Raw genomic sequence first — 56,905 nt, forward strand, 5'->3', positions numbered from 1 at the left:
TATGAAACTATTTCGTATTCTTGATCCGTTTACGCTCACCCTGGTGGCCACCGTTTTACTGGCCTCGTTCTTCCCTGCTCGCGGCGGTTTCGTCCCTTTTTTTGAGGGACTGACGACAGCCGCCATCGCACTGCTGTTCTTTATGCACGGCGCAAAGCTCTCCCGCGAAGCGATTATCGCTGGCGGTAGCCACTGGCGACTGCACCTCTGGGTGATGTGCAGCACGTTTATTCTGTTCCCGATCCTCGGGGTGCTGTTTGCCTGGTGGGCACCGGTTAACGTCGATCCGGCGCTCTACACCGGTTTCCTGTATCTCTGTATTCTCCCGGCCACCGTGCAGTCTGCCATTGCCTTTACTTCTCTTGCCGGAGGGAACGTGGCAGCCGCGGTCTGCTCCGCATCGGCATCCAGCCTGTTAGGGATTTTCGTCTCCCCGCTGCTGGTGGGCCTGCTGATGAACATGCACGGCGCGGAAGGTAACCTTGAGCAGGTCGGTAAAATCTGCCTGCAGCTGCTGCTGCCGTTTGTCCTGGGCCATCTCTCGCGTCCGTGGACCGGGGCGTTCGTGGCGAAGCATAAGAAATGGATCTCCAAAACCGACCAGTCGTCGATTCTGCTGGTGGTCTATTCCGCCTTCAGCGAAGCGGTCGTGAACGGGATCTGGCATAAGGTGGGCGCAGGCTCGCTGCTGTTTATCGTGGTGGTCAGCCTCGTTCTGCTGGCAATTGTCATTGCGGTGAACGTTTTTGTGGCGCGCAAGTGCGGCTTCAGCAAAGCCGATGAGATCACCATCGTCTTCTGCGGCTCCAAAAAGAGCCTGGCTAACGGCATCCCGATGGCGAACATTCTGTTCCCCACCTCGGTGATCGGGATGATGGTGCTGCCGCTGATGATTTTCCATCAGATCCAGCTGATGGTCTGCGCGGTGCTGGCGCGTCGCTACAAGCGCCAGACGGAAAAGCTGGCGCAGGAAGAGACCCGCGCCGCGAAGGCTTAAGGACGCTTCAGGGGCTGCACCAGCTGGGTCAGCCCCTCGGTTTTGATCAGTAACGTGATAGCCATCAGCTCGCCCAGGCGCCCGGCGGGGAATTCGTCCTTGCGGGCGAACCACAGCAGGTACTCCTCCGGCAAATCGATCAGCCTGCGGCCCTTATATTTACCGAACGGCATCTCCGTATTGGCGATCTCAACGAGCTGCTCTTTCTCCACGTTACTCTCCTAACAGGCGCATCATTTCCGCTTCGTCGATAACCTCAATGCCGAGCTCCTGGGCTTTCGCCAGCTTCGAACCCGCAGCTTCGCCGGCAATCACCAGGTCGGTTTTCTTCGACACGCTGCCCGCCACTTTGGCCCCCAGCGCCACCAGACGCGCTTTTGCATCGTCGCGTGAAAGCTGGCTAAGGCTACCGGTTAGCACCACGGTTTTACCGGCAAATGGACTATCAATTTCTTCGGCGTTGACCACCACCGGCGCGGGCCATTTAATGCCCTCTTCCAGCAGCTTGCCGATGACCTCGCGGTTGCTCTCTTCGGCAAAGAAGTTAAAGACGTGCGTGGCGACGACGATGCCGACGTCCGGCACTTTCTGCAGCTCGTCGATGCTTGCCTTTTCCAGCGCCTCCAGCGTACCAAAGTACGCGGCTAAACCTGCCGCCGTCGCTTCGCCGACTTCACGAATGCCCAGCGCGTACAGGAAGCGGGCGAAGGTCGTCTCTTTCGCTGCTTCCAGCGCGTTAACCACGTTCTGGGCTGACTTCGGCCCCATGCGATCCAGACCGGTCAGTTTGCCCGCCGTGAGCCTGAACAGATCCGCTGGCGTATGGACATACTCTTTCTCGACCAGCTGATCGATAATCTTGTCGCCCATGCCGTCAACGTCCATTGCGCGACGGGAAACAAAGTGCTTAAGCGACTCTTTACGCTGCGCGCCGCAGATCAGGCCGCCCGTACAGCGGGCCACCGCTTCGCCTTCCACACGCTCTACGTCAGAGCCGCATACCGGGCAGTGGGTCGGGAAAACGACCTCGCGCGTATCATCAGGACGTTCTGACTCAACAACGTTCACCACCTGCGGGATAACATCGCCCGCGCGGCGAATCACCACTTTGTCACCGATGCGCAGGCCGAGGCGTTCGATTTCATCGGCGTTGTGCAGCGTAGCGTTACTCACCAGCACGCCTGCGACCTGCACCGGCTCCAGTCGAGCGACCGGAGTAATAGCGCCCGTACGGCCCACCTGAAATTCCACGTCGCGAACGAAGGTCATCTGCTCCTGGGCAGGGAATTTAAACGCCACCGCCCAGCGCGGTGCACGCGCCACAAAGCCCAGCTGCTCCTGCAGCGCCAGCGAATTGACCTTGATGACAACGCCATCGATATCAAAGCCGAGCGTCGGACGGTCCTCTTCCACTTTGTGGTAGAACGCCAGCACCGCTTCCGGCGAGTCGCAGAGCTGAACGCGGTTGCTCACCGGCAGGCCCCAGGCTTTAAACTGCAGCAGACGCCCGAGGTGCGTATCCGGTAACTCACCACCTTCCAGAATACCGACGCCGTAGCAGAAGAAAGTAAGCGGTCGCTTCGCGGTGATGCGCGGGTCAAGCTGGCGCAGAGAGCCTGCCGCCGCGTTACGCGGGTTAGCAAACACTTTCCCGCCGGTGCGACGCGCCTCTTCGTTAATTTTCTCGAATCCCGCCTGCGGCAGGAACACCTCGCCGCGCACTTCCAGACGCGCGGGAATGTTGTCTCCCTGCAGCTTCAGCGGGATCGCGCGGATGGTTCGCACGTTAGTGGTGATGTCTTCACCCGTCGTACCGTCGCCACGCGTGGCGGCGCGCACCAGCACGCCGTTTTCATAGAGAAGGCTGACCGCCAGGCCGTCGAGCTTCAACTCGCAGCACCAGGTGAGGGAATCGCTGCTTTTCAGACGGTCCTGCACGCGCTTGTTAAACGCGAGGAAGCTCTCTTCATCAAAGACGTTGTCCAGCGACAGCATCGGCACTTCGTGACGCACCTGGCTGAAAGCCCCCAGCGGCTCGGCGCCGACGCGCTGGGTCGGAGAATCTGGCGTAATCAGTTCCGGGTGCTGCGCCTCCAGCTCGCGCAGCTCGCGCATCAGCCGGTCATACTCCGCATCAGGCACTTCCGGTGCGTCCATAACATGATAGAGATATTCATGATGGCGAAGCGTGGTTCGCAGTTCAGTGAGTTGTTGTTCGATTGAGTCCATATCGCACCATCAATGAGAAAAAACCCCCGACAGGCGGGGGTTGAGGAGGAGTTGAAGTAAACGCGACAATTACGCGTTGGCTTCCTTCACTTCGCGGATGCGGTCCTGATACTCGCGCAGCTTCTGCGGGGTCATCATTCGACGCTGATCGTCGAGCACCACACCACCCACTTCATCAGCGATGTGCTGAGCGGACTGCAGCATCAGCTTGAAGTTTTGCAGCTCGTCGCCGTAGGACGGCACCTGCATAAAGATAGTGACACCCGGCGTCACGAAATCACCGGTCATTTCCGGGTCAAAGGTGCCTGGGTTGACCATATTGGCCAGGCTAAACAGCGCCGGACCACTACCGTCAGGGCTCAGGTGGCGATGGAAAATATTCATATCGCCAAACTTGAAGCCTGCCTGTTGAATACTGTTGAGCAACACGTCACCGTTGAGATGGCTGCCGTGATGCGCGGCCACGTTCATGATGATCACCGTTTCTTTACGCTGCGGCTTTTCAACAACCGGTTCAGGCTCGGCGACCGGCTCTGGCTCAACGTGCGGAGCCGGAGCGGGCTGCGGCGCAGGCTGTACATGAACAGGCTGCTGCGGCTGCTGCGCAGGTTGCTGTTGCACGGGCTGCTGCACAGGTTGCTGTTGAACCGGCTGTGGCGCAGCGGGCTGCTGTTGGACAGGCGGTTGCGGCGGCTGACGTACAGGTTCTTCCACTGGCTGCGGCGCTGGCTGGCGCGGCTGGGCAGAGGCATACGGCGGTTGATACTGGTGCTGCGGAGCGCGGGGGGCTTCATGCTCCCCATGAGCCGCGCCGGGCGCAGTATTGACCCGATGAACACGAACTTCACCCACGCCGTCGTCGTCGCTACCGGTGATGTCATCTTCAGTGTCATCATCATCACGACTGGACTTCATGCGCTTCAGTGGGCGATCGCGAAACATCGAGGAACGCTCTTTACGGCTGGTCCAGAAACCATGTACCAGTAAAGCGATTATGGCGATCGCGCCAACAATGATTAATATCAGACGCAAATCCTGCATCATTATATTCTCTGTTGTTCTAACACCTTGCCACCACGGCAAACATTTACTCACTAAGAGTATTTGCCGTTTACGTCAAGTGCAAGTGTGTGCAGAGCATTCGCAGCATAAAGATGAAGTAAATCGTGCTTTTTGCTGGTTTTTCGAACATTTCCGAACTGGTCATTGGTCCGCAAGTGGATAATATAGGCGGGCAATTCCACTGGTTGTGAAAAAAGGAGTACAGCCTGGTTATGGTTTCAACATCGTCTTCTCCCCCGCGCAGCGGCGTCTGGTATTTTTCTCAGGGCTGGAAGCTGGTTTCACTGCCAGGTATCCGTCGCTTCGTCATTCTGCCGCTGCTGATCAACATTATTCTGATGGGCGGCGCGTTCTGGTGGCTGTTCACAAAGCTCGAAAGCTGGATCCCGTCGCTGATGAGCTACGTGCCGGACTGGCTGCAGTGGCTTAACTACCTGCTCTGGCCGGTGGCGGTCATCTCCGTGCTGCTGGTATTCGGCTATTTATTCTCAACGATCGCGAACTGGATAGCCGCGCCGTTTAACGGCCTGCTGGCGGAACAGCTGGAGGCACGGCTTACCGGCGCGACGCCACCGGACACGGGCGTGCTGGGGATCGTGAAAGATATCCCGCGCATTATGAAGCGCGAGTGGCAGAAGTTTGCCTGGTACCTCCCCCGCGCGGTTGTACTCCTTGCCCTCTACTTTGTCCCCGGCATTGGCCAGACGGTTGCGCCGGTGCTGTGGTTTCTGTTCAGCGCCTGGATGCTGGCCATCCAGTACTGCGACTATCCGTTCGATAACCACAAGGTGCCGTTCAAAGCGATGCGCACCGCGCTGCGCACCCGGAAGGTCGCCAATATGCAGTTCGGCGCGCTGACCAGCCTGTTCACCATGATTCCCTTCCTTAACTTGTTCATCATGCCGGTTGCGGTTTGCGGCGCGACGGCGATGTGGGTGGACTGTTATCGTGCTAAGCACGCGTTATGGAAATAATGCAAAAATGTGTAAAGCAGGGGTGGCTTATGCCGCCCCTTATTCCATACTGATCCCCATTATTTCCTTGCAGTATATAGATATGCGAATTCCTTACTTCCCCCTACCTGCTTAGCAGGTATGCTGGGTCGGTATCCCAATTTCATACAGTTAAGGACAGGCCATGAGTAAGATTTATGAAGACAACTCGCTGACTATCGGTCATACGCCCCTGGTTCGACTGAACCGTATCGGTAATGGACGCATTCTGGCGAAGGTCGAATCACGCAACCCGAGCTTCAGCGTAAAATGCCGCATCGGTGCAAACATGATTTGGGATGCTGAAAAACGCGGCGTGCTGAAGCCAGGCGTTGAGCTGGTGGAACCGACCAGCGGTAATACCGGTATCGCTCTGGCTTATGTTGCTGCCGCACGCGGCTACAAGCTGACCCTGACCATGCCGGAAACCATGAGCATCGAACGTCGCAAACTGCTGAAAGCGCTGGGGGCGAACCTGGTCCTGACCGAAGGCGCGAAGGGCATGAAAGGTGCCATTCAGAAAGCGGAAGAGATCGTGGCCAGCGATCCGGCGAAATATCTTCTGCTGCAGCAGTTCAGCAACCCGGCTAACCCTGAAATTCACGAGAAGACTACCGGCCCGGAAATCTGGGAAGATACTGACGGCCAGGTTGACGTATTTATCTCCGGCGTCGGCACCGGCGGCACGCTGACCGGCGTGTCTCGCTATATTAAAGGCACAAAAGGTAAAAAAGAGCTGATTACCGTTGCCGTTGAACCTACCGACTCCCCTGTTATCGCTCAGGCGCTGGCGGGTGAAGAGCTTAAGCCTGGCCCGCATAAAATTCAGGGCATCGGCGCGGGCTTCATTCCGGGTAACCTGGATCTGAAGCTGATCGATAAAGTCGTTGCCATTACGAACGAAGAAGCCATCTCTACCGCGCGTCGTCTGATGGATGAAGAAGGCATTCTGGCGGGTATCTCTTCCGGTGCGGCCGTTGCGGCAGCGCTCAAACTTCAGGAAGATGAAGCCTTTACCAATAAGAATATTGTGGTTATCCTTCCTTCCTCGGGTGAGCGTTACCTGAGCACTGCACTGTTTGCCGATCTGTTCACGGAAAAAGAGCTGCAACAGTAGTGCCAGTATGTTAATAACGCGTAAAAAAGCACCTTTTCGGGTGCTTTTTTGTGGCCTGCTTCAAACTTTTGCCCCTCCTGGCATTGCTTCACCCCGATGTGTCTGGTATTTAAACCAGCAATTATTTTGAAGCGTGAAATTAATCAGTGAACGAAATACCCTTGCTGAATCGATTTTATGATTTGGTTCAAGTCTTCCTTTCGCTGCATAATGTTTAATGACGATTGAAACGTCAGCGCTAACAATACAGGCTAAAGTTAAGCCGCCAGGCTAGACTTTAGTTCCACAACACTAAACCTATAAGTTGGGGAAATACAATGTTCCAGCAAGAAGTTACCATTACCGCTCCGAACGGTCTGCACACCCGCCCTGCTGCTCAGTTTGTTAAAGAAGCGAAAGGCTTCACTTCTGAAATCACTGTAACTTCCAACGGCAAAAGCGCTAGCGCAAAAAGCCTGTTCAAACTGCAGACTCTGGGCCTGACTCAGGGCACCGTTGTTACCATCTCTGCTGAAGGTGAAGACGAGCAGAAAGCAGTTGAGCATCTGGTTAAACTGATGGCTGAGCTCGAGTAAGTTTCCGGGTTCTTTTAAATATCAGTCACAAGTAAGGTAGGGTTATGATTTCAGGCATTTTAGCATCCCCGGGTATCGCTTTCGGCAAAGCACTGCTGCTGAAAGAAGACGAGATCGTCATCGACCGGAAAAAAATTTCTGCCGACAAGGTTGATCAGGAAGTTGAACGTTTTCTGAGCGGTCGTGCCAAGGCATCTGCGCAACTGGAAGCGATCAAAACTAAAGCTGGCGAAACTTTCGGTGAAGAAAAAGAAGCCATCTTCGAAGGGCATATCATGCTGCTCGAAGATGAGGAGCTGGAGCAGGAAATCATAGCCCTGATTAAAGATAAAGGCATGACGGCCGACGCGGCTGCGCATGAAGTTATCGAAGGTCAGGCAACTGCCCTGGAAGAGCTGGATGATGAATACCTGAAAGAGCGTGCGGCTGACGTACGTGACATCGGTAAGCGCCTGCTGCGCAACATCCTGGGCCTGGCCATTATCGACCTGAGCGCGATTCAGGATGAAGTGATCCTGGTTGCCGCTGACCTCACCCCGTCTGAAACCGCACAGCTGAACCTGAAAAAGGTTCTCGGTTTCATCACCGACGCGGGCGGCCGTACCTCCCACACCTCAATCATGGCGCGTTCTCTGGAACTGCCTGCGATCGTGGGCACCGGTAGCGTCACCTCTCAGGTGAAAAACGGCGACTATCTGATTCTGGATGCCGTAAACAATCTGGTTTACGTCAACCCAACTAACGAAGAGATCGAAAAACTGCGCGCGGTTCAGGAGCAGGTTGCGACTGAAAAAGCGGAACTCGCTAAGCTGAAAGACCTGCCAGCCATCACCCTGGACGGCCATCAGGTAGAAGTGTGCGCAAACATCGGTACCGTACGCGACGTTGATGGCGCTGAGCGCAACGGTGCGGAAGGTGTTGGTCTCTATCGTACAGAATTCCTGTTCATGGACCGCGACGCGCTGCCAACGGAAGAAGAGCAGTTTGCTGCGTATAAAGCCGTCGCAGAAGCGTGTGGCTCACAGGCGGTTATCGTCCGTACCATGGACATCGGTGGCGACAAAGAGCTGCCGTACATGAACTTCCCGAAAGAAGAGAACCCGTTCCTGGGCTGGCGTGCCGTGCGTATCGCGATGGATCGTAAGGAGATCCTGCGTGACCAGGTTCGCGCTATCCTGCGTGCCTCCGCTTTCGGTAAGCTGCGCATCATGTTCCCGATGATCATCTCTGTTGAAGAAGTGCGTGCACTGAAGAAAGAGATCGAAATCTACAAACAGGAACTGCGCGACGAAGGTAAAGCATTTGACGAGTCAATTGAGATCGGCGTGATGGTGGAAACACCAGCAGCGGCGACCATTGCGCGTCATTTAGCCAAAGAAGTTGATTTCTTTAGTATCGGCACCAATGATTTAACGCAGTACACCCTGGCAGTTGACCGTGGTAATGATATGATTTCACATCTCTACCAGCCAATGTCACCGTCCGTACTGAACTTGATCAAGCAAGTTATTGATGCTTCTCATGCAGAAGGTAAATGGACTGGCATGTGTGGTGAGCTTGCAGGCGACGAACGTGCTACACTTCTGTTGCTGGGTATGGGTCTGGACGAATTCTCTATGAGCGCCATTTCCATCCCGCGCATTAAGAAGATTATCCGTAACACGAACTTCGAAGATGCGAAGGTGTTAGCAGAGCAGGCTCTTGCTCAACCGACAACGGACGAGTTAATGACGCTGGTTAACAAGTTCATTGAAGAAAAAACAATCTGCTAATCCACGAGATGCGGCCCAAATTACTGCTTAGGAGAAGATCATGGGTTTGTTCGATAAACTGAAATCTCTGGTTTCTGATGATAAGAAAGACTCCGGAACTATTGAGATTGTTGCTCCGCTCTCCGGCGAGATCGTCAACATCGAAGACGTGCCGGATGTAGTGTTTGCTGAGAAAATCGTTGGTGATGGCATTGCTATCAAACCAACTGGCAACAAAATGGTTGCTCCAGTTGACGGCACCATCGGTAAAATTTTTGAAACCAACCATGCGTTCTCTATCGAATCTGATAGCGGTATCGAACTGTTCGTTCACTTCGGTATCGACACCGTTGAACTGAAAGGCGAAGGCTTCAAGCGTATCGCGGAAGAAGGCCAGCGTGTTAAAGTTGGCGACCCGGTGATTGAATTCGATCTGCCACTGCTGGAAGAAAAAGCCAAGTCTACCCTGACGCCGGTTGTTATCTCCAACATGGACGAAATCAAAGAACTGATCAAACTGTCTGGCAGCGTCACCGTGGGCGAAACCCCGGTTATCCGCATCAAGAAGTAATTCTTGCCGCACAGAAAAATGGCGCCTTCGGGCGCCATTTTTGTTTATACAGGGAGGATAAGCTCGTCGTAGCCTTTCGACTGGGTATAAAGCATCACGTCAGTCACCCGATCGCCGGCCATGCGAATGGCATCAGCAACGGTTTTCCCCTCAACAATTCCGCTCACCAGTTCTGAACAGAACAGATCCCCCGTCCCTTTCAGATCGGTTTCTACGCGCGGATGCGCGCTGACGGTCACGCCCTCACGCGTCACCAGCACCACGTGGATGTTTTGCGGGTCATCGGCGACCGGCGCGCTGGTGATCGCCACCCATTTCAGAGTGTCAGAAAGCAACCCCTGCGCGGCGGCAATAGCGCTTTCCGGCGTCCGGCACGGCTTACCGCTCAATACTTCCAGCTCATAGACGTTTGGCGTAATCCCCTGCGCCAGCGGCAGCAGGTGTTCCCGGTAGGCTTCCGGGATATCCAGCTTGACGTACATTCCGCTGTCTATATCGCCGATAACCGGGTCGACCAGCACCAGCAGGTCAGGATGCTGCGCTTTGACCGCCCTCAGCCACTGCGCCAGCAGCGCGATCTGGCTGGCGCTGCCCATATAGCCGGTAGTGACCGCTTTAAGCTCGCGCAGGATCTCGCGCTCTTCCAGCGCCTTCAGGTAGCCGCTGAACCACTCGTCGGGGATCACCCCGCCGTAGAAGGTGTCGTAGTGCGGCGTGTTGCTAAACAGCACCGTCGGCACGGCGGTCACGTTCAGCCTGTGGGTACGAATATTTGGCACCGCAATGCTGTTCCCCACGCTGCCGTAAACCACCTGCGACTGCACCGCGACAATGTCGGTTTGCTGCGCCCGGGTGTTATCCCGGAATAGAATCATCTCCATGACGCTTAAATCCCCGCCCCCTGCGAATAACTCTCTTCACCAAAGACGCCGGTAGACAAATAGCGATCGCCGCGATCGCAGATAATCGCCACCACGACCGCACCGGGGTTTGCCTGCGCCACGCGCAACGCCCCCGCTACCGCGCCCCCCGAGCTGACCCCGCAGAAGATGCCTTCACGCACGGCCAGTTCACGCATGGTATTCTCCGCCTCGCGCTGATGAATATCCAGCACCCGATCCACCAGCTGCGCATTAAAAATGCCTGGCATATACTCCGCAGGCCAGCGGCGAATGCCCGGAATGCTGCTCCCCTCTTCCGGCTGCAGACCAACAATGGTGACCGGTTTCTCCTGCTCGCGCAAAAAACGCGACACGCCGGTTATAGTGCCGGTGGTGCCCATGCTGGAGACAAAATGGGTGATGCGCCCGCCGGTTTGCTGCCAGATTTCCGGCCCGGTGGTGGTGTAGTGCGCGTACGGGTTGTCCGGGTTATTGAACTGATCGAGCAGTTTACCTTCGCCGCGCTGGGCCATTGCTAACGCTAAGTCTCGCGCCCCTTCCATCCCCTGCTCTTTAGTTACCAGAATCAGCTCGGCCCCATAGGCGCGCATCGCGGCGCGGCGCTCCTGGCTCATGTTGTCCGGCATCAGCAGCTTCATGCGGTAGCCTTTCAGCGCCGCAATCATTGCCAGCGCGATACCGGTGTTGCCGCTGGTGGCTTCAATCAGCACATCGCCTGGCTTAATTTCACCGCGTTTCTCGGCCTGGACAATCATCGACAGCGCCGCGCGATCTTTCACCGACCCTGCCGGGTTGTTGCCTTCGAGTTTGACCCAGATTTCGCTGCCGTTGGCACATCCCATGCGCTGAAGCTTGACCAGAGGGGTGTTGCCGATGGTGTGTTCGAGTGTATTCACGATTTTTACTCAATAAAAAGCCCGGTAAGCATCACGCCACCGGGCGAAAAACATACTCAATAACCTATCAGGCTGACTCCGCCAGAGCAATATCCTCGCGCGTCTCAATCCGCTCCTTACCGTGATAGATGCGCGCATGCTGCAGCCCGACAAACAGGCGCTCTCCCCGGTGCGGCGGGACGTCGTCGCGCATGACCACGGTCAGCGGCTCGGTATACCAGCCCAGCGGCTGTACCACCAATTGGGTGTAGTGTCCTTTAGGGCTAGCTTCCAGCACCTGCACCGGCAGCGGGGAATCCAGGCTGGTGCGGCGGCTGACGTCCACTTCCCACGGGCGCAGGAACAGATCGACCGGCCCTTGATGTGCGGAGGTGTAGCCCAGCGGCCAGCGGTGCGCGCCCACGTGGAACTGACCGCCGCGAATGGTGCCCTGCAGGCGGTTCACCTCGCCCATAAACTCCAGCACGAAGCGGGTCGCCGGCTCGCGCCAGAGCTGTTCCGGCTCGTCAACCTGCTCGATGTTGCCCTGGCTCATGACCACCACGCGGTCCGCGACTTCCATCGCCTCTTCCTGATCGTGGGTCACGAAGACGCTGGTGAATTTCAGCTCTTCATGCAGCTGGCGCAGCCAGCGACGCAGCTCTTTGCGCACCTGCGCATCCAGCGCGCCGAAGGGTTCATCCAGCAGCAGTATTTGCGGCTCAACGGCCAGCGCGCGCGCCAGCGCCACGCGCTGCTTCTGCCCACCGGAAAGCTGGGCCGGGAAGCGGTCCGCCAGATGCGCCAGCTGCACCATCTCCAGCAGTTTGATTACTTTCGCCTTAATGGTTGCTGCATCCGGGCGTTCACGACGTGGCAGCACCGTCAGGCCAAAGGCGATATTGTCGAACACGGTCATGTGGCGGAACAGCGCGTAATGCTGGAACACAAAGCCTACCTTACGGTCGCGGGCATGCAGACGGCTCACATCGGTACCGTGAAAGCGGATATGTCCGCTGGTCTGATGCTCAAGCCCGGCGATAATACGCAGCAGTGTAGTTTTACCGGAACCAGACGGCCCCAGCAGCGCGACCATTTGTCCGGAAGGGATATCCAGCGAGATATCATTCAGCACCTGCGTGCGACCAAAAGACTTCTTAATATTGGCAATCTCAATGCTCATGATTTCCCTCCTGATGCTGACGTTTTTCCTGATTCTCTAAACGCCACTGCACCACACTTTTCAAAAACAGCGTCAAAATCGCCATCAGCGTCAGCAACGCTGCGGCAGTAAAGGAACCGACGGTGTTGTAGTCCTGTTCCAGTAATTCAATCTGTAACGGCAGCGACAGGGTTTCGCCGCGGATCGAGCCGGACACCACCGACACCGCACCAAACTCACCAATCGCACGGGCGTTGGTCAGCACCACGCCGTAAAGCAGCGCCCAGCGGATGTTCGGCAGCGTCACGCGGCGGAACATCTGCCAGCCGGATGCGCCAAGCAGAACGGCCGCTTCGTCTTCATTGCTGCCCTGGCTTAACATCACCGGCACCAGCTCACGCACCACGAACGGGCAGGTCACGAAGATGGTCACCAGCACCATGCCCGGCCAGGCGAACATGATCTGCAGGTTATGTTCATCCAGCCAGCCACCCAGCGGGCCGTTGGAGCCGTAAAAGAGCAGGTAAACCAGACCGGCAACAACAGGCGACACGGCAAACGGAATATCCAGCAGGGTCAGTAGCAGCTGACGTCCCGGGAAGTTAAAGCGCGTCACCAGCCAGGCCAGCAGCGTACCGAAGACCAGGTTCACCGGCACGGTGATCAGGGCAATCAGCACCGTCAGCCAGATGGCGTGTAGCATGTCCGGGTTCGCCAGGTTCTCCAGCGCGGGCATCAGCCCCTTGCTGAACGCCTGGACGAAGATATAAATCGTCGGCACGACGAGAATGAGGGCGGAAACCAGCACGCCCACGCCAATCAGAAACCATTTACCCCAGTTGATGCGGGGCGCATCGTATCGCTTCAATTGCGTAACTTCCGCCATCAGTGACCTACCACACGTCGACCAAAGCGACTTTGCAGAGTGTTAATCGAGTACAACAGCAGCAGCGAGGCCGCGAGGATCACCGAAGCAATCGCGCTTGCCGCCGGATAATCAAACTCCTGCAGGCGGATGAAAATCATCAGCGAGGTGACTTCCGTTTTCCAGGCGATGTTCCCGGCGATAAATATCACCGCGCCGAACTCACCCAGGCTGCGGGTAAACGACAGCGCGACGCCCGCCATCAGCGCCGGAGAGAGCTCTGGCAGAACCACTTTGCGGAAGCTCTGCCAGCGCGTGGCGCCCAGCGTTTCCGCCGCTTCTTCGTATTCCGGACCCAGCTCTTCCAGTACCGGCTGCACGGTACGCACCACAAACGGGATGCTGGTAAAGGCCATCGCCACCGCGATCCCGAGCCAGGTATAGGTGACCTTGATGTCAAATTTCGCCAGCCACTCGCCGTACAGCCCGTTCACGGAGAAGAGCGACGCGAGGGTTAAGCCCGCAACCGCCGTCGGCAGCGCAAACGGCAGATCCATCAGGGCATCAAGCAGCGTACGGCCCGGGAAGCGATAGCGGGTTAAGATCCACGCCATCAGCAGGCCAAACACGCCGTTAAAAATGGAGGCAACAAACGCCGACAGCAGCGTCACCTTATAGGCCGCCACCACCTGCGGGTTGGTGACCACGTCCCAGTACTGCGCCCAGCTCATCTGAGCAAGCTGCATCACCAGCGCGCTGAGCGGCAACAGCAGGATCAGGCAGACGAACAGCAGGCTGGTCCCGAGGCTTAAGGTAAAGCCCGGCAGCACGCGTTTTGTCGAGACTGCAAACATTACTTACGCCCCGCCGCCAGCAGTTTGTCTAACTCACCGCCGCTGGCAAAGTGCGTTTTCATCACCTCAGGCCATGAGCCGAAATGATCTTCCACGCGGAACAGCGCGGTCTGCGGGAATTTATCTTTCAGCTTGTTCATCACGTCCGGATTGTTCACGCGGTAGTAGTAGTCGGTAATGATGGTCTGCGCCTGCGGGCTGTACAGGTAATTGAGATAGGCTTTTGCCGCTTTCTCGGTGCCGTTCGCCTGCACGTTTTTATCCACCCACGCCACCGGGAACTCGGCCAGGATGTTGGTTTTCGGAATAACCACCTCGAAGCCCTGCGCTTCGTACTGCTTGCGAATGTTGTTCACTTCGGATTCGAAGCTGATCAGCACGTCGCCCAGACCACGCTCGGCGAAGGTCGTGGTCGCGCCGCGGCCGCCGGTATCAAACACTTCGACGTTTTTCAGGAACTGGGTCATGAACTGCTCGGTCTTCGCTTTATCCTTACCGTCAGCCTTGTCCGCCGCGCCCCACGCGGCTAAATAGGTGTAGCGCGCGTTACCTGAAGTTTTTGGGTTCGGGAAAATCAGCTTCACGTCGGAACGCACCAGGTCGCTCCAGTCGTGGATGTTCTTCGGGTTGCCCTTACGCACCAGGAAGCCCATGGTGGAGTAGAACGGCGAGCTATTGTTCGGCAAGCGGCTCTGCCAGTCAGCCGGGATCAGCTTGCCCTTGTCGTGCAGGATCTGCACGTCAGTCACCTGGTTGTAGGTCACGACGTCTGCTTTCAGCCCCTGCAAAATCGCCAGCGCCTGCTTGGATGAACCGGCGTGGGACTGCTTGATGGTCAGCTTATCGCCATTGTTTTCTTTCGCCCACTGCTGCTCGAACGGTGGGTTAAGGGCGGCAAACAGCTCGCGGGAGACATCATACGAGCTGTTCAGCAGCTCGGTCGCCTGCGCCTGGGCCACCAGCAGTAAACCTGCCAGCGCCAGAGTTCCTTTTTTCAGTACAGTAACGGCCATTGCGCACCCTTATAAATGTGATGACTATCTTATAGTCATAATATTTATAACGGGGATGAAAGGAGTAACGGTTTTATATACCGTTTGGTGATTTACAAGCAGAAAAGGGAATAAGGGTGCGGGGAAAATTGCCGGGTGGCGCTAACGCTTACCCGGCCTACGTATGGGGAGCGTTTTACAGCGCCAGCAGGCGCTCAACGGACGGCGCAAAATAGTAGCCGCCGGTTACCGGGCGGGTGAAGCGCAGCATGGCGTCGCGCTTGCCGTCAGTGTCACCGAACATGCTCAGCAGCTGTTGCTCAATATTGTGCAGCCGCGCGCAGTAGGCGCAGAAGTAGAGGCCGTGCGTGCCGCTTGCCGTGCCGTACGGCAGGCTCTGACGAACAATTTTGAGCCCCTTACCGTCTTCCTTAAGGTCAACGCGGGACAGGTGCGAGGTCACCGGGCGCGCATCGCCGTCGATCTCTTCGTTGGCTTCTTTGGTGCGGCCAATCATCATCTCCTGGTCGTGCACGCTCATGCGGTTAAGCTGCTTGAGGTTGTGCTCCCAGCGCTGGACGAACACGTAGCTGCCGCCCGCGTCCACGCCGTCTTTGATGACCGCCACGTCGCGACGAACCTCTTCACCCGCCGGGTTTTCGGTTCCATCAACGAAGCCACTCAGATCGCGCTCTTCCACCCAGCGGAAGCCGTGAACCTCTTCCTGCACGTCGATGCTGTCACCAAACGCTTCAACCGCCGCCTGAGCAACGGAGAAGTTCACGTCGTGGCGCAGAGAGAGGATGTGGATCAGCACGTCGTATTGGGTGGCTGGCGCCAGGCCTTTGCCGTATGGGATAAAGTCCTTCAGCTCTTCCGCGCCTTCGCCGCCGCTCAGCTGACGCCAGACGTTATTGCCGAAAGCGACAACGGCACCCAGATGGGCGTCCGGGAATTTGGCCTGGAAGGTGGCCAGTTTATCAACGAAAACTTTGCTGGCCGCGCGCAGGGCATCCACGTCCCCTCTAACATTGGCTTCAATCCAAATCGCCGCGCGGCAATGTTCTGGCAAAATGCCACTCTGAACCTGAGACATCGCTCCTCCTGAAATAAAGATGCCACGTCAGCGTGGCATTGATGGCGGCTATTATACCCGGATTTCAGCGAGGCGGTTTGTTCAGGCGCAAATTACTGCTTCCAGAGTATTTTGCTCACTTTCCAGCTCTTCAGCGTGTCGTCAGAGGGCATCAATCCTTCCGGACCGCTCCAGGTTCCGGTGAAGACATAGCTGATGTGCTGGCTGCCTTCCGCCTTACATTCCACCGCCACGCCATCGTCTGAAGGGGCGCTGTTGCAGTTGCCAAAGGCCTGTTTATAAAGATCGCTAAATGGAGTGCCCACCTTTACGCCGCTGGCGGTCGGAATATCTTCGTCCATCACGGCAATGCGGTTCACCGTCCCTTTATCACCGTTAATCACCAGCGCCAGCTTGTCGCCCTTTAGCGCTTCAAAGTAACGCACAATGTTGCCATTCTCGGTTTTCATCCCGCTACGCAGGCGATAGTCACTGCTGAGAGCATCCTGGATAGCGTCCTGATCGAGCGCCGTTGACGCGGTAATTTTTCCCACGCCCTGCTCGGTCACTTCGGTGGAAGAGCCAAACCAGTTCCACGGATACGCGGCGGACCAGTTAATGGAGGAGAGCGTCGAACAGCCGGTTAACGCCAGCGGGAGAGCGCATAAAAGTAAACGCAGCGATTTCATTGAAACGTCCTTTCTAATTAAATCAACGCTTGTTGGAGTGCGGCATCGGCAAAAAGTGCCGCGCTAATCTGACTCTTGCGTAAAACAGGCGCGTAAGCGGGGATTCGTCAGCAGCCACATCAGCGCCACAATATCCGCCACCACCAGCGCGATGCCTATACCGGAAAGCGGTTCACCCAGCCACCAGAGCACGGGTTGCCAGAACAGCAGCGCAATCTGGGCGAGGATCAGCAGCCAGCGAAGCGCACGCCACAGACGCGGGATTACATGCCGTCGACCGCTGCACAAAAAAGCCACCACCGCCGGTACGCCCGGCAGTAAGCCGAGCCAGAAGGCATCGTGGTCGGGATAAAAGAGATTCAGCAGCGTATCGCCCTGCCCGCGCGACGCACCGGCCATCACAAACAGTACCCAGGTACGGGCCTGGAGGAGCAAAACGCACCAGAATAAAAACGGCAGCCTGACGCGGCCCTGCGCGTCATAGTCAGCCGGGTGGATCTCAGTACTCTTCATCTTCGATCAGGCGCTTACCCAGCGTCAGCACGTCGGCGTGCTCGTAGCCCAGACGCTCATACATGCCCAGCACCACGTCGTTATCTTCCCGCACCATGATCTGGATTTTCGGGCAGCCGCGGGCGATGAGTTTCTTTTCCAGACGATTGAGCAGCGCGTTGGCGATGCCGCGCGCCCGGTATTCCGGGTGAACGCCCAGATAATAGGCCGAACCGCGGTGGCCGTCGTAGCCGCCCATTACCGTCCCAACCACCTCGCCGTTCACTTCCGCGACCAGAAACAGGCTAACGTCGTGATTCACCTTACGTTCGATATCCATTTCCGGATCGTTCCACGGACGCAGCAGATCGCAGCGCTCCCAAAGGGTGATCACCTCTTCGAAATCTTCCTGGCGAAAAACGCGTATCTCCATGGTATTAACCGCCTTTTCGGGTTTAAAAACAGTGATTATGGCGTGAACGGGGCGTTTAGCCAATAACCGGGGAAAATCTCGCCAAAATTTGGCATAATGTCACTTTGTCACGTATTGAAATGAAAAGTAAAACAATTCTCAATAAGGACTGTCGTAACGGGAAACACGATACGATATAACACCAGGACCCCATTTTTCAGTATTCAGGCCGCATGAGCACATTCAAACCATTAAAAGCACTCACATCGCGTCGTCAGGTTCTCAAAGCGGGGCTGGCGGCCTTAACGTTAACGGGCATCGCTAAGCAGGCTCAGGCAAAAGACGAGAGCACGCTCAAAACCAGTAACGGACACAGCAAACCGAAAACAAAAAAGCCGGGCGCAAAGCGTCTGGTGATGCTCGATCCGGGCCACGGCGGTATTGATACCGGCGCCATCGGCAGAAACGGGTCGAAAGAAAAACACGTCGTGCTGGCAATTGCAAAAAATGTGCGATCGATTTTACGCAGCAACGGCATTGACGCCCGCCTGACGCGCACGGGCGACACGTTCATTCCGCTGTACGACCGCGTGGAAATTGCCCACAAGCACGGCGCCGACCTGTTTATGTCGATCCACGCGGATGGCTTCACAAACCCTTCCGCCGCGGGCGCGTCGGTGTTTGCCCTCTCCAACCGCGGTGCCAGTAGCGCCATGGCGAAATACCTTTCCGATCGCGAAAACCGGGCGGATGAAGTAGCCGGGAAGAAAGCCACGGATAAAGATCATCTGTTGCAGCAGGTGCTGTTCGATCTCGTGCAAACGGACACCATCAAAAACAGCCTGACGCTCGGCTCGCATATCCTCAAGCGGATTAAGCCGGTGCACCGTCTGCACAGTAAAAGCACCGAACAGGCGGCGTTTGTGGTGCTGAAGTCACCGTCCATCCCGTCCGTGCTGGTGGAAACGTCCTTTATTACCAATCCGGAAGAAGAGCGCCTGCTCGGCACCACGGCGTTTCGCCAGAAGATCGCCAACGCCATCGCCTCCGGCATTATCAGTTACTTCAACTGGTTCGATAACCAGAAAGCGCACTCCAGGAAACGCTGATGAAACCCAATGCACAGCTGGTCAAAACGTTCCTGCTGCAGCTGCAGGATGAGATTTGCCAGAAACTGGCCGCCGCAGACGGCGGTGAATTCCAGGAAGATAGCTGGCAGCGCGAAGCGGGCGGCGGCGGGCGCAGCCGCGTGCTGCGTAACGGCGGCATCTTCGAACAGGCGGGCGTGAATTTTTCCCACGTTCACGGCGACGCCATGCCCGCGTCCGCTACCGCGCACCGCCCTGAGCTGGCGGGCCGCAGCTTCGAAGCGATGGGCGTCTCGCTGGTGATCCACCCGCATAACCCGTTTGTTCCGACCAGCCACGCCAACGTGCGCTTTTTCATCGCGGAGAAGCCAGGAGCCGATCCGGTCTGGTGGTTTGGCGGCGGTTTCGACATGACGCCCTACTACGGCTTCGAAGAGGATGCCGTGCACTGGCACACCACCGCGCGGAACCTTTGCCTGCCGTTTGGCGAAGACGTTTACCCGAAATATAAAAAGTGGTGCGACGACTACTTTTACCTGAAGCACCGCGACGAGCAGCGCGGCATCGGCGGGCTGTTCTTTGACGATCTCAACACGCCGGATTTTGATACGGCATTTAGCTTTATGCGCGCGGTGGGCGAAGGGTTCACCGACGCGTACCTGCCGATTGTCGAACGCCGTAAAAACACCGACTACGGCGTGCGCGAGCGTGAGTTCCAGCTTTATCGTCGCGGGCGGTATGTGGAGTTCAACCTGGTGTGGGATCGCGGGACGCTGTTCGGCCTGCAGACCGGCGGACGCACGGAGTCGATTCTGATGTCTATGCCGCCGCTGGTGCGCTGGGAGTACAGCTACGAACCAAAAGAAGGCAGCCCGGAGGCTGCCTTGAGTGAGTTCCTTAAAGTACGCGACTGGATTTAACTGCCGGATGGCGCTGCGCTTATCCGGCCTACTCAATCCCCAGGTCGGGTAAGCAAACGCGCCCTTACAGCGGCTGCGTCTGCGCCTCAACCACCGCCAGCGCCACCATATTCACGATACGGCGCACGGAGGCAATCGGCGTTAACACGTGCACCGGTTTTGCCACGCCCATCAGCACCGGTCCTACGGTCACCCCTTCAGAGCTGGAGACGCGCAGCAGGTTGTAGCTGATACGCGCCGCTTCCACGTTCGGCATAATCAGGATGTTCGCCGACCCCTTCAGCGGGCTATCCGGCATACGTTCGTTGCGGATGCTCTCCACCAGCGCGGCATCACCGTGCATTTCCCCGTCAATCATCAGCTCCGGCGCACGCTCGCGCACCAGTTCCAGAGTCTGGCGCATTTTGCACGCCGCCGCGGATTTGGACGAACCAAAGTTTGAGTGCGACAGCAGCGCCACCTTCGGCTCAATACCAAAGCGACGCACGGTCTCGGCGGCCATCACGGTGATCTCCGCCAGTTCGTCCGGGGTTGGATCGTCGTTCACGTAGGTATCGGCAATAAAGGTGTTGCCGCTCGGCAGCAGCAGCGCGTTCATCGCCCCGGCGGTGTGCACGCCGTCGCGATAGCCGAAGATCTCCTGCACCACGCTGAAATGCTCGTGGTAATCGCCGATGGTGCCGCAGATCAGCGCATCCGCCTCGCCGCGATGGACCATGATCGCGCCGATGACCGTAGTATTGCTGATCACCGCCCGCTGCGCCTGTTCCTGGGTGATCCCGCGACGCTTCATGATCGCGTAATATTCGTTCCAGTACTCCTTGAAGCGCGGATCGGATTCGTTGTTAACGATCTCAAAGTCCACGCCCGGCTTGATCTGCAGGCCCAGCTTCTGAATGCGCATCTCGATCACGCTCGGACGACCAATCAGGATCGGCTTCGCCAGCCCTAAGGTGATCAGCTCCTGCGTGGCGTGCAGCACGCGCGCCTCTTCCCCTTCCGCCAGCACCACGCGCTTCGCGTCTGCGCGAGCCTGAGAGAAGATCGGCTTCATAAACAGGTTGGTTTTGTAGACAAACTCGGTGAGCTTATCGACGTACGCGTCGAAATCCTGAATCGGACGCGTCGCCACGCCGGAGTCCATCGCCGCTTTGGCAACGGCTGGCGCAATTTTTACAATCAGGCGTGGATCGAACGGTTTTGGAATGATGTAGTCCGGGCCAAAGCTCAGATCCTGATCCCCGTACGCGGAGGCGACCACTTCGCTCTGCTCAGCGTGCGCCAGCTCAGCGATGGCGTGAACGGCGGCAAGCTTCATCTCTTCGTTGATCGCCGTCGCGCCAACGTCCAGCGCCCCGCGGAAGATGAACGGGAAGCAGAGCACGTTGTTCACCTGGTTCGGGTAGTCCGAACGGCCGGTACAGATAATGGCGTCTTCGCGCACCGCTTTCGCCAGCGGCGGGAGGATTTCCGGTTCCGGGTTCGCCAGCGCCAGGATCATCGGCGCGCGCGCCATTTTCTGCACCATTTCCTGGGTCAGCACTTTCGGGCCTGAACAGCCGAGGAAGATATCCGCGCCGTCAATCACGTCCTCAAGCGTGCGCTTGCCGTCATCTTCCACGGCATACGCCGCTTTGGTTTCCGCCATGTTCGGCTCGCGGTCTTTGTAGATAACGCCCTTAGAGTCGCAGACCACGATATTGTGTTTCTGCATCCCTAGCGCCACCAGCAGGTTCATACAGGCGATGGCCGCCGCGCCCGCGCCGGAGACCACCATGCGCACGTCGGAGAGATTTTTCTCCACCACGCGCAGGCCGTTGAGAATGGCAGCGGTGCTGATAATCGCCGTGCCGTGCTGGTCGTCATGGAACACGGGAATGTTCATACGCTCGCGCAACTTCTGCTCGATATAGAAACATTCCGGCGCTTTGATGTCTTCCAGGTTGATCCCGCCGAAGGTCGGCTCCAGCGCGGCCACCACGTTGATGAACTTATCGGGATCGAGTTCGTCCACTTCGATATCGAACACGTCGATACCGGCGAATTTCTTAAACAGTACGCCCTTCCCTTCCATCACCGGTTTACCGGCCAGGGCACCAATGTTGCCCAGGCCCAGCACCGCCGTACCGTTAGAGATAACGGCGACAAGGTTGCCGCGCGCGGTGTATTTGTAGGCCGCCAGCGGATCTTTTTCGATCTCCAGACACGGCGCAGCCACGCCCGGCGAGTAGGCCAGCGCCAGATCGCGCTGGGTCGCCAGCGGCTTGGTTGGGGAGACCTGAATTTTACCGGGGACAGGGAACTCGTGAAAATCGAGGGCACTCTGTTTTAACTGATCGTCCATCTTGTTATTCCTTTTACGTATCGGTCAGATAGTATCGCCGCTGAGCAGCGCATAAACTTTGAAGGCTGCCAAACTCTCACCATCACACATTAAAAATTGTTATCAATTTATAACAGCCATGTTACCCGTCTCAAAAGCAATGCCTGCCCCGTCTGCTATGCTTTTTTGTTAAGTCCATCATGATTTTCTCAGAAGTGTGAACTAACGCACTCATCTAACTCTTTTATTTCCAAGGAGTAATTATTTATGAACCAGCTAGACGGCATCAAACAATTCACCACCGTGGTTGCAGACAGCGGCGACATCGAGTCGATTCGCCACTATCAGCCAGAGGACGCGACCACCAACCCTTCGCTGCTTCTGAAAGCGGCGGGGCTTGCCCATTTTAGCCATCTGATTGACGACGCGATTGCCTACGGTAAACAGCGCGGGAAAACGCAGGAGCAGCAGGTTGCTGAAGCCAGCGACAAGCTGGCGGTTAATTTTGGTGCGGAAATTCTGAAAAGCATTCCGGGGCGCGTGTCGACCGAAGTGGATGCCCGCCTCTCATTCGACCAGGAAAAGAGTATTAACAAAGCGCGCCGCCTGGTGGAGCTCTACCAGGAACAGGGGATCGATAAGTCACGCATTCTGATCAAGCTCGCGTCCACATGGGAAGGCATCCGCGCGGCAGAGGTTCTGGAAAAAGAGGGGATCCACTGCAACCTGACGCTGCTGTTCTCCTTTGCCCAGGCGCGCGCCTGTGCCGAAGCGGGCGTGTTCCTGATCTCGCCGTTTGTCGGGCGCATCTACGACTGGTATCAGGCGAAACAGCCGATGGACCCGTACGTGGTAGAGGAAGACCCTGGCGTGAAGTCGGTGCGTAATATCTACGATTATTACAAACAGCACCGCTACGAAACCATCGTGATGGGCGCCAGCTTCCGCCGCACCGAGCAGATCCTGGCGCTCGCAGGGTGTGACCGTCTGACCATCTCCCCTGACCTGCTGAAAAAGCTGCAGGAGAGCGACGAAACGGTGATCCGCAAGCTGGTGCCGACCTCTACCGTCCTGCCAAAACCGAAAGCCATGACCGAAGCGGAGTTCCGCTGGGAGCATAATCAGGACCCTATGGCCGTGGAAAAACTGGCGGACGGCATCCGCCAGTTCGCCGTCGACCAGCGAAAACTCGAAGATCTTCTCGCCGCCAAACTTTAACCTTGCCACGGAGTGAACTATGTCCCGTAAAGAGCTCGCCAACGCCATTCGCGCACTCAGCATGGATGCCGTACAAAAAGCCAATTCCGGCCACCCTGGCGCCCCGATGGGGATGGCCGATATTGCCGAAGTGCTGTGGAACGACTTCCTGAAGCACAACCCCACTGACCCAACCTGGTACGACCGCGACCGTTTTATTCTCTCCAACGGTCACGCCTCGATGCTGCTTTACAGCCTGCTGCACCTTTCCGGCTACGACCTGCCGCTTGAGGAGTTAAAAAACTTCCGCCAGCTGCACTCCAAAACGCCGGGCCACCCGGAGATCGGCTATACACCTGGCGTGGAAACGACCACCGGCCCGCTGGGCCAGGGCCTGGCGAATGCCGTCGGCCTGGCAATTGCCGAGCGTACGCTGGCCGCGCAGTTCAACCAGCCCGATCACGAGATTGTCGACCACTACACCTACGTCTTTATGGGTGACGGCTGCCTGATGGAGGGGATCTCCCACGAGGTCTGCTCGCTGGCGGGCACGCTGGGGCTCGGCAAGCTGATTGGCTTCTATGACCACAACGGCATCTCCATCGACGGGGAAACCGAGGGCTGGTTTACCGACGACACGGCAAAACGCTTTGAGGCCTATCACTGGCACGTGGTGCACGAGATTGACGGCCACGATCCGGAAGCGGTGAAAAAAGCGATTCAGGAAGCGCAGAGCGTGAAGGACAAACCGTCCCTGATTATCTGCCGTACCACCATTGGCTTCGGCTCGCCGAACAAAGCGGGCAAAGAAGAGGCGCACGGCGCGGCGCTGGGCGAAGAGGAAGTGGCGTTAACCCGCCAGAAACTGGGCTGGAAATATCCGCCGTTTGAGATCCCGAAAGAGATCTACAGAGCATGGGACGCGCGCGAAGCGGGTGAAAAAGCGCAGCAGGCCTGGAACGAAAAATTTGCTGCCTACAAAAAAGCGCACCCGGAGCTGGCCGCCGAGTTTTCCCGCCGCATGAGCGGCGGCCTGCCGGAAGACTGGGACGATAAAACCCAGGCGCTGATTGAAAATCTGCAGTCCAACCCGGCGAAAATCGCTACCCGTAAGGCGTCGCAAAATACCCTGAACGCGATTGGCCCTCTCCTGCCTGAGCTGCTCGGCGGCTCGGCGGATCTGGCGCCAAGCAACCTGACCATCTGGTCAGGCTCTAAATCCCTGAAGGAAGACATTGCCGGGAACTACATCCACTACGGCGTGCGCGAGTTCGGGATGACCGCGATTGCTAACGGCATCGCCCATCACGGCGGCTTCGTGCCCTACACCGCCACCTTCCTGATGTTCGTCGAGTACGCCCGAAACGCGGCGCGTATGGCGGCGTTGATGAAGGCCCGGCAGATCATGGTCTACACCCATGACTCCATCGGGCTGGGGGAAGATGGCCCAACGCACCAGGCGGTAGAGCAGCTGGCGAGCCTGCGCTTAACGCCAAACTTCAGCACCTGGCGTCCGTGCGATCAGGTCGAAGCCGCGGTGGGCTGGAAGCTGGCCGTTGAGCGCCATAACGGGCCCACGGCGCTGATCCTGTCGCGCCAGAACCTGGCGCAGATCGAGCGCACACCGGAGCAGGTAAAAAACATCGCCCGTGGCGGGTACATCCTGAAAGACAGCGGCGGCAAGCCGGACGTGATCCTGATTGCCACCGGTTCCGAGGTGGAAATCACGGTGAAAGCGGCGGAGAAGCTGACCGCCGAAGGTCACGCGGTGCGCGTGGTATCTCTGCCTTCAACGGATATTTTTGACGCCCAGGACGAGGCGTATCGGGAATCGGTGCTGCCTTCCAGCGTTGCGACGCGCGTGGCGGTGGAAGCGGGTATTGCCGACTACTGGTATAAGTACGTGGGGCTGAAAGGGGCAATTGTAGGCATGCGGGGTTACGGTGAATCCGCTCCTGCCGACAAGCTGTTCCCGTATTTCGGCTTTACCGTTGAGAACGTGGTGGAGAAAGCGCTGAGCGTGTTGTAGTGCGACAGCGCCATCCGGCAAAACTAGCGAGTGATCCAGAGCGTGGGCCAGGCGTCTGGCCCATTCCAGCTATCGCAGCTTGGCTCTTCCGCGTAGCGTACCAGGCGAAAACGCTGGCCGTCAAAACGCCAGCGCGTCTGGATCCCGCAGTCTCCAATACCGCGTCCCAGCGCCAGTGTCGTCAACTCGCGCGTTTTCTCATCAAAGCGGGCGTTCATCAGCTCCATATCGCTGCTCTGGCTGGAGGGGGTGAACGGCAGACGTAACCTGACGCTACGGGCGGCGAACGGTTTTTTACGTGAGACCTGCCACGCCAGATCGACCGTGTTATAGGCCCCCGCTTCACAGCTGACGATCAACAGCGCTTTGTCATCCGTTAATGCAGTGACGCGTACTTCACGGCGGTTAGGATCCAGCGAGCACTGGCTGTTGTTCATCCGCCACGTCCCATAATCCAGCAGATCGTTCAGCTCGTTATGCGTCAGCGGCGTCGGCGTCGGGTTCACCACGGCCACCTTTTTTAATGCCGGTGCAGGAGGCACGCTCAGCGGCGGGCTATCTCCTTTTTTAATCCATGCCGTTTCGCTGCCAACGCGCTTCTGCTGGGCGTCGATAAACAGCAGCGCCGCCTTCAGACCGACCAGCGAGATCGTCTGCTTCCCCCCGCGCAGGGTCAGCGCCTGCCCTTCCTGAATGGTTTTCAGAAACGTAGTGATGGTACCCGCATCGTCAGTTTTGAGATGCCAGGGGGTTAACTGCCAGTGCTGCGAATTGAGCTTTAACGGAACGTTGTCGAGCAGCAGGCGCGGGGCAATGTCAGGCTCTTTAACCGGCGGGGCCGAAAGCCCGCCGAGATCGATGCGCAGGCTGGCGTCCGTTTTGGCGCCTGCGCTACGGCTCAGCGCCATGACCAGACCGCGATGCTCGCCGGTATTCCGGGCAACACAAAAATTCTGGTTATTGCAGGTAACCTGCCAGTCTGAAAAAGACTGCTGCGCGGGCGCAGCCCACACCAGAGGCGCGGGTAGCACGCAGAAAAAGAAGAGAAGCAAAACGCAGTAGCGCATGAATGGCACAGCCCCGGAAACGAAAAGGTCAATCTGGGGCGTATCTTCGTGCCCAGGGCGGGCGGGCTCAATCGGATTTATCGGATAGATTTATCTGAAATACACGTTATCACGACATCGGTTTAGGGTTCATTAAGCCGCTGGTTTGCAGATACTGTAACAGGATCACCGCTTTACCGTCGCGGATCTCGCCGCTTGTCACCATCTCAACGGCCTGGGTGAAAGGCATTTCCAGCACTTCAATGTCTTCATCCTCCACGCCGCCGCCGCGATGCGTGCGCTGGGCATCGGTGTATTCCGCAATGAAGAAATGGACCAGCTCGGTCACCCCGCCAGGGGACATGAAAAGCTCAAAGACTTTTTGCACCTCGCCCACTTCAAAACCGGTCTCCTCAACGGCTTCCTTGCGGATGCAGACTTCCGGCTCATCGTCATCAAGCAGGCCGGCGCAGGTTTCAATCAGGCGCCCGTCCGCGTTGCCGTTAACCCAGGTCGCGACCCGAAACTGGCGAATCAGCACTACGCTTTGCTTCTCACGGTTATACAGCAAAATGGTTGCACCATTGCCCCGGTCGTAGACTTCGCGTTTGTGGCGAATCACGTCACCGTTCTTACGGGTTAAATCGTAAGTGATGTTACGCAGAACAAAGTAATTTTCAGAAAGGATTTTGTCTTTGATAACGGTAATGTTCAGGGACATACGGGCTCCACGGCTAAATGAGTCTGTTTATACTACTCCGTGAAGCCCGCTTTGTCGTCCGTCGGCTCAGGCGGCGCGTTACTTCTCGCCAGATTTCAGGTTAATGCCCAAAGCAGCTTTTGGATCAATAACCTTATCTTTAGTATGAATAAGCTATTTGCTCGCCACCGCGTTATCAGGCACTGTACAACTGCCCATGACCTGTGGCTGAGCCATTTTATGCAGAGATCCGTTCCGTGACCGTTAAACGCCCCGTTTCCGGAAGCCTTGCCTGGGCTTTCTTTTCGATCATTGCCCTGTCCGTGCTGACCAGCACCGTCGCGCTGCTGACGCTTGCCAGCAGCCAGCGTGACGCCGAAGCTATCAACATTGCGGGCTCGCTGCGCATGCAGAGCTACCGCCTCGGCTACGAGATGCAGCGCAACAGCCCGTCCCTTATGGCGCATCGTGAGAACTGGCAGCGAACGTTAAGCGCGCCTTCCCTGGAGAAGCTGAACCGCTGGTACGTCCCGGACAACGTCAAGGCGCGCTATCAGCAGCTGCATGTGGCCTGGCTGGACATGGACAAGCACATCGCCCGCGGCGACAGCGCATGGTATGACGCTCACATTGAGGATTTTGTCGGCCGCATTGATGCCTTTGTGCTCGCCCTCCAGCACTACACCGAAAATAAAATCCAGACGGTGACGCTCCTCTCTCTGGCTGGCGCGCTCGGGATCCTGCTGCTGACGCTGTTTACCCTGCGGCGCATCCGTCGCCAGGTGGTGTTGCCGCTGAACAACCTGGTGGCCGCCAGCGAACGCATTGAGCGAGGGGAATTTACCACCCCGGCGCCGGACACCGCGCTCCCCAACGAGCTGGGCCAGCTCTCCCGCGCCTTCAACCATATGTCGGGCGAGCTACATACTCTCTATCGGTCGCTCGAAGCCTCCGTCGCGGAAAAGACGCGGCATTTGCATGAAGCCCACCAGCAGCTCGACATGCTGTTCAAATGCTCCCAGGCGCTGAATACCGGGCAGATAGACAGCCTGTGCTTCCGACATATTTTGCAGATTGTGCATGAATACACGCAGATGAATTACCTGGAGCTACGCACCAGCGACGACTGGCGGCTGTGTGAAGGAACAGAGGCGAGCGGCATTTCTCTGCAAACCCTGCCGGTGCTGATGCAGGATACCCTCTACGGCGAGCTGCGCTGGCAAAGCGAGACGGGCAGTGTTCCTCTTCCGCTGATGAGAAGCGTGGCGACCATGCTCGGACGTGGGCTGTACTTTAACCAGGCGCAGAAGCATTACCAGCAGCTGCTGCTGATGGAGGAGCGCGCCACCATCGCCCGCGAGCTGCATGATTCGCTGGCGCAGGTACTCTCCTATCTGCGGATCCAGCTCACGCTGCTTAAACACGCCGTGCCGGCGGAAAATGCCTCCGCGCAGACGATCATCACCGACTTCTCCCGCGAGCTGAACAACGCCTGGCAGCAACTGCGCGAGCTGCTGACAACCTTCCGCCTGACGCTAAACCATGCGAATTTACCCGCGGCGCTGCAGGAGTCTCTCGATGCCCTGCAGAGCCAGACGCAGGCGAAGCTGCACCTCGACTGCCGCCTCTCCACCCTGGCGCTTGACGCGCAGAAGCAGGTGCATTTGCTGCAGATCGTGCGGGAGGCCGTCCTGAATGCGATTAAGCACGCGCAGGCAAGCGAGATCACCGTCAGCTGCGTGACCGCCGTGGACGGCACGCACAGCGTCAGCATTCGCGACAACGGCATCGGGATTGGCGAGGCCAGCGAGCCGCCGGGACACTACGGGCTGAACATTATGCGAGAACGCGCGCAACGGCTCGGCGGAATACTGCACTTCTCGCAGCCGCAAAACGGCGGCACGCAGGTCAGCGTGACGTTCCCCGCACCCGCGCCGTTAACAGGTAAATAACGGTAAAGGGGGAAGCGCCGGGAAAAGCGCATGATAATTTACATTATCTCCTTTATTTCTCCACGTTTGGCCTGGGCCTTACCGCTAAAGTGATGCGGGCAATAAACAATAATGACGTGCAGCAAAACGAGGTCACACTTTCATGGCGAATTTTTTCATCGATCGCCCCATTTTTGCCTGGGTGCTTGCCATCCTGTTGTGTCTGACAGGTGTCCTGGCGATTACTTCTCTTCCCGTTGAGCAATATCCCGATCTGGCACCGCCTAACGTGCGTGTCACAGCAAACTACCCCGGCGCGTCCGCACAAACGCTGGAAAATACCGTGACGCAGGTTATCGAGCAGAACATGACGGGTCTGGATAATCTGATGTACATGTCCTCCCAAAGCAGCGCCACGGGACAGGCCACGGTTACCCTGAGCTTTGAGGCGGGCACCGACCCGGACGAAGCGGTGCAGCAGGTACAAAACCAGCTGCAGTCGGCCATGCGTAAATTGCCCCAGGCCGTGCAGAACCAGGGCGTCACCGTGCGTAAAACCGGTGATACCAACATTCTGACCATCGCGTTTGTCTCCACCGATGGCTCAATGGATAAACAGGACATTGCGGACTACGTCGCCAGTAATATTCAGGACCCGCTCAGCCGTATTAACGGCGTGGGGGATATCGACGCCTACGGCTCACAGTACTCGATGCGTATCTGGCTGGATCCCAACAAGCTGAACAGCTATCAGATGACGGCAACCGACGTGACGGACGCCATCAAAGCCCAGAACGCCCAAATTGCCGTGGGGCAACTGGGAGGCACGCCTTCCGTCGATAAACAGGCCCTGAACGCCACCATTAATTCGCAATCTCTGCTTCAGACCCCGGACCAGTTCCGCAACATCACCCTGCGCGTGAATCAGGATGGCTCAGAAGTGCGTCTGGGCGACGTTGCTAAGGTGGAAATGGGTGCGGAGAAATACGATTACCTGAGCCGCTTTAACGGCAACCCGGCCTCTGGACTGGGAATTAAGCTGGCCTCCGGCGCAAACGAAATGGCGACGGCGAAGCTGGTATTGGACCGTCTGGACGAACTGTCGCAGTATTTCCCGCACGGGCTGGAGTACAAAGTCGCCTATGAAACCACCTCCTTCGTTAAAGCCTCGATTGAGGACGTAGTCAAAACCCTGCTGGAAGCGATCGCCCTGGTGTTCCTGGTCATGTACCTGTTCCTGCAAAACTTCCGCGCCACGCTGATCCCCACCATTGCCGTCCCGGTGGTGCTGCTGGGCACCTTTGCGGTGCTTTACGCGTTCGGCTACAGCATCAACACCCTGACGATGTTTGCCATGGTGCTGGCGATTGGCCTGCTGGTGGACGATGCCATTGTGGTGGTCGAAAACGTCGAGCGCATCATGAGCGAAGAGGGGCTATCCCCGCGTCAGGCGACGCGTAAATCGATGGGACAAATTCAGGGGGCGTTGGTCGGTATCGCGATGGTGCTGTCGGCGGTCTTTATCCCGATGGCCTTCTTTGGCGGTACAACCGGGGCGATTTACCGTCAGTTCTCAATCACCATCGTCTCGGCGATGGTGCTCTCCGTGCTGGTGGCGCTGATCCTCACTCCCGCGCTCTGCGCCACCCTCCTTAAGCCGCTGCACAAAGGGGAACATCACGGCCAGAAAGGGTTCTTCGGCTGGTTTAACCGCATGTTCAACCGCAACGCCGAGCGGTATGAATCTGCCGTCGGCAAAGTGCTACACCGCAGCTTGCGCTGGATGATGATTTACGTTGTGCTGCTGGGCGGCATGGTGTGGCTATTCCTGCATCTTCCCACCTCGTTCCTGCCGCAGGAAGACCGGGGGATGTTCATCACCTCGGTGCAGCTCCCGAGCGGATCCACCCAGCAGCAGACGCTAAAGGTGGTTCAGACCGTTGAGCAGTACTTCTTCACCAAAGAGAAAAATAACGTTGTTTCGGTCTTCTCTACCGTCGGCTCCGGCCCTGGCGGGAACGGGCAGAACGTCGCCCGCATGTTTGTCCGCCTGAAAGACTGGGACGAACGCGACGCCAGAACGGGAACCTCGTTCGCCATCATTGAACGCGCAACCAAAGCGTTTGCCCGCATTAAAGAGGCGCGCGTCTTTGCCAGCAGCCCGCCCGCGATCAGCGGCCTGGGCAGTTCCGCCGGGTTTGATATGGAGCTGCAGGATCACGCCGGCGCGGGCCACTCGGCCCTGATGGCCGCGCGCGATAAGCTGCTAGAACTAGCAGGGAAAGATCCCGGCCTGACCCGCGTTCGTCACAACGGTCTTGACGACAGCCCGCAGCTTCAGGTGGATATCGACCAGCGTAAAGCTCAGGCGCTGGGCGTGTCGATCGACGATATCAACGACACCCTGCAAACCGCATGGGGCTCAAGCTACGTAAATGACTTTATGGATCGCGGCCGCGTGAAAAAAGTGTATGTCCAGGCAGCCGCGCCGTTCCGCATGTTGCCGGATGATATTAACCGCTGGTTTGTACGCAATAATTCTGGCGGGATGGTCCCCTTCTCCGCCTTTGCCACCTCGCGCTGGGAGAGCGGTTCGCCGCGCCTGGAGCGCTATAACGGCTATTCGGCAGTTGAAATCGTCGGGGAAGCCGCGCCGGGCGTCAGCACCGGTACCGCCATGGACACCATGGAAAAACTGGTGCAGCAGTTGCCCGCCGGTTTTGGTCTGGAATGGACGGCCATGTCTTACCAGGAGCGTCTCTCCGGGGCGCAGGCCCCTGCCCTCTATGCGCTTTCTTTGCTGGTGGTCTTCCTCTGCCTTGCCGCGCTGTATGAGAGCTGGTCGGTTCCGTTCTCGGTCATGCTGGTGGTGCCGCTTGGGGTTATCGGTGCGCTGCTGGCGACCTGGATGCGTGGCCTGGAGAACGACGTTTACTTCCAGGTGGGGCTACTTACGGTGATCGGCTTGTCGGCGAAAAACGCCATTCTGATCGTTGAGTTTGCCAACGAGATGAATGCCAAAGGCCACGAGCTGATGGCCGCCACGCTGCACGCCTGCCGCCAGCGCCTACGTCCGATCCTGATGACCTCACTGGCGTTTATTTTTGGCGTACTGCCGATGGCAACCAGCACGGGTGCAGGCTCAAGCAGCCAGCATGCGGTGGGTACCGGCGTCATGGGTGGGATGATTTCGGCCACCATCCTGGCGATTTATTTTGTGCCGCTGTTCTTTGTGCTGGTGCGTCGTCGCTTCCCGCTCCGGGAGCGACAGGAATAACCCGCAGTCATAAAAAAGGCGGCTTAATCGGCCGCCTTTTTATTGTGTGATTAATTCACACTATGGTTATTTTACTTATTTTAGTGCTCTTGCAATTCTTACTGAATGTCATTTACGAAGCATGCCTTCGATAAAATCTTTCCAGTTCCCCAGTTCACGTTCAATCATAACAACCTCTCTTATTATTATGCGCATTCTACGAAAACGTATCATCATTGTGAAGACTGTTTAACCAATCGCTGTGATTGTACCCCGCCACCGTTGGGGATTTATGATAAATATGAACGGAGGAGTTTAAATTTTGTGTGACGGCCAGCAATATTTTGAAATAACCCTACGAACGGGTGAGTTTTATTTTACGCGCTGAGTTTATTCAGAATTTAAACACGGTGGACATCTATGCTTAAATGGTGAAACTATATTCAGCGTACAAGTGTGAGTTGAATTAAGAAGAAGTGTAAATCCAGAGCATTCCTGAGTGTGTTATATTCCACCTAAAGATATATCTTCGAATTTACTGAACGTTTAATCGCCATAAGAGCAAAAGGATTCAACATGGTTGTGATGTACGGCATTAAAAATTGCGACACCATCAAAAAAGCACGCCGCTGGCTGGAAACTAATAACGTCGAGTACCGCTTCCACGATTATCGTGCCGACGGGCTTGATGCAGAATTTCTGCATACCGCCATTAACGAACTGGGATGGGAAGCGCTGCTGAACACCCGCGGCACCACCTGGCGTAAGCTGGACGAATCCGTGCGCGCCAGCATCAAAGACGCCGACAGCGCGGCAAAGTTAATGCTCGACATGCCGGCAATTATCAAACGCCCATTGCTCTGCAAGCCAGGTCAGCCTATGCTGCTGGGTTTCAGTGAAACCCTTTATTCTGACTTTTTCGTAGAGGTGTAGTGTATGTCATGCCCGGTCATTGAGCTGACTCAACAGCTTATTCGCCGTCCCTCCCTTAGCCCGGACGACGCAGGTTGTCAGGCATTAATGATTGAGCGCCTGCGCGCCATCGGTTTTACCGTTGAGCGCATGGATTTTGGCGACACCCAGAACTTCTGGGCGTGGCGCGGCCAGGGCGAAACGCTGGCCTTTGCCGGGCACACTGACGTCGTTCCCGCGGGTGACGCTGATCGCTGGATTAATCCGCCGTTTGAGCCGACCATCCGCGATGGCATGCTCTTCGGCCGCGGCGCGGCAGACATGAAAGGTTCGCTGGCGGCAATGGTTGTGGCGGCAGAGCGCTTTGTGGCTCAGCATCCGAACCACAAAAACCGTCTCGCGTTCTTGATCACCTCCGATGAAGAAGCCAGCGCCCATAACGGTACCGTGAAGGTCGTTGAGGCGCTGATGGCGCGCAATGAACGTCTTGACTACTGTCTGGTCGGCGAGCCGTCCAGTACCGAAGTGGTGGGTGATGTCGTCAAAAATGGTCGCCGCGGCTCGCTGACCTGTAACCTGACCATACATGGGGTTCAGGGGCATGTGGCCTACCCGCATCTGGCCGATAACCCGGTCCACCGTGCCGCGCCAATGCTGAACGAACTGGTAGGCATCGAGTGGGATAAAGGCAACGAGTTCTTCCCGCCGACCAGCATGCAGATCGCCAACGTCAAGGCCGGAACCGGCAGCAACAACGTCATCCCGGGAGATTTCTTCGTCCAGTTCAACTTCCGCTTCAGTACCGAACTGACCGACGAGACGATCAAAGCGCGCGTTGTCGCTCTGCTGGAAAAATACAACCTGCGCTACACCGTTGACTGGTGGCTTTCCGGCCAGCCGTTCCTGACGCAGCGCGGCAAGCTGGTGGATGCGGTGGTGAACGCCATTGAGCACTATAATGAAATTAAGCCGCAGCTGCTGACGACGGGCGGCACCTCAGACGGACGCTTTATCGCCCGCATGGGTGCACAGGTTGTCGAACTGGGTCCGGTTAACGCGACGATTCACAAAATCAACGAGTGTGTGAACGCAGCCGATTTACAACTGCTGGCCCGCATGTATCAACGTATTATGGAGCAACTCGTCGCCTGACGAGCGCTCAGAGAGGAATAGCGAATGGATTGGCTTGCAAAGTACTGGTGGATTCTGGTGCTGGTGTTTCTGGTCGGCGTACTGCTGAACGTGATTAAAGACCTTAAGCGCGTTGACCACAAAAAGTTTCTCGCGAATAAGCCGGATCTCCCGCCGCACCGTGATTTTAACGACAAGTGGGACGATGATGACGACTGGCCGAAGAAAGACCAGAAGAAGTAATCGGTCTGTATCCCCTCTCCTGTGGAGAGGGGATAACCTCACATAAACTCAACAATATCATCATCATTCGGCTTACCGCCGCTGAGCGCTTCATCAAAGTAGTGCTTCGGCACGGTATAGCGCAGATGGTCGAGCGCAAACTGCATGCTGCGGTCGTCGATCGCGTGGCCCAGATCGTCAACAATATCCAGCGTCACATCCCCACCCTCACGCACCAGCGCTTCCTGGGCAGCTACCGCATGCGAAAGCTCAATCACCCGATCTTCACCACCGTGAATGAGATGGATGGTGGTTTGCGTGGTCGCGCTTGTCGGTAGCGTTGCATAACGCCCGTTAAAGGCGATGACGCGTGAAGCCAGACCGGGCTGCGCTTTTACGCTTTCCAGCGACATGATTGACCCCTGCGAGAAGCCAATCAGCGCCGTTGCGTCAGCGCCTACGCCGCTCTGCTGCTGCCAGTAGCGCACGATGTCGATAAACGTGGGCATGATCGCATCAATGCGCGCCTGACGGTTCTCCTCCGTCACGCCCTGAACCGGGAACCACTGCCGTCCGTCTGGACCGCACGGCTCCACGCCGCCGATGCTGACGATCAATGCTTCCGGAAAAACGGGCGCAAACCAGCGGCCAATCTGTCCCATATTGACGGCATTATCGCCCACGCCATGAAACAGGAGCAGTAACTGTTTAGCCGGTTTGTCAGGGCTTTGAACAACAAAATGGTCGTGTTTCATGGCGGTCTCCTTAATTGATGAGCAGGATTTTACGCCTCTGCGGGGTAATGACCATGCCACTTTACTGAAGAAGTCATTGAAAAAATTACCATTGCAAAATGTCGGCTTTCAGCTGCTGGCAGCGGGAATAATCAAGGCTCTCAAGCGCTTGCGCGGTTTCACTCCGCAGTTTAGCCAGCAGCGCTTTTCGCCCCATCTCCTCCGTCTTACCCTCTATTTTCCCGCGCAGCGCCGGAAGCGGCATGTCTGTAGCTAACACCAGCCGCGTCAGGGCAGCAACCGAGGTTGAAAACGCCCGGTGCGCAAAGGCAAACCCCGCCAGCTCCAGCCAGTCGTCACTATTAAGGGTAGCTTCCCAGGCATCGGTCACCGGGATCTTTTCGCCGTTCCAGGCCGAAAGAACGCGCATATCACGACACAGGCGCTGGTGCTCCTGCGCGCACAGGCGGTGCCCGGCCTCGCTATGCGGCAGTAAGGCCATCGCCGTGTAGCACCCGCTGCTGGCTTCCCGATGGCTGCCCATTCGCACCAGCACAAAGCCGCACTGCCGCCAGAAACGCCACAACTCGTCGGTATAGCCAAAGCTTACCGAGAGATAATCTTCACCGCTGACGCAGCGAATAAGCCGCTGGCCGATGCCTTCCCGTTGACGGTAGGGATGCACCGCAATGCGGCTAATCCGCTGCCCCTTCAGCGTCGCCGCGAGAGGCGACCCGCCGTGCGCCGCCAGTGACTGCGCCACAAGGTTCCCGCGAGGACGACGAAAGCCCGCCCACACCGCGCGGCTCAGATCGGGGGGCAATCCCCCCTCTTCCACCAGCCAGAGCGCGCCCGCCATATCCGCCCCCGCGTGTGCAACCGCAAAGTGCTGGCCGGGGGCGTCCATCATCCGGCGTAAATCGAGCGGGGACGTCCGGTAGTGCGCGGCACACAGCAGTTCATACACGCTTGCCACGCGCGCCGGGTCGCTCTCCCACATCCGCGGCTCCAGCAACCTTATACGCACGTCACCTTCCGGTTTGCGGTCAATAAGCGCGTCGTCAAACAGCAGCGTATTCGCCACTATCCGCTCAAGCGGACACCCGGCCGCCCAGCGAATGGGGGTGGTTAAGGTATAGCGCCGCAGCCCGCTGAACCGGGCGCAGAACTTAAGCAGAAACCCCCTGCCCGTGCCTTCATAACCCTGGACCGTGGTGGTCAGCAACACGCGGGGAAAGCGCGACACCAGCTTGTCCAGCAGCGGGCCGGGGATGGCTGCGGCTTCATCAACAATCAGCCAGTCGGCTTCTGTCGTGGAGGCCAGCAGCGCATCCGGGGCCATAAAGTGAAAACGCTCGCCAGCGAAGCGCGCAATGACATCCGTTGCCCCTTTGGCCGGTGCAGTGACCACCGCACTCCCCTGAATGCTGTTGAGCAGCATCCCCGCCAGGGCTGACTTTCCGCGCCCCCGCGGTGCCGTCACGGCAGCGACGCCCGCAGGCATGGTCAGAAGCGCGTCGAGGATCTCCGCCTGCTCGCGCTGCGGCTCGCCGCTGGCTGGCTGCCAGGCGGGCGAATCCGGCGCAGCGGGAAGAGAGAGAGGACGATGCTGTTGCCAGAGGATCGCATCCGCATCGGCGGCAAGCGTCCGGCAAAAATGGTGAACGAAGCGCGGGGTGGCGATCGGTTCCGCGCTGTCGCTCCAGCGCACGGAATCGCCGTCGGGCCTGTCGGCCCAGTCAGCGAGAGGCGGCACCAGCAGCACCAGCAGGCTTCCGGCGCGCAGCGTCCCGCTGAGTGCGGCAAAGGCTGAGACATCAAACCCGGCACGCGCGTCAAAAACGGCGTGCAGGTATTCGCGCCCCAGCATCCCGCTAACGGCTTTTGAGGGATTCTCCTCCAGCCACAGCCAGTCTCCCGGCAAGGCATCACGCAGGCCAGCCGCCTGGCTCAACGTCCATTGTTCATCGCCAGTGAGCACCACCAGACGGCGGTGCCCGGTACGCTCAAGCTCGCGCGTCAGATGTTCAAACGACACCATCACATGGCTTTGCCGAAGGTATTACACTGGGCCGGATCGCCGCTGTCAAAGCCGCGCTTGAACCAGCTGTAGCGCTGCTGTGACGTACCGTGAGTGAAACTGTCCGGCACGACATGACCCTGGCTCTGCTGCTGCAAACGGTCGTCGCCGATGGCCTCAGCCGCGTTTAATGCCTCTTCAAGATCTCCGGATTCCAGCACGCCCTGCTGCTGCATGCTGTGGCCCCAGACGCCCGCGAAGCAGTCCGCCTGCAGTTCCATTTTGACGGAAAGGCGGTTCACTTCGGCCTGAGACGCGTTCTGCTGAAGCTGGCGCACTTTGGGCTCAATCCCCAGCAGCTTTTGCACGTGATGGCCGACTTCATGCGCGATAACGTAGCCCTGAGCAAAATCACCGTCAGCGCCAAGCTTGCGTTTCATGTCATCGTAAAAAGAGAGATCGATATAGACGGTGCCGTCTGCCGGGCAATAGAATGGCCCCATAACAGATTGCCCGGTACCGCATCCGGTGCGGGTTGCGCCCCGGTACATCACCAGCTTAGGCTGCTGGTAGGTGCGCCCCATCTTCTCGAACTGCTGACTCCAGGTGTCTTCAGTTGTGGCGAGAATAACGGAGGTAAATTTGGCCGCTTCATCTTCATTCGGGCTGATGGAGTGCTGAGAATGCTGTTGCTGCTGCAGCGGTTGACCGGTCATCAGACCGGTGAGGTCGACCCCGTAGTAACCTGCGACCAGCACCACAATCAGCAGGATGATACCGCCCTTGCCGCTGGGTAAGCGGAAGCCGGGCCCGCCCATTGAAGGACCGCCGCCACCATCACTGCGTCTGTCTTCTACATTGTCACTTTCACGACGCCCTTGCCAGCGCATAACCACCTCGAACTATTCCATTAATAATAGCTATGATCGTAGGCGGTTAACGGCAAGATTACCATAGGAAACAAAGGTAAGACGCCAAAGGATGCGAACATCCTTTGGCAACTGAGGGACTTAGTCGAGCTTAACGCCTAAACGGTGAGCTACCGCCTCGTACGCTTCAATCAGGCCACCCAGGCTCTGACGGAAACGGTCTTTATCCATTTTATCCAGGGTTTCTTTATCCCACAGGCGGCTGCCGTCCGGGGAGAACTCGTCGCCCAGCACCACTTCACCTTTGAACAGACCAAACTCCAGCTTGAAGTCGACGAGGATCAGGCCCGCGTCATCAAACAGCTTTTTCAGCACGTCGTTGGCTTTGTAGGTCAGTTCCTGCATGCGCGCCAGGTTCTCTTTGCTCACCCAGCCGAAGGTTTCGCAGTAGGATTCGTTGACCATTGGGTCGTGCATAGCATCGTTTTTCAGGAACAGGTCGAACAGCGGTGGATTCAGCTCGATACCTTCTTCAATGCCCAGACGCTTCACCAGGGAGCCTGCCGCACGGTTACGAATCACGCATTCAACCGGAACCATATCCAGTTTTTTCACCAGACATTCCGTATCGGACAGCAACGCTTCCATCTGGGTCGGGATACCCGCTTCGGCCAGTTTGGTCATAATGAAGTGGTTGAACTTGTTGTTCACCATGCCTTTACGATCGAACTGCTCAATGCGGGCGCCATCCCCTGCTGACGTATCATTGCGGAACTCGAGCACCAACAGATCCGGGTTCTCCGTGCTGTATACGGTCTTCGCTTTGCCACGATACAACTCAGCTTGCTTCTGCATCTTCATTACTCCTGGTGTGATAATTTGCGTTCAAAACGGGGTATATTATGCCACGCACACGTTTGCGTAGCACGAAAATAAAAAGGGCGGGATTAACCCGCCCTCGTATTTATTTGCTGAATGCTGCCTGGAAGACAGCGACCAGCGCATCGTTCTGCGCCTGGGTCAGCGTGTGACCTTTTGGATCGATAAACTGCAGGCTGCTGCGGTTATCGAGGTCACCTACCTGAATCTTGTAATCACCGGAGGCAAGCTGAGGATCTTTGGCGCCCAGCTCCTGCCACGCGCTGTCGGACAGCGGCTTATAGGTCGCCGTCATGCTGCCGGTTGAACGGGTGCTGTCGGTCACTTTCATGCCCACTTTTTCCAGCGTCGCTGGCAGGCGCTGCCAGGTCTGGTTAAACGGTGCACGCACCACCAGCATTGGCAGGCCGGTGTCATCCGCGCCGCTCTGAACGTCGTAAGTGACGCCGTTACGGTTCTGCGCGGCGTTGGCGGCATCGGTAGCGGTCTTATCCAGACCTGCGGCGATCACGTTCAGCATTTCAGTGCTGTAACGCTGCATAGAGGCGGCATCCGCAACCGGTTTACCCGCCTGCTCCAGGTTCAACAGCTTAACGTTAACTGCCTGCTGGTAACCCTGTGGTTTCACGGAGACCTGATAGCGTCCACGGTACTGCTGATCTTCATCAAGACGGTTCCACTCGATCCAGTCGGTGGTTAACGTCTGGCTGGCGTCATCGCGCTTATCAATGGTGTAATTCTTCGCCTGAATAACGCTGACGACCTGTGGCCACAGATTGCTTCCGCGCGCGCTTTCAACCAGCAAAGACGCCGTGTCACCGGTGAACTGGGTACGCGCCCCGCTTACCAGCGCCAGAGGCTGTGCTGGCGGACGAATATCAAGCGCTTTACCAACCAGGCCGCTGCCGTTGGTCACGGGAATATTATAATCGCCGTTTTGAATCGGCAGGATCATACCAGCCGGTGCATGAAGTTCAGCAAGCGGGGTCGCATCCAGATAGGATTCATCACCGCTCACCTGGCGCTTGTAGCGCGAGTCTGAACTACAGGCAGCGAGCAGCATAACAAGCGAAACACTCGCAACCTTCGCCAGGCGCGACTTCTGTACTGAATAAGCCATCAAATCTCCCTAAACTTTACAGCAAACCGGCATGCTTCAGCGCTGCCCTGACGATGTCGCGACCGTGGTCGGTAATCGGTGTCATTGGCAAACGCAGCGTATCGGATGCTACAAGCCCCAACTCCTTACACGCCCATTTCACTGGGATCGGATTGGGTTCGACAAATAATTTATTGTGCAACGGCATCAGACGCTGATTAATGACACGCGCTTCATTATAGTGACCGGCTGCGGCCAGTTTGCACATTTCAGCCATATCGCGCGCCGCAACGTTCGCCGTTACGGAGATCACGCCATGACCACCAAGCTGCATAAAGTCCAGCGAGGTCGCATCATCACCACTCAACAGGATAAAGTCGTCTGAAACCAGCTCTTTGATCTGATGAACGCGGCTTAAGTTCCCTGTCGCCTCTTTAATACCGATAATATTTTTTACTTCCGAGAGACGACCTACGGTTTCCGGCAGCATATCGCAGCCGGTACGGGACGGCACATTATACAGAATTTGTGGCAAGTCAGTATGTTCAGCGATGGCTTTGAAGTGCTGGAACAAACCTTCCTGAGTAGGACGGTTGTAGTAAGGGGTGACCGTCAGACAGCCCACGATGCCGCTGTCGTTAAAACGTTTGGTCAGGCTGATCGCTTCTGCGGTCGCATTAGCACCTGTCCCCGCAATGACCGGAATACGTCCGTCAGCCAGTTCCAGGGTCAGCATAACCACATCGCCGTGCTCTTCATGGCTCAGCGTTGCAGATTCACCGGTAGTCCCTACCGAAACGATCGCCGAGGTTCCATTGGCGACATGGTAATCAATCAGCTTTTTCATGCTGGACCGGCAGACATTACCTTTTTCATCCATCGGTGTAACAAGCGCGACAATACTTCCCGTGAACATGAGCCATCCTCTGTGCGAACAAGAGCCTCAATGGTACGTTTGGAACTGTAATAAAAGCAAGCGACCTGAGGCCCTCTGGCGGTTGTATGCACGTTTTTTTTATGCTTTCCTTAGGAAGACTTAACCATGCAAAGGAAGAACAGGTTTGACAACCTCATCACAACATTACCTGGTTATCACCGCGCTGGGTGCCGACAGGCCGGGTATCGTGAACACCATCACCCGTCACGTGAGCAGCTGCGGCTGTAACATCGAAGACAGCCGCCTGGCGATGCTCGGCGAAGAGTTCACGTTTATCATGCTGCTGTCCGGAACATGGAATGCCATTACCCTTATTGAATCCACCCTGCCGCTGAAAGGCGCGGAGCTGGATTTGCTGATCGTCATGAAGCGCACCACCGCGCGCCCGCGTCCGGCCATGCCCGCGACCGTCTGGGTGCAGGTTGAAGTCCCTGATTCTCCGCATCTGATTGAGCGCTTTACCGCGCTGTTCGACAGCCATCAGATGAACATTGCCGAACTCGTCTCCCGCACGCAGCCGGGCAACGAAAGCACCGTTCCCACGCTCTTTATTCAAATTACCGCACACAGCCCTGCCTCACAGGATGCGTCAAATATCGAGCAAGCGTTCAAAGCCCTCTGTACAGAATTAAACGCGCAGGGCAGTATAAGCGTCGTCAATTATTCGCAGCACGAACAGGATGGAGTTGAGTAATGAATCCACTGAAAGCCGGTGACATCGCACCGAAATTTAGCTTACCGGATCAAGACGGTGAGCAAGTAAATTTGACCGACTTCCAGGGACAGCGTGTTCTGGTCTATTTCTACCCGAAAGCCATGACCCCCGGCTGCACCGTACAGGCCTGCGGCTTACGCGACAACATGGACGAGTTGAAGAAAGTCGGCGTGGAAGTGCTGGGAATCAGCACGGATAAACCAGAAAAGCTGTCACGATTTGCGGAAAAAGAGCTGCTGAACTTCACGCTGCTTTCCGACGAAGACCACCAGGTCTGCGAGCAGTTCGGCGTCTGGGGTGAAAAGACCTTTATGGGTAAAACCTACGACGGCATTCACCGCATCAGCTTCCTGATTGACGCTGACGGTAAAGTTGAACATGTGTTTGACGACTTCAAAACCAGCAACCACCACGACGTGGTGTTGAACTGGCTGAAAGCAAGCGCCTGAAGTGAGTGTCGGGTGGCGCTTCGCCTTACCCGACCTACAAGGTAAATGCAAAACGGTAGCGCATGCTACCGTTTTTAGTATTTGCCCCCTCTCCCCGTGGGCTGAGGGATCCCCAGTAATTTTTTCCTGAAGCGATGAACATTGCTTCAGAGAAATGAATCACTTACAGCGATGTCCTGGTCCGGCTGTAAATCGCTGAGGCGTTTGCCTTCCGGCCGGGGCGAGGCGCATGGATGCGCCGAGAGGGCGGGCTTTACAGGGACGTTACCTCCGCCCGTCCCCGACAAGCCGGAAGGAATAAGCCGAAGGCACCGCGAAGCGGCGATTTACCGCCGGGAGCCCGGGTCGCCAGGGCGGCGGCGATTGAGCCGCCCTGGCACGTTCACAGGTCATGTCCTTACAGAGTAGCAAGGAACATAAAGTGAACGGAATGTCCACTAGACCCGTATGTTCCCCCTCACCCCGCACAAAAACTACTTCTCTTCCACCGCAGGCACATCCGGCCACGCGTGCACCACCGCTTTAATCAGCGTCGCCAGTGGAATGGCAAAGAACACGCCCCAGAACCCCCACAGCCCGCCGAAAATCACCACCGACAGGATAATCACCAGCGGATGCAGGTTCACGGCCTCGGAGAACAGCACCGGCACCAGCAGGTTACCGTCCAGCCCCTGAATAATCAGGTATACCGCGAAGCAGCTCCAGAACTCGGTACCCAGCCCAAACTGGAACAGCGCAACGCCCACCACCGGAATGGTTACCACAAACGCGCCGATATACGGGATCAGAACCGAAAATCCGACCAGCACCGCCAGCAGCAGCGAGTAGTTCAGGCCGAAGATCAGGAAGCCAATCCAGGTGGCGACTCCCACGACTATCATCTCCAGCACCTTGCCGCGAATGTAGTTGGTGATCTGCTGGTTCATCTCCTGCCAGACCTGCCCGGCCAGCCCGCGATTGCGCGGCAGCACGCGGCGTACCGCGTTCAGCATCTGCTCTTTGTCCTTGACCAGGAAGAACACCATTAGCGGCACGAGCACAAGATAGACGGCCAGCGTCAGCAGACCCACCAGCGAGGCCAGAGAGTATTTCACCACCGAATCGCCCATCGTCATGATGCGGGCGCGCATGTTTTCGGCCATCGCATCTATGATCCCCGCATCCATCAGCGCGGGGTAACGACGCGGCAGCGTGGCGGCGAAATCAGACAGCTTGTTCAACATGCCGGGCATATCGCGGATCAGGTAGATCCCCTGCTGCCAGGCAACCGGCATCACCACAAATGCCATCAGCAGCAGAATGCCGACAAACAGCACCAGCACGATACTCGTTGCCCAGCGGCGCGAACAGCCGATATGTTCCAGGCGCGCCGTTGGCCACTCCAGCAGGTACGCGAGCACAATCGCCACCAGCAGAGGGGCGAGCAGGCCGCTGAAGAAGAACAGAATACCGAACCCGGCAACCAGAATAACCAGCAAAGCAATGGCTTCCGGGTCACTGAACCGACGCCGATACCACTGCATTAACATTTCGAGCATACAACCCTTCCCTGAATCGAATGGCGGGAGTGAGACGGTGAATTGTATCTAACTGTCACAAAAAAGACTTTCGCTTTTTGTATCCCTGTCACAATCCGCAAAAGCCTGATGAATGGGATTTTCTTCATGCGGTAACACGGCTACACTCGCAGGGCAGCAGAGATGAACGATATGCCGGTTCATCGGTCAAATTAGCACCTCCAACATACAGGACAGTGGTTATGTTCAGGCAGTTGAGAAAAACACTGGTTGCAACACTGATTGCCGCAGTGACGGTCGGTCAGGTGTTGCCCGCTTTCGCTGACTCGTCCGATTCATTGCCGGACATGGGCACCACGGCAGGAAGCACGCTCTCTATCGGGCAAGAGATGCAGATGGGTGATTACTATGTGCGCCAGCTGCGCGGCAGCGCCCCGCTGATCAACGACCCTTTGCTGGTGCAGTACATTAACGGGCTGGGGATGCGCCTGGTGGCGCACGCCGACTCGGTAAAAACGCCCTTCCACTTCTATTTGATTAATAACGACGAAATCAACGCCTTCGCCTTCTTCGGCGGAAACGTGGTGCTGCATTCGGCGTTATTCCGTTACTCAGACAACGAAAGCCAGCTGGCTTCGGTAATGGCGCACGAAATTTCGCACGTTACCCAGCGCCACCTCGCGCGTGCAATGGAAGACCAGAAACGTAACGCCCCGCTCACCTGGGTGGGCGCACTGGGCTCTATTCTGCTGGCAATGGCCAGCCCGCAGGCCGGGATGGCGGCCCTGACCGGTACGCTTGCGGGAACGCGTCAGGGGATGATCAGCTTCACCCAGCAAAACGAGCAGGAAGCTGACCGCATCGGCATTCAGGTTTTACAGCGCTCCGGCTTTGACCCGCAGGCCATGCCGAGCTTCCTGGAAAAACTGCTCGACCAGGCACGGTATTCTTCCCGTCCGCCGGAAATTTTGCTCACCCACCCGCTGCCGGAAAGCCGTCTCTCGGATGCACGCAACCGTGCCAACCAGATGCGCCCGGTGGTCGTGCAGTCTTCGCAGGACTTCTACATGGCGAAAGTAAGAACGCTCGGCATGTACAACTCCGGACGTAACCAGCTCACCAGCGATCTGCTGGATACCCTGGCGAAAGGCAACGTGCGGGAAAAAAATGCCGCGCAGTATGGTCAGGCGCTACAGGCGATGGAAGCCAGTAAATACGACGAGGCGCGTAAAGCGCTGCAGCCGCTGCTGGCAGCCGACCCGAACAATCCGTGGTATCTCGATCTCTCGACGGATATCGATCTGGGGCAGAAGAAAGCCACTGATGCGATTAACCGCCTGAAAGGGGCGAAAGACATACGGACCAACCCGGTGCTGCAGCTTAACCTGGCGAACGCTTATTTGCAGGGCGGTCAGCCTGCGCAGGCCGTGACCATTCTGAACCGCTACACGTTTAACAATAAAGACGACCAGAACGGCTGGGAGCTGCTCGCTCAGGCGCAGGGGCAACTGGGTAACCGCGATCAGGAACTGGCGGCGCGTGCTGAAGGGCTGGCGCTGGCGGGCCGTCTCGATCAGGCTATTTCCCTGCTTAGCAGCGCCAGCTCGCAGGTGAAGCTCGGCAGCCTGCAGCAGGCCCGCTACGACGCGCGTATCGACCAGCTGCGCGGCCTGCAACAACGCTTTAAGCCGTACGAGAAGATGTAATAAAGGAGAAGTCATGACAGACGCGGTAAAAATTTACCATAACCCTCGCTGCTCCAAGAGCCGCGACACCCTCAGCCTGCTGAAATCTAACGGCATCGACCCGGAAGTGGTGCTGTATCTGGAGACGCCGCCGGACGCGCAGACGATCCGCGAGCTGCTGCACATGCTGGGGATGGGCAGCGCGCGCGAACTGATGCGTCAGAAAGAGGATCTGTATAAATCGCTTAATCTGGATGACAACCGCCTCACCGAGGCTGAACTGGTACAGGCGATGGTCGACAATCCAAAGCTGATTGAGCGCCCGATTGTGGTGGCGAACGGCAAGGCGCGCATTGGCCGTCCGCCGGAAGATGTGCTCGACATCCTCTAGTCCTTACGCCGCAGCGCTTCCAGAAACGCCTGCGGCGTACTCTCTCCCAGCTTTTTCTGCGTTTTGCCCCGGTTATAAAACTCGCACAGCGCGATCAACACCTCTCCCGCCGGTTCATCATTCACGCGAGGAATAACATCGCCTAATGGCACCGCTACCTGAAGCGCGTTGTGTTTTTGGGGATGCGTTTTTACAGCCACATCTTTTGCAGCCTCTGTCAGCTCAAAACCAAAAGTCTCAATAGATTGTATATCAGCCGGACAGTCATCAAGCAGCGCCCGCGTCCAGGTATTGAGCAACTGGGGCGACAGTCCCGCATAGAGCCGGGCATAACACCAGCCGCTCACTGGTTCGCGCGCCCAGAGCAGGTGTTGTTCACCCCCATCGTCCATGTGCAGGGATAAAGGCAGATGATGGAGCATCAGCGTATGCGGCCGCATGCCAGCCTTCAGCGCTTTTATTCCCTGCAACGGCCCCCCTTTTAGCTTCGCGGAGGCCGGTTTGAGATAGCGATTCAGCGTTGCCCTTGAAACGCGGATCCCCAGCACGTCGTTAACCATCTGCAGCAGTTCATCTAACGGCGCCCCTGAGATGTCGCGCAGCGCATTCACTAGCGCCACCTGCTCCTGTCTCAACGCTTTGTGTATCACTTTTGGCGTGGTGTGGTTATCCGAAACCTGGTCGCGGTTGCGCCAGCGCCTGACGGTCGTGACCGAGATCCCCAGCTCAACGGCAAGCTCTCTGTCGCTTTTATCTGACTGTTGCAGATAGCGGCGGATACGCGGCGTGGTGGTCGCATTGGCATGCAGTTTAATTTCCATCGCAACAATTCCGTTAACTAATCATATGAGATTTATATAACACAGGCGATTGCTTTGTGACCGATTTCACCTTTCGCTCGCCGCGCTTCACTGATAATCCACAGACATAACATAAACAACACCCCTCAATCTTGTACGGAGTTCACAATGAACAATGTTCTGGGATTTCTTGAAGCAAAACTGATGCCCCTGGCGGCGAAAACGGCCCAGCAGCGTCATCTCGGGGCCATTCGCGGTGCCTACGTGTCATTCATGCCGTTTATTATCGTCGGCTCCATTCTGCTGGTTATCTCCTCCTTTCCTAACCAGGCCTATCAGCAGTTTATGTCTCAGGCCTTTGGCGAGAACTGGAGCGCGATTATTGAAATTCCATTCAACGCGGTGTTCTCCACCATGTCGCTGTTCATCAGCTTCCTGGTCGCCTTCCGCCTGGCGGAACACTACGGCGAGGACCGCATCTCCTGCGGCATTCTGGCGCTGGTCGCGTTTCTGATCCTGACGCCGTTTATTAAGGTGGCGGAAAACGGCGGGATTACCGTGATGCCGGTGGAGTGGATTGGCAGCAAAGGATTGTTCGTGGCGATGATCGGCTCGCTGCTCTGGACGGAGCTGTTCTGTTGGCTGAAGCGCAAAAATCTGGTCATTAAAATGCCGGACGGCGTGCCTCCTGCGGTGCAGGAGTCGTTCGCGGCGCTGATCCCCGCCCTGCTGGTGATGATTCTGGTGCTGGGTATCCGCATCGTCTTCGAAAACACTCACTACAACACCATCCACCAGTTTATTTATGAAGTGGTTGCTACCCCGGTGCGCCACTACGGCACCTCCTATTTCGGTGCGCTGATGACCGTCTTCAGCATCACCATTCTCTGGTCAGTGGGCATTAACTCCGGCTCGATGATTAACGGCATCATTCGTCCGCTGTGGATGGAAAACCAGACCGACAACATCGCCGCGATCCAGGCGGGGACGACGCCGCCGCACATTATCACGGAACAGTTTTTTGACATGATCTGGATGGGCGGCGCGGGTGCTACGCTGTCGCTGGTGATTGCGATGCTGATTTTCGCCCGCAGTAAAAACATGCGCGAAGTGGCGCGCCTCGGCGCCGGGGCGTCAGTGTTTAACATCAACGAGCCGATTCTGTTTGGCCTGCCGGTGATCATGAACCCGATCATGCTTATTCCGTTCAACCTGGTGCCGCTGGTGCTGGTCACCGTGCAGTATGCGGCGATGAAGATTGGCGCGGTCGCCGTCACCACCGGGGTGTTTATCCCCTGGACGCTGCCGCCGGTGATCAGCGGTTTTATCGTCACCGGACACCTGAGCGGCAGCGTGATGCAGCTGATCAACCTGCTGATTGGCGCCATGCTGTACCTGCCTTTCATGCGTATCGTGGACAAACAGTACCGCGCGGCGGAAATTGCCACCGTTACGCAAACCGACACCACCCTTGCAAAACAGGAGTAAAGCATGTGGGGAATTATCGCAACCTGGCGAATGGCGCTTGAAGGGGTAACGGAATCTGCGTCTGCCCTGGCGGCGGGAAAACCGGTCGCTACGGCGGTGGTTGATGCCGTCGCCGCCGTCGAAGACTTTCCGTTTTATAAATCCGTCGGCTACGGCGGGCTGCCGACCGAAAACGGCGAAGTCGAGCTGGATGCGGCATTCATGGACGGCGACACGCTGGCGTTCGGTGCCGTGGGGAACCTGGTGGATATCGCCAACCCGGTGCGCGTGGCGCACGCGCTCAGCCGCCAGCGCTACAACAGCCTGCTGGTCGGCCAGGGCGCGCGTGAATGGGCGCTAAGTCAGGGCTTTGCCGACAAAAGCATGCTCACCGAACGGGCTATGCAGCACTACCGCAAACGCTGCCGCGAGACGCTGGATAAAGGCTTAAGCCCGTACGACGGACACGACACCGTCGGCGTTATCGGCCTCGATAAGCAGGGCTCAATGAGCGTTGCCACCTCCACCAGCGGCCTGTTTATGAAAAAACGCGGCCGCATTGGGGATTCGCCGATTATCGGCTCCGGCTTTTACTGCGACAGCGAAACCGGCGCGGCCACCGCTACGGGCGTCGGTGAAGATCTGATGAAAGGCTGCACGAGCTACGAAATCGTTCGTCGCATGGCGCAGGGTATGACGCCGCAACAGGCGGCAGATTCCGTGGTGTTCGAGCTGGAAGACAAGCTGATGTCGCGCTTCGGTCGCGTGGGCGATCTCTCCGTGGTGTGCATGAACAACAGGGGCGAATTTGGCGCCGCCACTAACATCAAAACCTTCTCGTTTGTGGTGGCGACGGCCCGTCAGCCCCTCACCGTTTTTCGTACCGAGCGCCAGCGGGAGAAAACGCACTATCACACCGTGGACGAAGAGTGGATGCAGGCCTACGCCGCGCGGATCCGCGCACCGATTGAGGAGTCATGATGATCGCGTATCAGTTTATCACCGCGCTTTCTGACGCGAAGCCACGAAGCCATTTAATCGCCCGCGTCTCCTGTGCGCAGTTGCCGCAAACCGCGCTTGTTGCGGAAATGCGTGACTCTGACGGCATCGCGGACGCCTGCTTTGGCTGCGCGCCCTTTGCGCGCATCACCCTGCTGCCGGATGCGCTCTGGCATGACGCGCTCACTGAAGGCCTGCTTGCCGCCCTGCGACCGCTGTTTGCCACTCCCGTCAGCGCAGATATCGTGCTGGACGCAACAAATATCGACGACGTCGTGCTGGCGCAGGTGCTGCGTTTTCTCTTTAATCAGGCGCACAGGCTGAGCGATTTACAGCTGAAAAAAACCAGTGAGTGCGTTCGTATTAAGCACATCACCGCCCTCTGCCTGCCGGAACAGCAGGCAAAGCTGGAAACAATTTTCCGCCAGCAGCAGGCCATCGCTCACGGCATGGTCGCAGCGCGTCGCCTGGCGGATATACCGTCCGATCGCTGTACGCCGCAGTTTATGGTCGAAGAGGCGCAAAAACTGTGTGCCGCCTACCCTGCCCTGCACTGCGAGGTGCTGAACGAAAAGGCTATTGTTGAGCAGGGTCTTGGGCTGCTGAACGCCGTCGGCAAAGGGGCGACCTGCCCGCCACGTCTGCTGGCTATTCATTACGACGGCGTATCTGACGGCCCGGTGCGCTGCTACGTAGGTAAAGGCATTACCTTCGATACCGGCGGCCTGTGGCTGAAGGAAGGCGCAGGCATGTACACCATGAAATACGACATGTGCGGTGCGGCCAACGTGCTGGGGCTGATGCTGACCGTAGCAGAGCTGGCGCTGCCCGTACGCATCATGGGCGTGCTGGCGCTGGCGGAAAACGCCATCGGCCCGGACGCCATGCAGCCCGGCTCGGTAGCAACGGCCTGCAACGGCATGACGGTTGAAATCAACAACACCGATGCCGAAGGCCGACTGGTGCTGGCGGATGCCATCGCCTGGGCCAGCCAGCGCAATCCGCAGGCGCGCTATATCATTGATATGGCGACCTTAACCGGTGCGGTGGTGAAAGCGCTGGGGTATGAGTTGAGTGGATTAATGACGCAGGACGAGCCGCTGCGCGCCGCGCTGACGCAGGCGGGAAAACGGAGCGGTGACGAAGTGTGGTCCCTGCCGCTGGATGCGCGGCTGAAAAAGCAGACCGACAGCGCGATTGCCGATCTGTGCAACACCCCGACAAACAACGCGGCAATCAGCGCGTCGGCGGCGTGGCTGCTGCACCATTTTTGCCCGCAGACGATCCCGTGGGCGCATCTGGACATCAGCGGCACGGCGCTGTGGCGCGAGAACGGCAGGAGCGTGGCGTCGGGAAGGCCGATTCCGCTGCTGGTGGAGCACTTGCTGGGGGATCTTTAGCCCGGTGGCGCTGCGCTTACCGGGCCTACGGGCGCCATATGTAGGCCGGGTAAGGCGCAGCCGCCACCCGGCATAACTACAGCTTAAGAATATCTTTCACAAACGGAATGGTCAGCTTGCGCTGGGCGGTAATGGAGGCGCGATCGAGCTGATCGAGCGTATCAAACAGGGTGCGCATCTCGCGGTCCAGACGCTTGAGCAGGAAACGGCCCACGTCTTCCGGCAGCTCAAAGCCGCGCTGCTTTGCTCGCAGCTGTAACGCCTGCAGCTTATCTTCATCTGACAGCGGCTGGAGCTTGTAGATTTGTCCCCAGTCCAGACGAGACGCCAGATCCGGCAGCCCAAGATTAAGCTGGCGCGGCGGACGATCGCCGGTGATCAGCAGCCGGGTTTTGCCCGACTCCAGAATGCGGTTGTAGAGGTTAAAGATCGCCATTTCCCACGGCTCGTCCCCCGCCACGCATTCGATATTATCGATGCAGACCAGCGAGAGATGTTCCATGCCCTCAAGCACTTCAGGCACAAACCAGGTACGTTTATCCAGCGGCACGTAGCCGACCGCATCGCCGCGCGCCGAAAGCTCGGCACAGGCCGCATGCAGCAGGTGACTGCGCCCCGCGCCTTCGCGTGACCAGATATAGATGTATCCGCTGTGATCCTGACGCAGCACGTTTTGCAGTGCAGCCAGTAAAGAGGGGTTATCACCCGGCCAGAAACTCGCAAAAGTTTCGTCGTCAGGGAGATAGAGTGGCAGAGAGAGCTGTGCCGGTCCGTTCAGAAATACCTCAACCAGAGATCTTACATAAAATCGGCGATGAGTTTAACACGGAACCCGCCAGGAGAGAACCGGGCGATCCTTCGCCCAGTTAAAGGATCAGTGTGGGGCTTTTTCGCTTTCGTCAGCGTCCAGCACCACCTCTTCCGGGCGGATCACCGAGATCAGCTTGAAAATCAGGCTCAGGCCCACGCCCACGATGGTCGCCAGCGCCATGCCCTTCAGCTCGGCCGCACCGATGTGCACCTTCGCGCCGCTCACGCCGATGATCAGGATAACGGAGGTCAGGATCAGGTTTTGCGCCTTGCTGTAATCCACTTTGGATTCAATCAGCACGCGAATACCGGAGGCACCGATCACCCCGTACAGCAGCAGGGAAACGCCGCCCATTACCGGGACCGGGATAATCTGGATCGCCGCCGCCAGTTTACCCACGCAGGAGAGCAGAATGGCGATGATCGCCGCGCCGCCGATAACCCAGGTACTGTAGACGCGGGTAATCGCCATCACGCCGATGTTTTCACCGTAGGTGGTGTTTGGCGTGGAGCCGAAGAAACCGGAGATGATGGTGGAGAAACCATTGGCAAACATGGAGCGGTGCAGACCCGGGTCGCGGATCAGGTCGCGCTTCACGATGTTCGCCGTCACCACCAGGTGGCCAACGTGCTCCGCAATTACCACCAGCGCGGCAGGCAGAATGGTGAAAATGGCGAACCATTCAAAGCGTGGGGTGTAGAAAGTTGGCAGCGCGAACCAGTGCGCCTCGGCAATCGGGGTGGTATCCACAACGCCCATGACGAAGGAGAGCGCGTAGCCCGCCAGCACGCCAATCAGGATCGGGATAATCGCCATAAAACCGCGGAACAGCACGGAGCCAAATACCGTCACGCCCAGCGTCACCAGTGAGATGATAATGGTTTTGGAGTCCGGTGACTGGCCGTCCGCAGGCAGCAGGCCGGCCATATTCGCCGCCACGCCCGCCAGCTCCAGGCCGATAACGGCAACGATGGCGCCCATCGCCGCAGGCGGGAACATCACGTCCAGCCAGCCGGTACCGGCTTTCTTCACGATGAAGGAGACCAGGCAGAACAGCACGCCGCACATGATAAAGCCGCCCAGCGCCACTTCATACCCCAGCGGCAGCAGCAATAACACCGGCGAGATAAAAGCAAAGCTCGACCCCAGATACGCCGGGATTTTGCCTTTACAGATAAAGAGGTACAGCAGCGTCCCGATGCCGTTGAACAGCAGCACGGTAGCCGGGTTAATGTGAAACAGGATTGGCACCAGCACGGTTGCGCCAAACATAGCGAACAGGTGCTGCAAACTAAGCGGGATCGTCTGTAAAAGCGGCGGTCTTTCACTCACCCCGATAGCACGGCGCGTCATAGTGTTTTCCTCTGAGTAGTATCGTTGTTGGTGTTTTATTCAAAAAAAAGCCGACTATCAAAGTCGGCTTATTTATCGTTATTCGATTATTTCGTACCAAAGATCTTATCGCCGGCATCGCCGAGCCCCGGGATGATGTACCCGTGCTCGTTCAGCCCCTGGTCGATAGAGGCGGTGTACAGCTCAACGTCCGGGTGCGCTTTTTCCAGCGCCGCGATCCCTTCCGGAGCAGCAACCAGAACCAGCACCTTAATGGTGCTGCAGCCCGCTTTTTTCAGCAGATCGATGGTGGCGATCATTGAACCGCCGGTCGCCAGCATTGGGTCAACCACCAGCGCCATACGCTCGTCGATGTTAGAGACCAGCTTCTGGAAGTAAGGGACCGGCTCAAGCGTCTCTTCGTTACGGTAGATACCGACCACGCTGATGCGCGCGCTCGGTACGTGCTCCAGCACGCCTTCCATCATGCCAAGACCGGCACGCAGGATAGGCACCACGGTAATTTTCTTACCTTTGATCTGCTCAACCTGCACCGGGCCGTTCCAGCCTTCGATGGTCACTTTTTCCGTTTCCAGATCGGAGGTTGCTTCGTAGGTCAGCAGGCTGCCCACTTCAGAAGCCAGTTCGCGAAAACGCTTCGTGCTGATGTCATGCTCACGCATCAGGCCCAACTTGTGTTTAACGAGTGGGTGTTTCACTTCCACAATCTTCATTCTCTTTCTCCTCTGAGGTGGCATCCGCAAAAAAATCGCGGGATTATACCGCTTTTTACGGATTGCGCCATACCCAACTTGCTTGACGTACATCAATCAAAAACAAAAAAACCGGAGGCTGGGCTCCGGCTTGGGTGCGGGGTCTTGCCCGGTGGCGCTGCGCTTACGCGGGCCTACGTGTATTGTAGGTCGGGTAAGCGTTAGCGCCACCCGACAATTAGAGGTTATCGCCGTTGCTCGCAATCACCTGCTTATACCAGTCGAACGATTTCTTCTTGCTGCGGTTCAGGGTGCCGTTACCTTCGTTATCTTTATCGACAAAGATAAAGCCGTAGCGTTTTTTCATTTCGCCCGTTCCGGCAGACACCAGGTCGATACAGCCCCACGGGGTATAGCCCATCAGATCCACGCCGTCTTCCACCACTGCTTTTTTCATCTCGCGGATGTGTGCGGAAAGGTAATCGATGCGGTACTGGTCATTCACCGTGCCGTCGCTCTCCTGCACGTCGATCGCGCCAAAGCCGTTCTCAACGATAAACAGAGGCAGCTGATAGTGATCCCAGAACCAGTTCAGGGAGTAGCGCAGCCCGACCGGATCAATCTGCCAGCCCCAGTCGGATTTCTGCACGTACGGGTTGGAGACCAGGCTCTTGCTTTCGTCGTAGTCCAGCGCCGGGTTATCTGCCGTCGCTTTGGTGGCGAAAGACATGTAGTAGCTGAACCCGATGTAATCCACGCAACCCTGTTTCAGCGCGGCTTTATCTTCTTCGGTGATATCCAGCGCGAAGCCGCGACGCTCGAAGTAGTTGAGCAGATGCTGCGGATATTTGCCGCGCACGTGAACGTCGGTAAACCAGTAGCGACGGTGCATGGCGTTCATCGCCATCATCATGTCGTCCGGCGCACAGGTCAGCGGGTAGATGGGGCACATGGCAATCATGCAGCCGATCTGCAGCGACGGGTTAATCTCGCGCCCCGCCTTCACCGCCAGGGCGCTGGCCACCAGCTCGTAGTGCGCCGCCTGGAACATCACCGGCTCGCGGTCTTCACCCGGCGCGTACTTCAGCCCGGAGTTGGTAAATGGCGCAAAGTCTTCGTGGAAGTTGGCCTGGTTGTTGATCTCGTTAAAAGTCATCCAGTACTTCACCTTGTGCTGGTAACGCTCAAAAACGACCTTTGCAAAACGCACGAAGAAGTCGATCAGCTTACGGTTGCGCCAGCCGCCGTATTCCGTCACCAGGTGAAACGGCATCTCAAAGTGGGAAAGCGTGATAACAGGTTCGATGCCGTACTTCAGGCATTCGTCGAACAGATCGTCATAGAATTTGAGGCCCGCCTCGTTCGGCTCCAGCTCGTCGCCTTTCGGGAAGATACGCGTCCAGGCGATAGAGGTACGGAAGCATTTGAACCCCATCTCGGCAAAGAGTTTGATGTCTTCTTTATAACGGTGGTAGAAATCGATAGCCTCATGGTTAGGGTAGTTTTTCCCCTCCAGCACGCCGTTGGTGATTTCACGCGGCACGCCGTGGGCGCCCGCGGTCATGACGTCGGCAACGCTTACGCCCTTACCGCCCTCTTTCCAGCCGCCCTCAAGCTGGTGAGCTGCAACGGCCCCACCCCACAGAAAATCTGCTTTGAATCCTGACATTCGCTTTCCCTCATTCTGCGTTATTTTCTGCAAAAACAATTACAGAAACCGGTTTCAGTTCGATGATGTGCAAAGGGGATATTCGTTGCAAGCAGATCGCCGAAACCGGTTTCATTTTCGTGAACGGAGTCAAGTTTGGCTGCATTTGCGGGCTATACAGAAAAAAAGATCCCCACGTCCAGAATAGGCTCGCAAACGTTTGCCTGGACTGTTAGAATTGCGCCGATTTTTCTTACTAGCTATGCAATCGCGTGGGGATTTAAGCCGTGACCAACAAAACTTCTCTCAGCTACAAAGATGCCGGTGTTGATATTGACGCAGGTAATGCGCTGGTTGACCGAATCAAAGGTGTGGTGAAGAAAACCCGCCGCCCGGAAGTGATGGGTGGTCTGGGTGGATTCGGCGCACTGTGCGCGCTGCCGCAAAAATATCGTGAACCTGTTCTGGTCTCGGGTACTGACGGCGTAGGCACCAAGCTGCGCCTGGCGATGGATTTAAAACGTCACGACACGATCGGTATCGATCTGGTTGCGATGTGTGTGAACGACCTGGTGGTTCAGGGCGCAGAGCCGCTGTTCTTCCTCGATTACTACGCGACCGGCAAACTGGATGTGGATACCGCAGCCAGCGTCATTAACGGTATCGCCGAAGGCTGTCTGCAGTCCGGCTGTGCGCTGGTGGGCGGTGAAACCGCTGAAATGCCGGGCATGTACCACGGCGAAGATTATGACGTCGCGGGCTTCTGCGTCGGCGTAGTAGAAAAATCAGAAATTATCGACGGCAGCAAAGTGGCCGATGGCGATGTGCTGATCGCGCTGGCCTCCAGCGGCCCGCACTCTAACGGCTACTCTCTGGTGCGTAAAATCCTCGAAGTAAGCGGCTGCGATCCGCTGACCACCGAGCTGGACGGCAAACCGCTGGCTGACCACCTGCTGGCCCCAACCCGCATCTATGTGAAAAACGTACTGGAGCTTATCGAGAACGTTGACGTTCACGCTATTGCTCACCTGACCGGCGGCGGCTTCTGGGAAAACATCCCGCGCGTGCTGCCTGACAACACCCAGGCGGTGATCGACGAATCCTCATGGCAGTGGCCAGCCGTCTTTAACTGGCTGCAGAATGCAGGCAACGTGAGCTCTCACGAAATGTACCGTACCTTTAACTGCGGCGTGGGCATGGTTATCGCCCTGCCGGCAAGCGAAGCGGATAAAGCGGTTAAGCTGCTGACCGAGAAAGGTGAAAACGCGTGGAAAATCGGTACGATTAAAGCCTCCGATTCCGAACAGCGTGTGGTCATTGAATGAAAAACATCGTGGTGCTCATTTCCGGTAACGGAAGCAATTTGCAGGCCATCATAGACGCCTGCAAGCAGAAGAAAATCAATGGCACCATTCGGGCAGTTTTCAGCAACAAGGCCGATGCGTTCGGCCTTGAGCGCGCGCGGGAAGCGAACATTCCCGCTCACGCGCTGGAAGCCAGCCAGTTCGCCGGACGTGAAGCCTTTGACCGCGAGCTGGTGCAGGAGATTGACGCCTACGCGCCCGACCTCGTGGTGCTGGCGGGCTATATGCGCATTCTGAGCCCGGCCTTCGTCGAACACTACGCCGGTCGACTGCTGAATATTCACCCTTCCCTGTTGCCAAAATATCCCGGCCTGCATACCCATCGTCAGGTGCTGGAAAACGGTGACGAGGAGCACGGTACCTCAGTCCATTTCGTGACCGACGAGCTGGACGGTGGCCCGGTGATCCTGCAGGCGAAAGTCCCGGTCTTTGACGGCGACAACGAAGACGACGTGACCGAACGCGTGCAGACGCAGGAGCACGCCATTTACCCGCTGGTGGTAAGCTGGTTTGTCGACGGGCGTCTGGAGATGCGCGACGGCGCAGCCTGGCTGGACGGCGAGAAGTTGCCCCCGCAGGGTTATGCGGCCGAAGAGTAGTTTGCTATGTCGGGTGGCGCTTCGCTTACCCGATATTCCCTCCCCCAACCCGCTAAATTCCCCAACAAAAAAATAACTGTCATACTTTTCTGGCACTGTTGGACATATCG

The 56,905-nt window shown here is 57.3% G+C and carries 53 protein-coding genes; 24 read left to right on the forward strand and 29 right to left on the reverse strand.

Features of this window, described 5'->3' with window-relative positions:
* Position 1: 1 nt before the first annotated feature.
* Positions 2 to 997, forward strand: coding sequence for a bile acid:sodium symporter family protein (locus tag IB212_RS16485; RefSeq protein ID WP_041908807.1), 996 nt, complete (start codon positions 2 to 4; stop codon positions 995 to 997).
* On the opposite strand, the gene IB212_RS16490 is transcribed toward IB212_RS16485, so the two are convergent.
* The 3 genes from IB212_RS16490 to zipA all read right to left on the reverse strand — a co-directional run bounded on the left by IB212_RS16490 (position 994) and on the right by zipA (position 4,270).
* Complete coding sequence (locus IB212_RS16490) at positions 994 to 1,209, reverse strand: DUF3820 family protein (protein ID WP_003861328.1); 216 nt, start codon at positions 1,207 to 1,209, stop codon at positions 994 to 996. The genes IB212_RS16485 and IB212_RS16490 overlap by 4 nt on opposite strands.
* A gap of 1 nt (position 1,210) precedes the next feature.
* The gene (gene ligA / locus IB212_RS16495; protein ID WP_028013993.1) at positions 1,211 to 3,226 is read right to left on the reverse strand and encodes an NAD-dependent DNA ligase LigA; all 2,016 of its coding nucleotides are present in this window, start codon (positions 3,224 to 3,226) and stop codon (positions 1,211 to 1,213) included.
* Positions 3,227 to 3,295: 69 nt separating this feature from the next.
* Positions 3,296 to 4,270, reverse strand: a complete 975-nt coding sequence (zipA, locus tag IB212_RS16500) for a cell division protein ZipA (RefSeq protein ID WP_041908806.1) — start codon at positions 4,268 to 4,270, stop codon at positions 3,296 to 3,298.
* A 230-nt stretch (positions 4,271 to 4,500) separates the two neighbouring features.
* Here zipA and cysZ point away from each other — a divergent pair, with 230 nt between their 5' ends.
* The 5 genes from cysZ to crr all read left to right on the forward strand — a co-directional run bounded on the left by cysZ (position 4,501) and on the right by crr (position 9,294).
* Positions 4,501 to 5,262, forward strand: coding sequence for a sulfate transporter CysZ (gene cysZ / locus IB212_RS16505; RefSeq protein WP_028013995.1), 762 nt, complete (start codon positions 4,501 to 4,503; stop codon positions 5,260 to 5,262).
* 163 nt (positions 5,263 to 5,425) lie between these two features.
* Positions 5,426 to 6,397: a cysteine synthase A gene (cysK, locus tag IB212_RS16510; protein ID WP_028013996.1), complete on the forward strand. Its 972-nt coding sequence runs from the start codon at positions 5,426 to 5,428 to the stop codon at positions 6,395 to 6,397.
* Positions 6,398 to 6,714: 317 nt separating this feature from the next.
* Entirely contained in the window at positions 6,715 to 6,972 is a 258-nt protein-coding gene (ptsH, locus tag IB212_RS16515; protein ID WP_000487600.1) for a phosphocarrier protein Hpr, read from the forward strand.
* Between the two features lie 44 nt (positions 6,973 to 7,016).
* Positions 7,017 to 8,744 carry a phosphoenolpyruvate-protein phosphotransferase PtsI gene (gene ptsI, locus IB212_RS16520; RefSeq protein ID WP_008501604.1) on the forward strand — a complete coding sequence of 576 codons (1,728 nt, stop codon included), beginning with the start codon at positions 7,017 to 7,019 and terminating at the stop codon, positions 8,742 to 8,744.
* Positions 8,745 to 8,784: 40 nt separating this feature from the next.
* Positions 8,785 to 9,294, forward strand: a complete 510-nt coding sequence (gene crr, locus IB212_RS16525) for a PTS glucose transporter subunit IIA (protein WP_003861316.1) — start codon at positions 8,785 to 8,787, stop codon at positions 9,292 to 9,294.
* 44 nt (positions 9,295 to 9,338) lie between these two features.
* On the opposite strand, the gene pdxK is transcribed toward crr, so the two are convergent.
* The 10 genes from pdxK to IB212_RS16575 all read right to left on the reverse strand — a co-directional run bounded on the left by pdxK (position 9,339) and on the right by IB212_RS16575 (position 17,633).
* Entirely contained in the window at positions 9,339 to 10,175 is an 837-nt protein-coding gene (gene pdxK / locus IB212_RS16530) for a pyridoxine/pyridoxal/pyridoxamine kinase (protein WP_041908805.1), read from the reverse strand.
* Between the two features lie 5 nt (positions 10,176 to 10,180).
* Entirely contained in the window at positions 10,181 to 11,092 is a 912-nt protein-coding gene (cysM, locus tag IB212_RS16535; RefSeq protein ID WP_041908803.1) for a cysteine synthase CysM, read from the reverse strand.
* A gap of 67 nt (positions 11,093 to 11,159) precedes the next feature.
* Positions 11,160 to 12,254, reverse strand: a complete 1,095-nt coding sequence (gene cysA, locus IB212_RS16540; protein ID WP_041908801.1) for a sulfate/thiosulfate ABC transporter ATP-binding protein CysA — start codon at positions 12,252 to 12,254, stop codon at positions 11,160 to 11,162.
* Positions 12,244 to 13,119 carry a sulfate/thiosulfate ABC transporter permease CysW gene (gene cysW / locus IB212_RS16545; protein ID WP_028014000.1) on the reverse strand — a complete coding sequence of 292 codons (876 nt, stop codon included), beginning with the start codon at positions 13,117 to 13,119 and terminating at the stop codon, positions 12,244 to 12,246. The genes cysA and cysW overlap by 11 nt, the downstream gene beginning before the upstream one ends.
* A complete protein-coding gene (gene cysT, locus IB212_RS16550) occupies positions 13,119 to 13,952 on the reverse strand; it encodes a sulfate/thiosulfate ABC transporter permease CysT (RefSeq protein ID WP_004123378.1) in 834 nt (277 codons plus the stop codon). Before cysT ends, cysW begins: the two co-directional genes overlap by 1 nt.
* Positions 13,952 to 14,965 carry a sulfate ABC transporter substrate-binding protein gene (locus IB212_RS16555; RefSeq protein WP_041908798.1) on the reverse strand — a complete coding sequence of 338 codons (1,014 nt, stop codon included), beginning with the start codon at positions 14,963 to 14,965 and terminating at the stop codon, positions 13,952 to 13,954. The genes cysT and IB212_RS16555 overlap by 1 nt, the downstream gene beginning before the upstream one ends.
* Positions 14,966 to 15,140: 175 nt before the next feature.
* Entirely contained in the window at positions 15,141 to 16,040 is a 900-nt protein-coding gene (locus IB212_RS16560; protein ID WP_041908796.1) for a Dyp-type peroxidase, read from the reverse strand.
* Positions 16,041 to 16,132: 92 nt separating this feature from the next.
* Complete coding sequence (locus IB212_RS16565) at positions 16,133 to 16,708, reverse strand: RpoE-regulated lipoprotein (protein WP_041908794.1); 576 nt, start codon at positions 16,706 to 16,708, stop codon at positions 16,133 to 16,135.
* 63 nt (positions 16,709 to 16,771) lie between these two features.
* Positions 16,772 to 17,221 carry a DUF2919 domain-containing protein gene (locus IB212_RS16570; protein ID WP_041908792.1) on the reverse strand — a complete coding sequence of 150 codons (450 nt, stop codon included), beginning with the start codon at positions 17,219 to 17,221 and terminating at the stop codon, positions 16,772 to 16,774.
* Positions 17,208 to 17,633, reverse strand: a complete 426-nt coding sequence (locus tag IB212_RS16575; protein WP_003861292.1) for a GNAT family acetyltransferase — start codon at positions 17,631 to 17,633, stop codon at positions 17,208 to 17,210. Before IB212_RS16575 ends, IB212_RS16570 begins: the two co-directional genes overlap by 14 nt.
* A 212-nt stretch (positions 17,634 to 17,845) precedes the next feature.
* Between IB212_RS16575 and amiA the strand changes: the two genes are divergently transcribed.
* Positions 17,846 to 18,721, forward strand: a complete 876-nt coding sequence (gene amiA / locus IB212_RS16580) for an N-acetylmuramoyl-L-alanine amidase AmiA (RefSeq protein ID WP_028014006.1) — start codon at positions 17,846 to 17,848, stop codon at positions 18,719 to 18,721.
* On the forward strand, positions 18,721 to 19,620 hold the full coding sequence (gene hemF / locus IB212_RS16585) for an oxygen-dependent coproporphyrinogen oxidase (RefSeq protein ID WP_041908789.1): 900 nt from the start codon (positions 18,721 to 18,723) through the stop codon (positions 19,618 to 19,620). The genes amiA and hemF overlap by 1 nt, the downstream gene beginning before the upstream one ends.
* A gap of 64 nt (positions 19,621 to 19,684) precedes the next feature.
* Here the strand turns inward: hemF and maeB are convergent, their stop codons facing one another.
* On the reverse strand, positions 19,685 to 21,964 hold the full coding sequence (maeB, locus tag IB212_RS16590; protein ID WP_028014008.1) for an NADP-dependent oxaloacetate-decarboxylating malate dehydrogenase: 2,280 nt from the start codon (positions 21,962 to 21,964) through the stop codon (positions 19,685 to 19,687).
* 246 nt (positions 21,965 to 22,210) lie between these two features.
* On the opposite strand from maeB, the gene tal reads away from it, so the two are divergent.
* A complete protein-coding gene (gene tal / locus IB212_RS16595; RefSeq protein ID WP_028014009.1) occupies positions 22,211 to 23,161 on the forward strand; it encodes a transaldolase in 951 nt (316 codons plus the stop codon).
* Positions 23,162 to 23,180: 19 nt separating this feature from the next.
* Positions 23,181 to 25,169: a transketolase gene (gene tkt / locus IB212_RS16600; RefSeq protein WP_188246014.1), complete on the forward strand. Its 1,989-nt coding sequence runs from the start codon at positions 23,181 to 23,183 to the stop codon at positions 25,167 to 25,169.
* Positions 25,170 to 25,192: 23 nt separating this feature from the next.
* Here the strand turns inward: tkt and IB212_RS16605 are convergent, their stop codons facing one another.
* Positions 25,193 to 26,236: a DUF1176 domain-containing protein gene (locus IB212_RS16605; protein ID WP_060573477.1), complete on the reverse strand. Its 1,044-nt coding sequence runs from the start codon at positions 26,234 to 26,236 to the stop codon at positions 25,193 to 25,195.
* Between the two features lie 109 nt (positions 26,237 to 26,345).
* Positions 26,346 to 26,936 carry a GDP-mannose pyrophosphatase NudK gene (gene nudK, locus IB212_RS16610; RefSeq protein ID WP_188246013.1) on the reverse strand — a complete coding sequence of 197 codons (591 nt, stop codon included), beginning with the start codon at positions 26,934 to 26,936 and terminating at the stop codon, positions 26,346 to 26,348.
* 236 nt (positions 26,937 to 27,172) lie between these two features.
* Here nudK and narQ point away from each other — a divergent pair, with 236 nt between their 5' ends.
* Complete coding sequence (narQ, locus tag IB212_RS16615; protein WP_188246012.1) at positions 27,173 to 28,867, forward strand: nitrate/nitrite two-component system sensor histidine kinase NarQ; 1,695 nt, start codon at positions 27,173 to 27,175, stop codon at positions 28,865 to 28,867.
* 142 nt (positions 28,868 to 29,009) lie between these two features.
* Positions 29,010 to 32,123: a multidrug efflux RND transporter permease AcrD gene (gene acrD / locus IB212_RS16620; protein ID WP_188246011.1), complete on the forward strand. Its 3,114-nt coding sequence runs from the start codon at positions 29,010 to 29,012 to the stop codon at positions 32,121 to 32,123.
* A 108-nt stretch (positions 32,124 to 32,231) separates the two neighbouring features.
* On the opposite strand, the gene ypfM is transcribed toward acrD, so the two are convergent.
* Positions 32,232 to 32,291, reverse strand: coding sequence for a protein YpfM (ypfM, locus tag IB212_RS16625; RefSeq protein ID WP_015572204.1), 60 nt, complete (start codon positions 32,289 to 32,291; stop codon positions 32,232 to 32,234).
* A 387-nt stretch (positions 32,292 to 32,678) separates the two neighbouring features.
* Between ypfM and IB212_RS16630 the strand changes: the two genes are divergently transcribed.
* The 3 genes from IB212_RS16630 to IB212_RS16640 are packed head-to-tail and all read left to right on the forward strand — an operon-like array spanning position 32,679 to position 34,388.
* A complete protein-coding gene (locus tag IB212_RS16630) occupies positions 32,679 to 33,035 on the forward strand; it encodes an ArsC family reductase (RefSeq protein WP_028014015.1) in 357 nt (118 codons plus the stop codon).
* A 3-nt stretch (positions 33,036 to 33,038) separates the two neighbouring features.
* Positions 33,039 to 34,166: a succinyl-diaminopimelate desuccinylase gene (gene dapE / locus IB212_RS16635; protein ID WP_028014016.1), complete on the forward strand. Its 1,128-nt coding sequence runs from the start codon at positions 33,039 to 33,041 to the stop codon at positions 34,164 to 34,166.
* 24 nt (positions 34,167 to 34,190) lie between these two features.
* Entirely contained in the window at positions 34,191 to 34,388 is a 198-nt protein-coding gene (locus IB212_RS16640; RefSeq protein WP_013098222.1) for a YpfN family protein, read from the forward strand.
* A gap of 38 nt (positions 34,389 to 34,426) precedes the next feature.
* Here IB212_RS16640 and ypfH read toward each other — a convergent pair whose 3' ends face one another.
* The 6 genes from ypfH to dapA all read right to left on the reverse strand — a co-directional run bounded on the left by ypfH (position 34,427) and on the right by dapA (position 40,884).
* Positions 34,427 to 35,122, reverse strand: coding sequence for an esterase (gene ypfH, locus IB212_RS16645; protein ID WP_028014017.1), 696 nt, complete (start codon positions 35,120 to 35,122; stop codon positions 34,427 to 34,429).
* A gap of 85 nt (positions 35,123 to 35,207) precedes the next feature.
* Positions 35,208 to 37,142, reverse strand: a complete 1,935-nt coding sequence (locus IB212_RS16650) for a tRNA(Met) cytidine acetyltransferase TmcA (RefSeq protein WP_188246015.1) — start codon at positions 37,140 to 37,142, stop codon at positions 35,208 to 35,210.
* A complete protein-coding gene (locus IB212_RS16655) occupies positions 37,142 to 38,011 on the reverse strand; it encodes a neutral zinc metallopeptidase (RefSeq protein WP_045631016.1) in 870 nt (289 codons plus the stop codon). The genes IB212_RS16650 and IB212_RS16655 overlap by 1 nt, the downstream gene beginning before the upstream one ends.
* A gap of 120 nt (positions 38,012 to 38,131) precedes the next feature.
* Positions 38,132 to 38,845: a phosphoribosylaminoimidazolesuccinocarboxamide synthase gene (gene purC, locus IB212_RS16660; RefSeq protein WP_023332985.1), complete on the reverse strand. Its 714-nt coding sequence runs from the start codon at positions 38,843 to 38,845 to the stop codon at positions 38,132 to 38,134.
* 109 nt (positions 38,846 to 38,954) lie between these two features.
* Positions 38,955 to 39,989 (reverse strand): outer membrane protein assembly factor BamC, encoded by a 1,035-nt coding sequence (bamC, locus tag IB212_RS16665; protein WP_028014020.1) that lies wholly within the window; start codon positions 39,987 to 39,989, stop codon positions 38,955 to 38,957.
* A 16-nt stretch (positions 39,990 to 40,005) separates the two neighbouring features.
* A complete protein-coding gene (gene dapA / locus IB212_RS16670) occupies positions 40,006 to 40,884 on the reverse strand; it encodes a 4-hydroxy-tetrahydrodipicolinate synthase (RefSeq protein ID WP_028014021.1) in 879 nt (292 codons plus the stop codon).
* Positions 40,885 to 41,029: 145 nt separating this feature from the next.
* Here dapA and IB212_RS16675 point away from each other — a divergent pair, with 145 nt between their 5' ends.
* Together IB212_RS16675 and bcp are read left to right on the forward strand one after the other, a co-directional pair.
* A complete protein-coding gene (locus tag IB212_RS16675) occupies positions 41,030 to 41,599 on the forward strand; it encodes a glycine cleavage system transcriptional repressor (protein WP_188246010.1) in 570 nt (189 codons plus the stop codon).
* Positions 41,599 to 42,069, forward strand: coding sequence for a thioredoxin-dependent thiol peroxidase (gene bcp / locus IB212_RS16680; protein ID WP_032659360.1), 471 nt, complete (start codon positions 41,599 to 41,601; stop codon positions 42,067 to 42,069). Before IB212_RS16675 ends, bcp begins: the two co-directional genes overlap by 1 nt.
* A gap of 473 nt (positions 42,070 to 42,542) precedes the next feature.
* Here bcp and IB212_RS16685 read toward each other — a convergent pair whose 3' ends face one another.
* Positions 42,543 to 43,607, reverse strand: coding sequence for an AI-2E family transporter (locus IB212_RS16685; protein WP_028014023.1), 1,065 nt, complete (start codon positions 43,605 to 43,607; stop codon positions 42,543 to 42,545).
* A gap of 221 nt (positions 43,608 to 43,828) precedes the next feature.
* On the opposite strand from IB212_RS16685, the gene bepA reads away from it, so the two are divergent.
* Together bepA and arsC are read left to right on the forward strand one after the other, a co-directional pair.
* Entirely contained in the window at positions 43,829 to 45,292 is a 1,464-nt protein-coding gene (gene bepA / locus IB212_RS16690) for a beta-barrel assembly-enhancing protease (RefSeq protein WP_041908772.1), read from the forward strand.
* 13 nt (positions 45,293 to 45,305) lie between these two features.
* Positions 45,306 to 45,662, forward strand: a complete 357-nt coding sequence (gene arsC / locus IB212_RS16695) for an arsenate reductase (glutaredoxin) (RefSeq protein WP_041908769.1) — start codon at positions 45,306 to 45,308, stop codon at positions 45,660 to 45,662.
* Here the strand turns inward: arsC and IB212_RS16700 are convergent.
* Positions 45,659 to 46,483 (reverse strand): homeodomain-like domain protein, encoded by an 825-nt coding sequence (locus IB212_RS16700; protein WP_041908768.1) that lies wholly within the window; start codon positions 46,481 to 46,483, stop codon positions 45,659 to 45,661. The two genes, arsC and IB212_RS16700, sit on opposite strands and share 4 nt — an antisense overlap.
* A 147-nt stretch (positions 46,484 to 46,630) precedes the next feature.
* On the opposite strand from IB212_RS16700, the gene celB reads away from it, so the two are divergent.
* Genes celB through IB212_RS16715 form a run of 3 tightly spaced genes read left to right on the forward strand, consistent with a single transcriptional unit; the run spans position 46,631 to position 50,328 of the window.
* Positions 46,631 to 47,950, forward strand: coding sequence for a PTS cellobiose transporter subunit IIC (celB, locus tag IB212_RS16705; RefSeq protein WP_041908767.1), 1,320 nt, complete (start codon positions 46,631 to 46,633; stop codon positions 47,948 to 47,950).
* A gap of 3 nt (positions 47,951 to 47,953) precedes the next feature.
* Entirely contained in the window at positions 47,954 to 48,910 is a 957-nt protein-coding gene (locus IB212_RS16710) for a N(4)-(beta-N-acetylglucosaminyl)-L-asparaginase (RefSeq protein WP_041908766.1), read from the forward strand.
* Positions 48,910 to 50,328: a M17 family metallopeptidase gene (locus IB212_RS16715; protein WP_041908764.1), complete on the forward strand. Its 1,419-nt coding sequence runs from the start codon at positions 48,910 to 48,912 to the stop codon at positions 50,326 to 50,328. The genes IB212_RS16710 and IB212_RS16715 overlap by 1 nt, the downstream gene beginning before the upstream one ends.
* A 76-nt stretch (positions 50,329 to 50,404) precedes the next feature.
* Here IB212_RS16715 and IB212_RS16720 read toward each other — a convergent pair whose 3' ends face one another.
* The 4 genes from IB212_RS16720 to IB212_RS16735 form a co-directional block, all read right to left on the reverse strand.
* Positions 50,405 to 51,106 (reverse strand): DnaA inactivator Hda, encoded by a 702-nt coding sequence (locus IB212_RS16720; protein WP_211438414.1) that lies wholly within the window; start codon positions 51,104 to 51,106, stop codon positions 50,405 to 50,407.
* A 96-nt stretch (positions 51,107 to 51,202) separates the two neighbouring features.
* A complete protein-coding gene (uraA, locus tag IB212_RS16725; RefSeq protein WP_017692944.1) occupies positions 51,203 to 52,492 on the reverse strand; it encodes a uracil permease in 1,290 nt (429 codons plus the stop codon).
* 86 nt (positions 52,493 to 52,578) lie between these two features.
* Positions 52,579 to 53,205: a uracil phosphoribosyltransferase gene (upp, locus tag IB212_RS16730; protein ID WP_041908762.1), complete on the reverse strand. Its 627-nt coding sequence runs from the start codon at positions 53,203 to 53,205 to the stop codon at positions 52,579 to 52,581.
* 217 nt (positions 53,206 to 53,422) lie between these two features.
* Positions 53,423 to 54,853, reverse strand: coding sequence for a 6-phospho-beta-glucosidase (locus IB212_RS16735; protein WP_041908761.1), 1,431 nt, complete (start codon positions 54,851 to 54,853; stop codon positions 53,423 to 53,425).
* A 266-nt stretch (positions 54,854 to 55,119) separates the two neighbouring features.
* Between IB212_RS16735 and purM the strand changes: the two genes are divergently transcribed.
* Together purM and purN are read left to right on the forward strand one after the other, a co-directional pair.
* Positions 55,120 to 56,157: a phosphoribosylformylglycinamidine cyclo-ligase gene (gene purM / locus IB212_RS16740; protein ID WP_041908759.1), complete on the forward strand. Its 1,038-nt coding sequence runs from the start codon at positions 55,120 to 55,122 to the stop codon at positions 56,155 to 56,157.
* Positions 56,154 to 56,795: a phosphoribosylglycinamide formyltransferase gene (purN, locus tag IB212_RS16745; RefSeq protein WP_041908757.1), complete on the forward strand. Its 642-nt coding sequence runs from the start codon at positions 56,154 to 56,156 to the stop codon at positions 56,793 to 56,795. The genes purM and purN overlap by 4 nt, the downstream gene beginning before the upstream one ends.
* The last annotated feature ends 110 nt before the right edge of the window (positions 56,796 to 56,905 follow it).

Source organism: Enterobacter sp. E12 (genome assembly GCF_014596715.2).
Taxonomy (GTDB): Bacteria; Pseudomonadota; Gammaproteobacteria; order Enterobacterales; family Enterobacteriaceae; genus Enterobacter; species Enterobacter bugandensis.

What these genes read in the sequence shown, in the direction of transcription:
- IB212_RS16685 (WP_028014023.1), bottom strand. Translation starts at nt 43,607, where the DNA reads ATGCTCGAAATGTTAATGCAGTGGTATCGGCGTCGGTTCAGTGACCCG.
- hemF (WP_041908789.1), top strand. Translation starts at nt 18,721, where the DNA reads ATGAAACCCAATGCACAGCTGGTCAAAACGTTCCTGCTGCAGCTGCAG.
- cysT (WP_004123378.1), bottom strand. Translation starts at nt 13,952, where the DNA reads ATGTTTGCAGTCTCGACAAAACGCGTGCTGCCGGGCTTTACCTTAAGC.
- ypfH (WP_028014017.1), bottom strand. Translation starts at nt 35,122, where the DNA reads ATGAAACACGACCATTTTGTTGTTCAAAGCCCTGACAAACCGGCTAAA.
- dapA (WP_028014021.1), bottom strand. Translation starts at nt 40,884, where the DNA reads ATGTTCACGGGAAGTATTGTCGCGCTTGTTACACCGATGGATGAAAAA.
- IB212_RS16570 (WP_041908792.1), bottom strand. Translation starts at nt 17,221, where the DNA reads ATGAAGAGTACTGAGATCCACCCGGCTGACTATGACGCGCAGGGCCGC.
- IB212_RS16565 (WP_041908794.1), bottom strand. Translation starts at nt 16,708, where the DNA reads ATGAAATCGCTGCGTTTACTTTTATGCGCTCTCCCGCTGGCGTTAACC.
- ptsI (WP_008501604.1), top strand. Translation starts at nt 7,017, where the DNA reads ATGATTTCAGGCATTTTAGCATCCCCGGGTATCGCTTTCGGCAAAGCA.
- bamC (WP_028014020.1), bottom strand. Translation starts at nt 39,989, where the DNA reads ATGGCTTATTCAGTACAGAAGTCGCGCCTGGCGAAGGTTGCGAGTGTT.
- IB212_RS16710 (WP_041908766.1), top strand. Translation starts at nt 47,954, where the DNA reads ATGTGGGGAATTATCGCAACCTGGCGAATGGCGCTTGAAGGGGTAACG.
- bepA (WP_041908772.1), top strand. Translation starts at nt 43,829, where the DNA reads ATGTTCAGGCAGTTGAGAAAAACACTGGTTGCAACACTGATTGCCGCA.
- tkt (WP_188246014.1), top strand. Translation starts at nt 23,181, where the DNA reads ATGTCCCGTAAAGAGCTCGCCAACGCCATTCGCGCACTCAGCATGGAT.
- nudK (WP_188246013.1), bottom strand. Translation starts at nt 26,936, where the DNA reads ATGTCCCTGAACATTACCGTTATCAAAGACAAAATCCTTTCTGAAAAT.
- IB212_RS16485 (WP_041908807.1), top strand. Translation starts at nt 2, where the DNA reads ATGAAACTATTTCGTATTCTTGATCCGTTTACGCTCACCCTGGTGGCC.
- cysZ (WP_028013995.1), top strand. Translation starts at nt 4,501, where the DNA reads ATGGTTTCAACATCGTCTTCTCCCCCGCGCAGCGGCGTCTGGTATTTT.
- acrD (WP_188246011.1), top strand. Translation starts at nt 29,010, where the DNA reads ATGGCGAATTTTTTCATCGATCGCCCCATTTTTGCCTGGGTGCTTGCC.
- IB212_RS16605 (WP_060573477.1), bottom strand. Translation starts at nt 26,236, where the DNA reads ATGCGCTACTGCGTTTTGCTTCTCTTCTTTTTCTGCGTGCTACCCGCG.
- zipA (WP_041908806.1), bottom strand. Translation starts at nt 4,270, where the DNA reads ATGATGCAGGATTTGCGTCTGATATTAATCATTGTTGGCGCGATCGCC.
- crr (WP_003861316.1), top strand. Translation starts at nt 8,785, where the DNA reads ATGGGTTTGTTCGATAAACTGAAATCTCTGGTTTCTGATGATAAGAAA.
- tal (WP_028014009.1), top strand. Translation starts at nt 22,211, where the DNA reads ATGAACCAGCTAGACGGCATCAAACAATTCACCACCGTGGTTGCAGAC.
- maeB (WP_028014008.1), bottom strand. Translation starts at nt 21,964, where the DNA reads ATGGACGATCAGTTAAAACAGAGTGCCCTCGATTTTCACGAGTTCCCT.
- IB212_RS16555 (WP_041908798.1), bottom strand. Translation starts at nt 14,965, where the DNA reads ATGGCCGTTACTGTACTGAAAAAAGGAACTCTGGCGCTGGCAGGTTTA.
- IB212_RS16650 (WP_188246015.1), bottom strand. Translation starts at nt 37,142, where the DNA reads ATGGTGTCGTTTGAACATCTGACGCGCGAGCTTGAGCGTACCGGGCAC.
- cysW (WP_028014000.1), bottom strand. Translation starts at nt 13,119, where the DNA reads ATGGCGGAAGTTACGCAATTGAAGCGATACGATGCGCCCCGCATCAAC.
- purN (WP_041908757.1), top strand. Translation starts at nt 56,154, where the DNA reads ATGAAAAACATCGTGGTGCTCATTTCCGGTAACGGAAGCAATTTGCAG.
- pdxK (WP_041908805.1), bottom strand. Translation starts at nt 10,175, where the DNA reads ATGGAGATGATTCTATTCCGGGATAACACCCGGGCGCAGCAAACCGAC.
- bcp (WP_032659360.1), top strand. Translation starts at nt 41,599, where the DNA reads ATGAATCCACTGAAAGCCGGTGACATCGCACCGAAATTTAGCTTACCG.
- arsC (WP_041908769.1), top strand. Translation starts at nt 45,306, where the DNA reads ATGACAGACGCGGTAAAAATTTACCATAACCCTCGCTGCTCCAAGAGC.
- uraA (WP_017692944.1), bottom strand. Translation starts at nt 52,492, where the DNA reads ATGACGCGCCGTGCTATCGGGGTGAGTGAAAGACCGCCGCTTTTACAG.
- IB212_RS16630 (WP_028014015.1), top strand. Translation starts at nt 32,679, where the DNA reads ATGGTTGTGATGTACGGCATTAAAAATTGCGACACCATCAAAAAAGCA.
- IB212_RS16715 (WP_041908764.1), top strand. Translation starts at nt 48,910, where the DNA reads ATGATCGCGTATCAGTTTATCACCGCGCTTTCTGACGCGAAGCCACGA.
- celB (WP_041908767.1), top strand. Translation starts at nt 46,631, where the DNA reads ATGAACAATGTTCTGGGATTTCTTGAAGCAAAACTGATGCCCCTGGCG.
- IB212_RS16575 (WP_003861292.1), bottom strand. Translation starts at nt 17,633, where the DNA reads ATGGAGATACGCGTTTTTCGCCAGGAAGATTTCGAAGAGGTGATCACC.
- ligA (WP_028013993.1), bottom strand. Translation starts at nt 3,226, where the DNA reads ATGGACTCAATCGAACAACAACTCACTGAACTGCGAACCACGCTTCGC.
- dapE (WP_028014016.1), top strand. Translation starts at nt 33,039, where the DNA reads ATGTCATGCCCGGTCATTGAGCTGACTCAACAGCTTATTCGCCGTCCC.
- cysA (WP_041908801.1), bottom strand. Translation starts at nt 12,254, where the DNA reads ATGAGCATTGAGATTGCCAATATTAAGAAGTCTTTTGGTCGCACGCAG.
- IB212_RS16700 (WP_041908768.1), bottom strand. Translation starts at nt 46,483, where the DNA reads ATGGAAATTAAACTGCATGCCAATGCGACCACCACGCCGCGTATCCGC.
- IB212_RS16735 (WP_041908761.1), bottom strand. Translation starts at nt 54,853, where the DNA reads ATGTCAGGATTCAAAGCAGATTTTCTGTGGGGTGGGGCCGTTGCAGCT.
- upp (WP_041908762.1), bottom strand. Translation starts at nt 53,205, where the DNA reads ATGAAGATTGTGGAAGTGAAACACCCACTCGTTAAACACAAGTTGGGC.
- cysK (WP_028013996.1), top strand. Translation starts at nt 5,426, where the DNA reads ATGAGTAAGATTTATGAAGACAACTCGCTGACTATCGGTCATACGCCC.
- IB212_RS16560 (WP_041908796.1), bottom strand. Translation starts at nt 16,040, where the DNA reads ATGTCTCAGGTTCAGAGTGGCATTTTGCCAGAACATTGCCGCGCGGCG.
- purC (WP_023332985.1), bottom strand. Translation starts at nt 38,845, where the DNA reads ATGCAGAAGCAAGCTGAGTTGTATCGTGGCAAAGCGAAGACCGTATAC.
- amiA (WP_028014006.1), top strand. Translation starts at nt 17,846, where the DNA reads ATGAGCACATTCAAACCATTAAAAGCACTCACATCGCGTCGTCAGGTT.
- IB212_RS16640 (WP_013098222.1), top strand. Translation starts at nt 34,191, where the DNA reads ATGGATTGGCTTGCAAAGTACTGGTGGATTCTGGTGCTGGTGTTTCTG.
- IB212_RS16655 (WP_045631016.1), bottom strand. Translation starts at nt 38,011, where the DNA reads ATGCGCTGGCAAGGGCGTCGTGAAAGTGACAATGTAGAAGACAGACGC.
- ptsH (WP_000487600.1), top strand. Translation starts at nt 6,715, where the DNA reads ATGTTCCAGCAAGAAGTTACCATTACCGCTCCGAACGGTCTGCACACC.